Raw genomic sequence first — 43,217 nt, forward strand, 5'->3', positions numbered from 1 at the left:
ACCGCCTTCGGCGGTCCCCCTCCCCCAGCAAGCTGGGGGAGGACTTAATCTCAAATAAACTCGATCTTGTTGACCTCATACCAGCGGTCGCCTGCCGGCACGGTCACCTCGACCTCTTCGCCCACGCTCTTGCCGATCAGCGCGCGGCCCAGCGGCGAGTTGTAGCTGATCCGGCCGGTCTTGGCGTCCGCCTCGGCCTGGCCGACGATCTGATACCGGATCGACTTGTCGTCCTCGTCGAGCAGCGTGACGGTCGCGCCGAACACGATGCGGTCGCCCGATAGCTCGCGCGGATCGATGATCTGCGCACGCGACAATTTATCCTCGATGTCGGCGATCGACGCCTCGATCTGGCCCTGGCGCTCCTTGGCCGCGTGATATTCGGCATTCTCCGAAAGATCGCCGTGCGCGCGCGCTTCCTCGATCGCGTCTACGACCAGCGGACGCTCCGCTTTCAGGGCCTTGAGCTGCTCGTTGAGCTTCTCATAGCCTTCCTGAAGCATCGGCATCTTCTCGACCGTCGCCATCCTACTTGTCCTTCGTCAAAACCCCTTTCCCCGGCGTGCCACTTCCGGCCCGCCCGCACCTTAACTTCCGTTGTGGGGGATCAATTGTGCGAATGCGAATAGTAGGCTTGCAGGGGCCGGACTTCAAGGGACTGGCCCGCCAGCGCCGCGATCGCCCGCGCCGCCGCCACGCTCGCCGGAGCGGTGGTGAAGTACGGAATCTTGAGCGACAGGGCCGATGCGCGGATCGATTCGCTGTCCTTGAGCGACTGCCACCCCTCTGTGGTATTGAAGATCAGCGCGATGTCGCCGTCGATGATGCGATCGACGATGTGCGGGCGGCCCTGCGCCACCTTGTTCACCCGCTCGACCGGCACGCCATTGGCTTCGAGATAGTCCGCCGTGCCGCCGGTCGCGACAATGTTGAAGCCCTGCTCGACCAGGATGCGCACGCCCGGCAGCACCACCGGCTTGTCGCCGTCCTTGACGCTGACGAAGACCCGGCCTTCGCGCGGCAGGGTCATGCCCGCGCCGAGCTGCGACTTGGCGAAGGCGATCGGGAAATCGCGATCGATCCCCATCACTTCGCCGGTGGACTTCATTTCCGGTGACAGCACCGGATCGACGCCGGGGAAGCGGTTGAACGGGAACACCGCTTCCTTGACCGCGATATAGTCGATGTCGCGGTCGATCTTCGGCAGATCCCTGAGCTTCTCGCCCGCCATCACCCGGCTCGCGATCTTGGCGATGGGCGTGCCGATCGCCTTGGCGACGAACGGCACGGTGCGGCTGGCGCGCGGATTGACCTCGATCAGATAGACCTGCCCGTCCTTGACCGCGAACTGGATGTTCATCAGGCCGCGGACCTTGAGCGCACGCGCCAGCGCATCGGCCTGGCGCTCGATCTCGGCGATCACCTCGGCGGGCAGCGAGTAAGGCGGGATCGAGCAGGCGCTGTCGCCCGAATGGACGCCGGCTTCCTCGATATGCTGGAGCACGCCCGCGACCACCACATCGTCGCCATCGGCGATCGCGTCGACATCCACCTCCACCGCATCGCGCAGATACTGGTCGATCAGCACCGGCGCGTCGCCCGACACCTGAACGGCTGTCTGGATATAGTGATCGAGCTGCTCGGGCGTATCGACGATCTCCATCGCCCGCCCGCCGAGCACGAAGGACGGCCGCGTCAGCACCGGATAGCCGATGCGCTCGGCCACCGCGATCGCTTCCTCGCGGCTGCGCGCGATGCCGTTGGCGGGCTGCTTGAGGCCGAGCTTCGCCACCAGATCGGCGAACTGCTCGCGGTCCTCGGCCAGGTCGATCGCGTCGGGCGAGGTGCCGAGGATCGGGATCCCGGCGCTCTCCAGCGCGCGCGCGAGGTTGAGCGGGGTCTGCCCGCCGAACTGGACGATCACGCCGACCAGTTCGCCCTTGGACTTCTCGACCTCGAGGATCTCGAGCACGTCCTCGGCGGTCAGCGGCTCGAAATAGAGGCGGTCGGACGTGTCATAGTCGGTGCTCACCGTCTCCGGGTTGCAGTTGACCATGATCGTCTCGAAGCCCGCGTCCGCCAGCGCGAAACAGGCGTGGCAGCAGCAATAGTCGAACTCGATCCCCTGCCCGATCCGGTTCGGCCCGCCGCCAAGGATCACGATCTTGCGCCGATCCGAAGGCCCGCTCTCGCACTCGGGCTCGCCGAAGCTCGGCGCCTCATAGGTCGAGTACATGTACGGCGTCTTGGCATCGAACTCGGCCGCGCAGGTGTCGATGCGCTTGAACACCGGGCGCACGCCCAGCTTGTGGCGATGCGCGCGCACATCGGCTTCGGTCACTCCGCCGGTCATCGCCTTGACGACCTCGCCGATCAGCCCTGAGGAGCGCGCCATCGGGCCCGCGCCCTCGCGCAGGTTCGCCGATTGCAGCGCCAGCCACGCCAAACGCTTGTCGGAGAAGCCCATTGACTTGAGCTTGCGCATCCCGGCCGCGTCCTGCGGCAGGCCGTTCGCGCAGACCTGCTCCTCGGCGCGGATGATCTCCGCGATCCGCTCGAGGAACCACGGGTCGTACTGGGCGAGCGCATTCACCTCGGCGACGGTGAAGCCCTCGCGCAGCGCCTGCGCGGCGATCAGCAGCCGGTCGGGCGAGCGGACGGCCAGCGCCGCCTCGATCACGTCGCGCGGCGCGCCCTGCAGGTGCTCGACATTGTTGAATCCGCTCAGGCCCGTCTCCAGTCCCCGCAGCGCCTTCTGCATCGATTCATGGATGTTGCGGCCGATCGCCATCACCTCGCCGACCGACTTCATCGCGGTGCCCAGCGTCGCCTCGGCGCCCTTGAACTTCTCGAACGCGAAGCGCGGGATCTTGGTGACGACATAGTCGATCGTCGGCTCGAAGCTCGCCGGCGTCGCGCCGGTGATGTCGTTCTCGATCTCGTCGAGCGTGTATCCCACCGCCAGCTTCGCCGCGACCTTGGCGATCGGGAAGCCGGTCGCCTTCGACGCGAGTGCCGAGGACCGCGACACGCGCGGGTTCATCTCGATCACGATCAGGCGGCCGTCCTTGGGATTGACCGCGAACTGCACGTTCGACCCGCCCGTCTCGACGCCGATCTCGCGCAGCACCGCGATGCTGGCGTTGCGCATGATCTGATATTCCTTGTCGGTCAGCGTCAGCGCGGGCGCGACCGTGATGGAATCGCCGGTATGCGTCCCCATCGCATCGACATTCTCGATCGAGCAGATGATGATGGCGTTGTCCTTTTTGTCGCGGACCACCTCCATCTCGTATTCCTTCCAACCGAGGAGGGACTCCTCGATCAGCACCTCGGTGGTCGGCGAGGCATCGAGGCCCTTGCGGACGATCTCGAGGAATTCCTCGCGGTTGTAGGCGATGCCGCCTCCGGTGCCGCCCAGCGTGAAGCTCGGGCGGATGATCGCGGGCAGCCCGACCTTCTCAAGCCCCTCCAGCGCCTCCGCTTCGCTGTGCGCGATCGCCGAGCGGGCGCTGTCGAGCCCGATCTTGTCCATCGCCTCGCGGAACTTGAGCCGGTCCTCGGCCTTGTCGATCGCCTCGGCATCGGCGCCGATCATGATGCAGCCGAACTTCTCCAGCGTGCCGTCCTGCGCCAACGCCAGCGCGGTGTTGAGCGCGGTCTGCCCGCCCATCGTCGGCAGCACGGCGTCGGGCCGCTCCTTCTCGATGATCTTGGCGACCACCGCGGGGGTGATCGGCTCGACATAGGTCGCGTCGGCTAGCTCGGGATCGGTCATGATCGTCGCCGGGTTCGAATTGACCAGGACGATGCGATAGCCCTCTTCCTTGAGCGCCTTGATCGCCTGCGTGCCCGAATAGTCGAACTCGCACGCCTGCCCGATCACGATGGGACCGGCGCCGATGACGAGGATGGAGGAGATGTCGGTGCGTTTGGGCATCAGTCTTTATTCAACCACTTTTCTTTGTATTGCACCATTGTCTTTCTATACTCTTCTTCGCTCATTCCGTTTAGCCAACGCCAAATTTCCGGTGACAATTTACCATTCACAACATCGTTAGAATCAGTCTCAAGTTTAGCGACAATGAATCTTCCATCAGAAAAGAAATCAGAAAAATTCTTAATGAAATCATCAATATCATATTCTGATTTTATAAAATAGCATCCGCTAAATAGAAATGACCATTTAGCGACATATTTGTTTCCAGCTATGAAGGCATCCAACTGCCGCTGCACAATTGGAGCAGATGCGTCGTATGACAGAATGTAGTTATTCATGCCCGCCCCTCCTCCCTAGAGTCAGGGTTGACATTTCCAATCAATATTTCGGAAGAGTTTTCAATAGTGCGTTGGGATCCGATTGCGTTGTCGCCAATCCGGCTTAACATTTCCATATGCTCAATATGCGATTCAGATTGCAGGCGATCTGGGTCATTTCTTGCGAAATGAGTGAAGATCCAGCAACCGACAATCACGGGGAGGCAGGCAATTGCCAGCAAGAGATACGAAAAGGGCGCCGCCGCAAAATTTGTCAGAATAAGCGACACCGGCGTAACAACAGCACTCATCCATAAAATCGGATTCATCGCGCTCTTAGTTGCGACTTGGCGGGACGCATTCGCAATATCTCGCATCGGCAATCTCATGATAGCATCCCCACGAACCGCTCAAACAGATAGAAGCTGTCCTGCGGCCCCGGCGACGCTTCCGGGTGATACTGCACACTGAACGCGCGACCGCCGTCGATCTCGATCCCGCAATTGCTGCCGTCGAACAGCGACACATGCGTCTCGGTCACGCCCGCGGGCAGCGTGTCGCGGTCGACCGCGAAGCCGTGGTTCATCGACGTGATCTCCACCGCGCCGTCGCTGAGGCGCTTCACCGGATGGTTGGCGCCGCGATGGCCCTGGAACATCTTGGTGGTCTGCGCGCCCACCGCGAGGCCGAGCAGCTGGTGGCCGAGGCAGATGCCGAACAGCGGCTTCTTCGTCTCCAGCAGCGCGCGGATCACCGGCACGGCATATTCGCCCGTCGCGGCGGGATCGCCCGGGCCGTTCGACAGGAAGATACCGTCGGGGTCGAAGCTCAGCACCTGCTCCGCGGTCGCGGTGGCGGGCAGCACCGTCACTTCAGCTCCAGCCTTAACAAGGTTGCGGAAGATATTGTGTTTGCTGCCATAATCGATCGCCACGACATGCGGCCGCTTGGCATCGACAGTGTCAACCCCGTGTATACTTCCATAGCCCTGGCCCAGCCGCCACACGCCGCCTTCCCAGCCATAATGGGTCTCCGCCGTGACGGTGATCGCCAGGTCCATGCCCTCCAGCCCCGGCCACGCCCGCGCGCGCTCGAGCAGCCAGGGAATGTCGAACTCGCCCTTCGCCGAATGCGCGATCACCCCGTTGGGCGCGCCCTGCCCGCGGATGCGCCGCGTCAGCGCGCGGGTATCGACCCCGGCAAGCCCGATCCGCTCATGCTTCTTCATCCACGCGTCGAGCCGCTCGACGCTGCGGAAGTTGGAAGGCTCGGTCACGTCCTCGCGCACGATCATGCCGAGCGCGTGCGGGTTGTCCGCCTCGACATCGTCCGGGTTGGCCCCGACATTGCCGATATGGGGGAAGGTGAAGCAGATCATCTGGCCCGCGAAGCTCGGGTCGGTCATGATCTCCTGGTATCCGGTCATCGCGGTGTGGAAGCACACCTCCCCCGCGGCATTGCCCTCGGCCCCGAAACCACGCCCCCAGATCACCTCCCCCGACGCAAGAACAAGAACGCCTGTAGCTCCTTCAGGCACGGTAAAATGCGTCGCGTCGGCCATTATGAGAGGGCGCTCCTACAGGGGTTTCCGGCAATGTGTGCTAAGAGCCGCCCGCTAGACCCCTCCCCCCTTTTCGTCAACCACCTGCGGGGTCTAATGGCGGATAATTCCGATTCACCTGTGGGTAGAAAGACATGATCCGCGACGACATCAAGGCCGCTCTCGTCACCGCCATGAAGGGCGGCGACAAGGAAGGGACCGCCGCCATCCGCCTGATCCAGAGCGCGATCAAGAACCGCGATATCGAAGCGCGCACCCAGGCCCCGGTCGCCGACGACGACGCGCTGGTGGTCGAGGTGCTGCAGAAGATGGTCAAGCAGCGCCGCGAATCGATCGAGATGTACGAGAAAGGCGGCCGCCAGGAGCTCGCCGACGCCGAAAAGGCCGAGGTCGCGGTGATCGAACGCTTCCTGCCGGCGCAGCTGAGCGAGGCCGAGACGACCGCGGCGATCGAGGCGATCAAGGCCGAGCTGGGCGCTTCGGGCATGAAGGACATGGGCCGCGTGATGGCCGAGCTCAAGGCCCGCCACGCGAGCCAGCTCGACATGAGCAAGGCGAGCGGGCTGGTGAAGGCGGCGCTTTCCTGAGGTGGCGCTGACGCCCGCCTTTCTCGACGAACTGCGCGCCCGCACCACGCTCTCGGCGCTGATCGGGCGCACCGTCAAGATCACCCGCGCAGGGCGCGAGTGGAAGGCCTGTTGTCCCTTCCACAACGAGAAGACGCCCTCGTTCACGATCAACGACGACAAGGGCTTCTACCATTGCTTCGGCTGCGGCGCGCATGGCGACGCGATCCGCTGGCTCACCGACCAGCAGGGCCTGCCTTTCATGGACGCGGTGAAGGAGCTCGCCGCCGCCGCTGGCATGGACGTCCCCCAGGCCGATCCGCGCGCCGCCGAGAAGGCGGAGAAGGCGAAGGGCCTGCACGAGACGATGGCCGACGCGGCGCAGTTCTACGTCGATCAGCTCCACGGGCTAGCCGGGGCGGAGGCGCGCGCGCTGCTCGAGCGCCGGCGCATCACCGCCGATACGGCGCGCGCCTTCGGTATCGGCTTTGCGCCGGACTCCCGCACCAAGCTGCGCGACACGCTCAAGGCCTATGGCGATCCGATGCTGGTCGAGGCCGGCATGCTGATCCAGGTCGAGGGCAAGGAGCCGTATGACCGGTTCCGGGGCCGGCTGATGATCCCGATCCGCGACGCGCGCGGCCGCGTGATCGCGTTCGGCGGGCGCATCATCGGCGAGGGCGAGCCCAAATACCTCAATTCCCCTGAAACCCCGCTCTTCGACAAGGGGCGCACGCTCTACAATCTCGATCGTGCGCAGGCGGTGGCGCGCAAGACCGGGCGCGTGATCGCGGTCGAAGGCTATATGGACGTGATCGCGCTGGCCCAGGCCGGGTTCGGCGAAGCGGTCGCTCCGCTCGGCACCGCGCTGACCGAGCATCAGCTGGAGCGGCTGTGGCGCATGGCGGACATCCCGCTGCTCGCCTTTGACGGCGACGCGGCGGGACAGAAGGCGGCGATCCGCGCTGCGCATCGCGCCCTGCCCCATCTCGGCCCGGGCCGCAGCCTCGCCTTCGTCACCCTGCCCAATGGCCAGGATCCCGACGATCTCGTCCGATCGTCAGGCCCGCAGGCGTTCGAGGCGCTGCTCCAGGCAGCCCAGCCGCTCGCCGACCGCATCTGGCATCACGAGCTTGCCGCCGAGCCGCTGGAGACGCCCGAGGCGCGCGCGGGCCTCAAGCGCCGCCTGTCCGATCTCGCCGCGACGATCCAGGACGGCAATGTCCGCCACGAATACGTCACCGAGTTCCGCAACCGCTGCGACGCGCATTTCGCGCCCGCGCCGCGCAGCTTCACGCCGCGATCGCCCGGTCGCGCGCCGGGGCGTCCCGGCCAGCGCTGGCAGCCGCCCGAGCCGCCGCCCAGCCCCACCGTCCAGGCGCTCGGCGCGACGGGGATCGACCGCGTGCTCGCCAAGGCAGTCCTCGCCGGGCTGATCCGCCACCCCGCCGAGATCGCCCGTCACATGGAGACGCTGTCGGGCCTCCGCCTCGCCGACGGCGCGCTCGGGCGGCTGTTCGAGGCGGTGGTCGATGTTGCGCTCGAAGATCAGGCGCTTGATACCGCTCGCCTGCGCACCATATTGGCGGCGTCCGGTTTTGATCAGATAGCAGCGGAACTGCTCCGCGCCGACACGCTTCCTTTTACCTTCACGCAGAAAGAGTGGGATGCGGGGCGGGCGGCGCTCGACCTTGGCGAGGCGATCGCGGTGCTTGTCGCAAGGCCGCAGGTCGATGCCGCGCTGGCCGAGGCAACGGCTGCGGTTCAGGCGCGTTTCAGCGACGAGGCGTTCGAGCGTCAGGTGGCGCTGGTGCGGCGCAAGGCGGAGCTGGAGGCGCGACTCGCGAATCTGATGCTTGCGGACGAGGCATAATTCAGGAATAGGCGGCGTATAATAGCCGCCATCCGGTTTTCAAAGGCAATCGATGGCAAAGGCAATGATGACTGACGGCGCGGACACGACCGAGGCTGGCGATGCGCCGCTGATCGACCTCAACGAAGGGTCCATCAAGAAGCTGGTCGCGCGCGCCAAGAAGCGCGGTTACATCACCGTCGACCAGCTCAACGAGATGCTCCCGCAGGACCAGTTCACCTCGGAGCAGATCGAGGACGTGATGTCGGCCCTGTCCGACATGGGCGTCAACGTCGTCGAGAACGAGGATGTCGGCGAGGACGAGCAGCCCGAGGACGACACGCCGGACGAGGTCGATGCGTCCGACAAGGACGACGAGCCCTTCGAGATCGCGAAGAAGAAGGAGACGGTCGATCGCACCGACGATCCCGTCCGCATGTACCTGCGCGAGATGGGTGCCGTCGAGCTGCTCAGCCGCGAGGGCGAGATCGCGATCGCCAAGCGCATCGAGGCCGGCCGCGACACGATGATCCTCGGCCTGTGCGAATCCCCGATCACCTTCAACGCGATCATCGGCTGGTCCGACGCGCTCAACGAAGGCACGATGCAGCTGCGCGAGATCCTCGATCTCGACGCGATGCTCTCCAAGGGCCCGTCGGCCGAGCAGGTCGAGGGCGCCGAAGAAGACGATAATGGCGAGATCAGCGAGAAGACCGCCGGCGCCAGCTTCAAGGAAGAGGAGGAGCCCGAGGAGGCGCCCGCCGACGACGATGACGACGAGCTGACCGAGCGCCGGGCGCCGCGCCAGTCGGACGACGACGAGGAGGACAATACCCTCAGCCTCGCCCAGATGGAGGAGACGCTCAAGCCGCAGGCGCTCGAGCGCTTCGCCAGCATCACCTCGATCTACAAGAAGTTCAGCAAGGTTCAGCAGCAACGGCTCGACGCGATGGCGGCGGGCGGCGAGCTGACCGCGGCGGACGAGAAGAAGTACCACAAGCTGCGCGAGGAACTCACCGCCGAGGTCGAGTCCGTGCAGTTCCATCAGGCGAAGATCGAGTATCTCGTCGACCAGCTCTACAGCTTCAACCGGCGCCTCACCGCGCTGGGCGGCCAGATGCTGCGCCTTGCCGAGCGCCACAAGGTCAACCGCAAGGACTTCCTCGACCGCTACATGGGCCATGAGCTCGACGAGCAGTGGCTGGGCGCGGTCGGCGGACTCGACAAGAAATGGGCCGCGTTCGCAGCGAACGAGGCCGCCGCGGTCGATCGCATCCGCGTCGAGGTGAGCGAGATCAGCCAGCAGACCGGCATGGCGCTCACCGAATTCCGCCGCATCGTCAACATGGTCCAGAAGGGCGAGCGCGAGGCGCGCATCGCCAAGAAGGAGATGGTCGAGGCCAACCTCCGCCTCGTCATCTCGATCGCCAAGAAATACACCAACCGCGGCCTGCAGTTCCTGGATCTCATCCAGGAGGGCAATATCGGCCTGATGAAGGCGGTCGACAAGTTCGAGTACCGCCGCGGCTACAAGTTCTCGACTTATGCCACCTGGTGGATCCGTCAGGCGATCACCCGCTCGATCGCCGATCAGGCGCGCACGATCCGTATCCCGGTGCACATGATCGAGACGATCAACAAGCTCGTGCGCACCAGCCGCCAGTTCCTCCACGAGCAGGGCCGCGAGCCCACGCCCGAGGAGATGGCCGAGCGCCTCTCCATGCCGCTCGAGAAGGTGCGCAAGGTGATGAAGATCGCCAAGGAGCCGATCTCCCTCGAGACGCCGATCGGCGACGAGGAGGATTCGCACCTCGGCGACTTCATCGAGGACAAGAACGCGATCATCCCGGTGGACGCCGCGATCCAGGCGAACCTCAAGGAAACGGTCACCCGCGTCCTCGCCAGCCTCACCCCGCGCGAAGAGCGCGTGCTGCGCATGCGCTTCGGCATCGGCATGAACACCGATCACACGCTGGAGGAAGTCGGCCAGCAGTTCAGCGTGACGCGCGAGCGCATCCGCCAGATCGAGGCGAAGGCGCTGCGCAAGCTCAAGCACCCGAGCCGCAGCCGCAAGATGCGCTCGTTCCTCGACCAGTGATCGCCGGATCGCGATGAAACGGAAAGGGCGGGGTTTTCCCGCCCTTTTTCGTTGCCGCACCACCTCTGCGGTTGCAGCCGCCCACGCCTTCGCATATTCATATTATGACTTATCATAGTATAAAACGGGAGAGCGGTGACCATGGCACAGCGGACATTCGCGATTGCGGCGGCATTGTTGGCAGGAACCGCGTCCGCGCAGAACTATAATCTCGACCAGCGCGACGCCAGCTTCCGCGAGAAGCTGACCATCATCGAAGAAGCGCAGGCGCCGGTGATCGGCCCGGACAGCAATCAGCTCGGCGACAACAAGTCGGGCTTCGAGACCGGGATGACGCTCAAGATCGACGGCACCTACCACCTCTTCATCTCGGAGATGTTCGGCCGGCCGCATCTCGACCTTCGCATCGCTCACTGGACCAGCCCGGACGCGACCAACTGGACGCGCCAGGGCACTGTGGTCGACAGCATGCCTGGCCGGTCGCACCTCAACCACCGCTCCGAAGTGTGGCTGCAGGGCGTGATCTTCGACGAAAAGACCGATCGCTGGAACCTGTTCTACATCGCCTATCGCGGCGGCAATCGCGAGAAGGGCGAAGCGCTCAACCTCGATTATGAGGGCATCGCGGTCCGTGCCGTATCGCAGACCCCTGGCCGCAAGGGCATTGGCGGGCCGTACAAGGACGCCGGCGTGTCGATGGCGCCGGGCGGCAAGGACGCCGCCAAATGGGAGGGACAGCAGGGCCTCGACAGCTTCTTCCCCTACAAGGTCGGCAACAAATGGGTCGCGCTGCACGGCAGTCACAACCATTTCCCGGTCTCGCCATGGTACGTCGGCGTCGCGACAGGCGACAGCCTGACCGCAACCAAATGGACTCGCGTGCCGAGCGAGCAGCCCTCGCCGATCGAGAGCCTGTTCATCGAGAACCCGATCGTCGAGAAGCTGCCCAACGGCCATTACATGGCTCTCTATGATTCCAACCACTTCACGCCGGTCCAGCCCGATCTGCCGGCCCGGCCCAACAACTCGGTGGGCTACAGCGTATCGACCGACGGCATCCGCTGGCACCAGGGCCGCTCGCTGATCGTGCAGTCCGACGCGAATAACTGGGCCTCGGACATCCGCACCCCGCTCGGCCTGGTGGCGGAGGGGAACGGGGTTTACACGATCCTCTATACCGGCCGCATGAAGGACAAGCCGTTCTGGGCGATCGGGAAGGTCAAGGTGAAGCTCAGCGAGTGAGGCGCTACTCCAGCGTGTCGCCGTAGCGCCGCACCGCGATCACCGCGAAGACGGCACCGAGCGCGGCGAGGATGAGGAGTTGGGGCAGCGCCTCGCTGGCGTACCAGCCCTTGAGCATCACCCCGCGCACCACGCGGAGGTAATGGGTGACGGGGAGCAATTCGCCCAGCCACTGCGCCCAGCGCGGCATGCCGGCATAGGGAAAGGCGAAGCCCGAGAGCAGGATGCTGGGCAGGATGTAGAAGAAGCTCATCTGCATTGCCTGCATCTGAGTCCTGGCGAAGGTCGACAGGGTGAAGCCGAGCAGCAGACTCACCGTGATGAAGACGAGCGTCGCCAGCGCCAGCAGCCACGCGGCGCCGGCAAAGGGCACGCTGAAGATCAGCCCCGCCAGCACCACGATGATCACCGTCTGCGCCGCGCCGATCAGCACATAGGGCATGATCTTGCCCGTCATCACCTCCATCGGACGCAGCGGCATGGCGAGCAGGTTCTCCATCGTCCCGCGCTCACGCTCGCGCGCGACGGCGATCGACGTCATCATCACCATCGTCATCGACAGCACCACCGCGAGCAGGCCCGGGACGATGTTATGGCTGGTGATCCCCTCCGGATTGTAGCGGCGCTGGATCACGACATCGACTGGGGACGGCGCGGCGGCGCGCGCGGCGAGCGGCCCGATCAGGTCGTGGCGCAGGCCCGAAAGCACCGCCTGCTCGACCGCGAAGGTGGCGTTGCCGGTGGCCGCCGGATCGGTCGCGTCGGCGAGGACCAGTAACTGCGGCCGTTCACCGCGGACCAGGTCGCGAGTGAAGTTGGTGGGCACGACGATCAGGAACTGCACCGATCCGCGGCGCAACATCGCCTCTCCCTCCCCCGGCCTGGTCACCGGCACCAGCTCGAAATAGGAGCTGGCACGCAACGCACTCTCGACCGTCCGGGTGATCGCGCTGCGGTCGTTCATCTCGATCGCGGCACGCAGGTGGCGCGGATCGTTATTGATCGCGAAACCGAACAGGATCAGCTGGACGAGCGGCAGGCCGACGACCATGCCGAAGGTGAGGGGATCGCGGCGCAGCTGGTGCACCTCCTTGGCCAGCACCGCCCAGATGCGCCGCCAGGCGAGAATGACGCCCTGCGTCATGCGGCCGCCTGCGTGCTGTTGTCGGTGGCACCACGCATCAGGTGGATGAACACGTCCTCCAGCGTCGGCTCGGTCTCGCGCCAATTGATCTCCGGGGCGACGTCAGCCACCGCCGTCCGCAACGCCGCCATGTCGCGGCCGCAGACATGGACGGTCGGCCCGAAGGCGGCGGCCATCGCTACGCCCGGCGCCCGCTCCAGCTTGGGAGCGAGGCGATCGGCGCCCGGCCCCTCCCCGGCCAGCGCGACGAGCCCCGATTGCGCGACGATCTCGTCGGCGGTGCCTCGCGCGAGCAGCACTCCGTAGGCGATGTAGGCGATGTCGTGGCAGCGCTCGGCCTCGTCCATATAATGGGTCGAGACGAGCACCGTTGTCCCCTCCGCCGAGAGCATGTGCACCTGATCCCAGAATTCGCGCCGCGCGAGCGGATCGACTCCTGCGGTGGGCTCGTCGAGCAGCAGGATCTCCGGGTCGTGCAGCACGCATGCCGCCAGCGCGAGGCGCTGCTTCCATCCGCCCGACAGCGTACCGGCGAGTTGGTCGGCGCGAGTCTCGAGGCCGAGCCGCTCGAGCGCCGCGCCCACCCGTTTCGTCTTGTCATCCAGCCCGTATGCGTCGGCGACGAAGGCGAGATTCTCGCGGATCGTCAGGTCCTCGAACAGGCCGAAACGCTGGGTCATATAGCCGATCCTGCGCTTGATCAGCTCGCGCTGAGTGCGCAGGTCCATCCCAAGCACCTCCCCCCCGCCGCCATCGGGGATCAGCAGACCGCAGATCATGCGCAGCGTCGTGGTCTTGCCCGAGCCATTGGGGCCGAGGAACCCGCAGATGCGTCCGCGCCCGACGTCGAGCGAGACGTTGTCAACCACCGTCCGGTTGCCGAACCGCTTGGTCAGCCCCTCGACCGAGATCGCCGCATCGCTCGAACGGGTCGGATTCATCGGGGCAGCACCTCGACCGGCAGGCCGGGGCGGAGCCTCTCGATCCCGCTGTCGGGATAGGCCTCGACCAGAAAGACCAGCTTCGACCGGGCTCGTTCGCTATAGATCACCGGCGGGGTGAACTCCGCCTGCGGCGCGACATAGCGCACGGTGGCGACGACAGGCCCGCCGCAACCGTCGCAGGTCACGCTGACCTTCGTCCCCGGCCTCAGCGCTGACACGGCGGCCTGCGGCGCGTAGAAGCGGATGCGGATCCGACCCGGCGGCAGCAGCCGGACGACCGGCGTGTTGGCGGTCACCCACTCGCCGGGGTTGAAATAGGTCTGCTCGACCAGGCCCGCGACCGGCGCGAGCGGCGCGATCTCGTCCCCGCGCCGCCGCTGCGCCGCAATCGCCGCCTGAGCCGCGGCGATCTGCGCATCGGCCGCGGCGATCTGGTCGGCACGGCCGGGCAGTTCCCCCGAGGCCTCGCTCGCCTGTGCCTGGCTGAGCGAAGCGCGCGCGCTTTCCGCCGCGGCGCGCGCCGCGTCGAGCTGGACCTTGGTCGCGAAACCGCGCTGGGCGAGCGTCGCGATACGCTGATAATCGCGCGTCGTGCGCGTCACCTCGGCCCGCGCCGCGGCTTGCTGCGCGCGGGCGACGTCAAGCTCGGCTGGCCGCTGGCGCGCCTTGGTCAGGTCGTCGCGCTGCGCCTGCGCGGAAGCGAGCTGGGCCTCGAGCCGCTTCAGCTCGGCCTCGGTCGTCGCGGCGTTGAGCGCGAACAGCGCCTGCCCTGCCGCGACCTGCCCGCCCCGCTGAACGTTGAGCGTGGCAAGCTGGCCCGAGACCGGCGCCGCAACCTCGATCCCCTCGCCCTCGACATAGCCGAGCCACGGCTCAGGCCCTTCGTCGCGCCCGAACGCCAGCCAGATCAGCGCGGCCAGCACTGCAAACCCGATCGCCGCCAGAGGCAAGATCCGCTTCACGTCCGCTCTCCCGTCGCAAGCCCATGGAGGATGACATCGATATGCGCGGCCGCGAGCGCCTCCATGTCCACCGGCTTCGCGCCGACCGGCTCGAACACTGTTTTCCATAGCGCGCCGAGCAGCAGCGCGCCGGCGACGCTCCGCGCCGTCAGATACGGATCGATCGGCCGGAAGCTGCCATCGGCAACGCCGCGGGCGATGATGTCCGCGATCAGCCGGAGGATCCGGTCCACCGCATGATCGTGATAGGTCCGCGCCATCTCGGGAAAGTTGCCGCCTTCGCCGATGACAAGTCGGGGCAGGAACGCGATCTCCGGCTCGGCAAGTTGCGCCGCCCCGAGCCGGACCAGTGCCTCGAGCTGCGCTGCGGGCGTGGCGGAATCGAGCGCAGGCGGCAGCGCTGCCGGCAGCCGCGTCTCCAGCATCCAGTCCACCAATTCCCCGAACAGGGCCGCCTTGTCGGCGAATTGCAGATACAGCGCAGCCTTTGAGATGCCGACCCCGGCCGCAACATCCTCCATCCGCGTTCCGGCATAGCCGCGTGCGGCAAATTCGATGCGGGCAGCGTTCAATATCGCTTCGCGGCGATTCGGCGGGGTTCTGCGGGGCATATGAGGTAAATAACTGACCAGTCAGTTATTGAAAAGCCCTGCGCCTCCACTGATCGCGTCCTGCGATCCCTTCACCGTGGTAAACTCTCCATCAACCAGGTCTTTACGTGCTTCGGTATAACCCTGTGGGTCACAGCAGTTCCCGCAGGCGCCGGATGTCCCGGCGCGGATCAGGCATGGGGATCGAATGGCTTTGAAGTCGGTGCAAACGGCGGGCCTTGGCGGCGCTTCGGGCACGTTGACGGCGCTGGTCGCCGCGGACGGCAGCGCGAGCCACCGCTTCCTGACGCGGTTGACCACCGGCATCGCGCCGATGCGCGACCTGGCCGACGCGGTGCACATGATCTGCTTGCTTCACGCCCGGCACCCAGATGTGGTCGAGCAGGCCGCGTCACACTCGCGCGAACCCGCCACCACAGGCTGGATGGCGCAGGCGGCGGAGGGCTTCGCGGCCGAGCGCGCGTTCATCGTCCGCCTCGTCGCCGCTGCCGGACCGCTGCCCAGCACCCCTGGCCAGGCCCAGTCCGAAGCGGCCGTGGCGGCCCAGCGTCATGCACTCGACATGCTCGCCCAGTCGGACCGCACCGGTTGCGCCGACGGCACCGCGATCGCGCTGGTGCTGGACTGGCCGGTGATCCGCGGCCTGCTCGACCTCGCAGCCGAGCGCCTGGGCCTCGATTCGCCCGCATCGCCCCTGCCCCCGGTGCACGAGACCGCAACGGTGATCGACGCGCTCGCTGCGACCCTTCCCGCGGAGCGCGCGATGCTGTTCGGCGCACAGCAGATGCTGGCCCAGCATCGCGGCATCTGGGACGTGCTAGAAGCACGCGCATCGGCTCGCGACATGCTGTAATCTGAAGGGCGGGACGCGATCTTTCGCGCCCCGCCATCCCGGATCAGCCCTTGCGCGGGCTGCAGCTCGAAACCTTCTTCTCATCGGCGTCGGTGCCGCCGACCTTGCCCTCGAACAGGGTCCCTTCCTCGCCCTTGGTCCACCAGACCAATGTCTTGCCTGCCGAGCGGCCCTGATCCGTCGCATATTTCGCGCCGCTCGCTGCCTGCACGCCGGTCAGGTCGTAGCTCTTGTCGGCGATCGTCAGCTTCGCCTTGGGCGCCGCGCCGCTATTGTCGTAGGTGGCGCTTAACAGCAGCGCAGGCATGCAGTCATAGGCAACGGTCGTCGGCGCGGCCGCCGTGGCATTGCCAGGAGCCGTGTCATTGGCCGTCAGGGCCGGCTCGGTGGTGTCCGCCGGCACAGTCTCGGCCTTCTTCCCGCAACCGGCGAGAAGCGCGAGTGCCAGGATCGGCGAGCTGGCAAGAAGGGATCCGGAATACGACTTGGGCATCGGACGTTCCTCTCTGTTGGCAAGCGCGGCGCTGAGTCGAACCGCGCGCGGACTGTACGAAAGCGCCTTCGCACTGGCAAACCGCTTGCGCGGACGCCCCCGGTCCCGCTACCCGCATACCCGATCTTCCAACTTCACGCGGGAAAGCAGATGCGCTTCGAAGGCACTCAAAGCTATGTCGCGACCGACGACCTCAAGGTTGCGGTCAACGCCGCGGTCACGCTGCGCCGCCCGCTATTGGTGAAGGGCGAGCCGGGCACCGGCAAGACCGTTCTGGCCTATGAGATCGCCAAGGCGGTGGGCGCACCGCTGATCGAGTGGAACGTCAAATCGACCACCAAGGCGCATCAGGGCCTGTACGAATATGACGCTGTCGCCCGCCTGCGCGACGGCCAGCTCGGCGACGAGCGTGTCCACGATATCTCGAACTATATCCGCCGCGGCAAATTGTGGGAGGCGTTCATGTCCCCCACCCTGCCCGTACTGCTGATCGACGAGATCGACAAGGCCGATATCGAGTTCCCCAACGACCTGTTGCAGGAGCTCGATCGCATGGAGTTCCATGTCTATGAGACCGGCGAGACCGTGCGCGCCGCCGAGCGCCCGATCGTCGTCATCACCAGCAACAACGAGAAGGAGCTGCCCGACGCATTCCTGCGCCGTTGCTTCTTTCACTACATCAAATTCCCCGATCGAGAGACGATGCAGGCGATCATCGACGTCCACTTCCCGGGCATCCAGAAGCTGCTGGTGAGCAAGGCGATGGATATCTTCTACGACATTCGCGAGGTTCCCGGCCTCAAGAAGAAGCCGAGCACCAGCGAGCTGCTCGACTGGCTCAAGCTCTTGCTACACGAAGACATGCCGCTCGACGTCCTCCAGTCGCGCGATCCGAGCAAGGCGATCCCGCCGCTCCACGGCGCCCTGCTCAAGAACGAGCAGGACGTGATGCTGTTCGAGCGGCTGGCGTTCATGGCGAGAAGGCAGGCGAAGTGACCCACGCGGCCGGATGCCTGTGCGGTGCGGTCCGCATCGCGATCGATGCGGAGCCGCTTGCCGCGCGGCAATGCTGGTGCCGGCTCTGCCAGTATCTCGGCGGCGGCACCGCGACGGTGAACGTCTGCTTCCCGAGCGAGGCCGTGACCACCACCGGCGAGGTGCGCTGGCATGAGAGCATCGCCGACAGCGGCAACCGCATGCGGCGCGGCTTCTGCCCCGAATGCGGCACCCCGATCTTCAGCCTCGCCGAAAGCCGCCCGCACCTGACCTTCATCCGCGCCGGGGCACTCGACGATCCGAACCTGCGCGCGCCGGAGGCGGTGATCTGGACCAGCGCGGCGCCCGAATGGGCATGCCTCGACCCGGACCTGCCCCAATATCCCGCGCAGATCCCGCCCGTGGCCTAGGCTGCGTCGGCCTCCTGCACGGTAGCGTCTGCCGGATCAGGATCGTAGCCCAGCAGGTCCCCCGGCTGGCAATCGAGCGCCAGGCACAGGCGCGCGAGCGTCGCGAAGCGAATCCCCCGCACCTTGCCGGACCGGAACAGGGACAGCTGTGTCTCGCTGATCCCGACCTGCCGAGCCAGTTCCTTGCCCGTCATTCCGCGATCGGAAAGCACCGCGTCCAGCGTCACCACCATCGGCATCAGAGGATGCCGTCCAGCTCGGCGCGCATCCGGGCTGCATGGCGCAGCGGCCGCGCGATCAGGATGAGCAGCAGCCCGGCGGCACCCAGCGTGATCGCGGTGACATCGAAATTGGCCCAGGGCCAGGGCCGCCCCAGCGCAAACCGCGTGAGCCATGGCTCGGCGAAGACGTGCAGCATGCCGCCAAGGAACATGAGCGCGCCAACCTGAACCAGCAGCGTCGCGACGACCCCCTCGACAGCGTTTCCCCGCGCCAATGCCGCAAAGGCACGGTAGATCGTCCAGATCGCGGCGAGATAGCACAGCATCGGCAGCATCGTGATCAGCTGCACCAGCTTTGCCGATCCACCGCGGTCCGGCGCAGCCAGCCCTGTGGCGTTGAGCGCCATCCCAAGTGCCAACACCGCGAGCACTGCGAGCGTCAGGTTGCGGGCGATCGCCGCGTCCCGTTCATTCCTGGTCCCTTGCAATGCAGCCTCCCGTCATCTGAATTGATGCCTAAGTTAAATATCCGATCAATATATTTAAGCAAGAGATAAATTCGTAGATGAACTTGCGGCTCGGCATCGAATAGCTATCAAGACCGGGTGGACGACGGGCACGCGCACCCCTCTGCTGGAGCAACGCGGTTCGCCCGCATCCGCGCGCGGCTGGAGGCGACGCAGCCGATCTCGGGCTGGCAGGGCGCGCTCTACGAGTTCCTGCTGTTCGGCTTCAAACAGGGTTGGGCGTGCCTGTTCGGCGGGCTGATGCTGGCGCTGCTGCTCGCGACGCACCTGTTCTATCCTCCCGGCATGCCGCTGGCGCGATACGATTTCCTGACGATCGGCGCGGTGGCGATCCAGCTCGGCATGCTCGCCTTCCGGCTGGAGAGCTGGAGCGAGGCGAAGGTGATCCTCGCCTTCCACGTGGTCGGCACGGTGATGGAGCTGTTCAAGACGGCCTATGGCTCATGGCTCTATCCGGAGCCCAGCCTGTTGCGGATCGGGGGCGTGCCGCTGTTCTCGGGCTTCATGTATGCGGCGGTGGGCAGCTATATCGCGCGCGTCTGGCGTATCTTCCACTTCCGCTTCGAGAATTATCCGCCGCGCTGGACGACCTGGGTGCTGGCGGCGGCGATCTATATCAACTTCTTCGCGCACCACTGGCTGCCCGACGTCCGCATCGCGCTGTTCGCGGCAACCGGTCTGCTGTTCTGGCGGACCAAAGTGTGGTTCACGCCGTTCCGCACCCCGCGCTGGATGCCGTTGCTGCTGGGCTGGCTGCTGGTGGCTTTGTTCATCTGGCTCGCCGAGAATCTTGGCACCTTCTCGCGCGCGTGGCTCTATCCGGGGCAGGAGAATGGCTGGGCGATGGTCCACCCGGGCAAGCTCGGCGCCTGGTATCTGCTGATGATCATCTCGTTCGTGCTGGTGTCGCTGGTGCGGCACGAGCGCGGGGGATCGCCCGAAGTTGACGAAGTTACGCAAGTCCCGCTTGAAACTGTCACCTTTGTCCGAATCGACGATTCAAAGAGCGAATCTGACCCAAGCAGTTGAAATCCAACATTGCAAGCGGCGGATTCTCAATCCGCGACCTTCACCACGAGCTTGCCGATCGCCCCCCGCCCCGCGAGCTTGGCGATCGCCTTGCCGCCGTCCTCGAAGGCGAAGGTCTCACTGACATGCGGGTTGATCTTGCCCGCTTCCCACAGGCGGAACAGGTGCTCGACATGCGCGGCATTGGCCTTGGGGTCGCGCGCGGCGAAGGCACCCCAGAACACGCCGCACACGTCGCAGCTCTTGAGCAGGGTCAGGTTGAGCGCGAGCTTGGGGATTCCTGCCGGGAAGCCGACGACGAGATAGCGTCCTTCCCACCCGATCGAGCGCAGCGCCGGCTCGGCATAGTCGCCGCCGACGGGGTCGTAGATCACCTGCGCGCCGTCCGGGCCGACCGCGGCCTTGAACTGCTCGGCCAGCGCCTTGGACTGATCCTTGTCGAACGGTGCGCGGCCATAGATCACGGTCTCGTCCGCGCCCGCAGCTTTTGCCGCTGCTGCCTTTTCCTCGCTCGACGCCGCCGCGACCACGCGCGCGCCGAACGCCTTGCCCAGCTCGATCGCCGACAGGCCGATACCGCCCGCTGCGCCCAGGATCAGCAGCGTATCGCCGGCCTTCAGGCGCCCGCGATCGAGCAACGCATGGATGCTGGTGCCATAGGTCATCAGCAGCGACGCGCCCTGTTCGAAGCTCTTGCCCTCGGGCAGCGGATAGAGGCGGCGGCGATCGACCGCGACCTTCTCGGCGAGGCCGTTCCAGCCGGTCGAACCCAGCACGCGGTCGCCGGGCCTGAGGTCCGTGACGCCCTCGCCCACCGATTCCACCACACCCGCGATCTCGCCGCCCGGCGCGAAGGGGCGCGGCGGCTTGAACTGGTACTTGTCCTCGATGATGATGACGTCGGGATAGTTGATCGCGCACGCCTTGATCGCGACCACGACCTCACCCGGCTTCGCCACCGGATCGGGCAATTCGCCGATCGTTAGAGTTTCAGGTCCGCCTACTTCCCGCGACAGCAAGGCCTTCATTACCGCTCTCCCGCTTGATCCACGGGCGCTCGACAGCGACCGTCGACTCATATTTAGAAATCGCGGTATCCTTTGCCAGCGTCAGGCCGACCTCGTCCAGCCCTTGCATCAGGCAATCGCGACGGAACGGGTCCATGTCGAAGGTGAAGCGGTCCTGATAGGGCGTCGTCACGGTCATCGTCTCGAGGTCGATCGTGACGGAATCGGTCTTCGCGACCTCTACCAGCCGGTCGACCGCCTCCTGCGGAAGCACCACGGCGACGATGCCGTTCTTGAACGCATTGCCCGAGAAGATGTCCGAATAGCTCGGCGCGATCACCGCGGTGATGCCCATGTCCTTGAGCGCCCAGGCGGCATGCTCGCGGCTCGACCCGCAGCCGAAATTCTCGCCCGCGATCAGGATCGGCGACCCGGCATAGCGTTCGTCGTCGAAGATGTTGCCCGGCTCGGCGCGCACGCTCTCGAACGCGCCCTTGCCGAGGCCCTCGCGGCTGATCGTCTTGAGCCAGTGGGCGGGGATGATGATGTCGGTGTCGATATTCTTGGCGCCCCAGGGATAGGCGCGCCCTTCGACCTTCTTCACGGGTTGCATGTGACACTCCAGATATGACCGCCGTGATGTCGGGGCCGGCGGGCAGCATTTCCTGTCCTCCCCCGCCAAGGGGAGATGCCGCCGAAGGCGGCGGACGGCGACGTACGATCGAGGGGATATGGCCGTCCTCCCCCTCCGTCACGCTGCGCGTGCCACCTCCCCCTGGCGGGGGAGGATTTGATGAATCCAAGGCTCGAAGCTACCGTCCCTGCTCTCAGCGGGCGATGCGGCCCTGCGGCTTGGCCGTACCGGGCTTCGCACCCGGTTCGCTCGCCTGGACGTTCGCGGCAGCCCAGACCGCTGCGGCTCCGCTCAATGCCGTACCCGCCACCAGCAACACCAATACGCGCTTCACTGGTCATCCCCCTACAAGGTCACGCACGTCGGTGAGCCGTCCCGTCACCGCCGCCGCCGCCGCCATTGCGGGTGAGACGAGGTGGGTCCGAGCCCCCGGACCCTGCCTTCCTACGAAATTCCGGTTGGAAGTGGAAGCGCAGCGTTCGCCGGCCGGCACCTTGTCCGGATTCATCGCCAGGCACATCGAGCAGCCCGGCTCGCGCCATTCGAACCCGGCCTCCAGGAAGATGCGATCCAGCCCCTCGGCCTCGGCCTGGCGCTTGACCAGCCCCGAGCCGGGCACGATCAGCGCCTGACGGATGCCGTCGGCGACATGGCGGCCCCTCACCACATCCGCCGCCGCGCGCAGGTCCTCGATGCGGCTGTTGGTGCAGCTGCCGATGAAGATGTTCTCGACCGCGATGTCCTGCATCCGCGTGCCGGGCTTCAGGCCCATATAGTCGAGCGATTTCTGCGCCGCGACGCGCTTGGCGGGATCGGCGAAGCTCTCGGGGTCAGGGACCACGCCGGTGATCGGCACCACATCCTCGGGGCTGGTGCCCCAGGTGAGCGAGGGCGCGATATCGCTGCCGTTGAGCGTGACGACGCGGTCGTAAACCGCGCCTGGATCGGTCGGCAGCGTCTTCCACCACGCCACCGCCTGCTCCCATTGCTCGCCCCTGGGCGCCATCGGGCGGCCCTTGAGATAGGCGAAGGTCTTCTCGTCGGGCGCGATCAGGCCCGACCGTGCGCCGCCCTCGATCGACATGTTGCTGACGGTCAGCCGCCCCTCGATCGAAAGGCCGCGGATCACATCGCCGGTATATTCGACGACATAGCCGGTGCCGCCCGCCGCACCGGTCTTGCCGATGATCGCGAGGACGACGTCCTTGGCCGAGACGCCGAAGCCGAGCGTGCCGTCGACGCGGATCTCCATCGTCTTGGACTGGGCGAGCAGCAGCGTCTGGGTGGCGAGGACATGCTCGACCTCGCTGGTGCCGATGCCGAACGCCAACGCCCCCAGCGCGCCATGCGCTGAGGTGTGGCTGTCACCGCAGACGAGCGTGGTGCCGGGAAGCGTGAAGCCCTGTTCGGGCCCGACGACATGGACGATGCCCTGCTCGGCCGCGGTCGCGCCGAAATAGTCGATGCCGAACTCGGCGACATTGCGCTCGAGCGCGGCGAGCTGCTCTGCGCTCTGCGGATCGGCGATCGGCAGGCGGTTGCCTGCGGCGTCGACGCGCGGCGTGGTCGGCAGGTTGTGGTCGGGCACGGCGAGCGTGAGATCGGGCCGCCGCACGCGCCGGCCATTGGCACGAAGCCCCTCGAACGCCTGCGGGCTGGTGACTTCGTGGACGAGGTGGCGGTCGATATAGATGAGGCACGTGCCGTCGTCGCGGCGCTCCACGACGTGCGCGGCCCAGATCTTCTCGTACAGGGTGAGCGGTCTGCTGGACATGATGCCGCCCACTTACGCCTTTGTTGCGCCGGAGCAAGCGCAGGCGGCATTTTCGTGCGCGAAGCTGGAGTTGGGCGTTGCCCTCACTGTATTATTAAAATAATACAGCTCTATGAGCATCCCAGTGAACATGATCGCCGCTCTCGCTCTGTCGGTCGCCGGCGCTCCTCCCGCAGAGGATAGCGTCCTGGCAGCCGACGCGGCGTTCTGGCGCGCCTTCAATCAATGCGATGCGGAGGCGATGGGCAAGCTGCTCGCCGCGGACATCGAATTCTATCATGACAAGACCGGACTGACGCAGGGCCGGGATGCCGTGGTGCTATCGCTGATGAAGGGCCCGTGCGGGACGCCGGGGCTGCATGTGCGGCGCGAGGTCGTCGCGGATAGCGTCGCGGTCGATCCGGTGCCGGGCCATGGTGCGATCGTGACCGGCGTCCACCGCTTCTACGCAAAGCAGGGACAGGCAGCCGAACGGCTGGACGGCGATGCACGGTACGCGGTGGTATGGCGCAAGACGGGCGCGCGATGGGAAATGCGGCGCGTACTGAGCTATTCACATCGTCCCGCGCAGTGAAATCTCCTGCGAATCCGCCCACTCGTCCCGCCGTTTCAGCCACGGGTTCAGAAACAGGACCGGCAGCTTGAAGAACAGCAGCTCGGAATGGATGAATCCGTCGATCGCGCGCTCCCACCATCGCGGGTCGCGCTTGCCATGAGCCTTGAGCCAGCCGTCATAGGGTGCCCAATGGCTCGGCTCGTCGCGATGGATCACCTCGAAGATGCGCACCAGCGCGCGGTCGTGGCGCACCAGCGGGTGGCGCAGCAGGATCTCGACCTGGCGAAAGCCGCGCTGCTCGGTGAGCGAGATCACGCGGCATAGTTTCTCGAACAGTTCGTCGCGCGCGATCACGGCGTTGGTGTCGAGATCGTCGATCGTCCGGCGGAACATGATCTCGACGAAGCGATCGATATGGCCGCAGGTACGATCGACCCTAAGCGGCATCTCGCCCCGCAGCTCGAACCAGCGCTTGAACATCGCATAGTGCTTGTGCTCGTCGGCACGATGCTTCTCGATCGCGGCGATCAGCGCGTGATCGTCGGGGGAGCGCGCGCGCACCGCCTCCAGCACGCGATCGATGCTCGTGTAACCGCGATGCTCGTTATAGATGTATATCGAGCAGAGAAGGTCCAGATAGCGGCGGCGGAACCACGCGATCATCGCGCGATGCTACGCCTGTCCGGAACCTCCTACAAGCGAGCGATCGGGGCGATCAGGCTACCTCTTTCGGCGAGACATAATCCGCGTCATGCTCGAAGGGCAGCGGGGACCCGTCGCGCAGGGCGGCAAGGATCTCGGGAAAGCCCGTCTCGAAGCGGAAACCCAGCTCGCGCGTGATCCGTCCGCTGTCATAGACCCGCCCGATGCGCTCTGGCAGCACCCAGCCGCGCGCCGCGTAGAGGTCCGGCGCTTCGGGAAACGCGCGCGCGATCACTGCGGCGGCATCGTGCTTGAGCTTCGCCACGTCCGCGCGCGTAAACGGCGTCGGCGCGGAGACGATATAGGTGCCGAAGCCGACCTCCGGCGCCTTCTCCAGCGCCGCGAGATGCGCGCGCGCGGCATCTTCGACCGTCAGGCGGCGATGCAGGAACTCATTGGCCTTGAGGTTCTCGCCCGGCGGGTGGCTGTGGGTGTCGTCCTCCTCGGGGAAGAAACGGCCGGTGCGCAGGACGATGCTGCTCAGGCCATGCTCGGCGTGGAACAGGCGGCAGAGCTGCTCGGCGGCGTATTTGGTGACGCCGTAGATGTTGCGCGGCTCGATCGGGCCGCTGTCCTCGTCGAGCCACACCGCGGCGTCGCCCGCCTCGTCGCGGATCGCCTGGCTGATCATCAGCGAGGTGGTGGAGGTGAAGACGAAGCGGTCATGCCCAGCGCGCACCGCGGCCTCGAGCAGGTTCAGCGTTCCGGTAACGTTGACGTCGACAAAGGCCTGCTTCGAATAGCGCGCGATATCGGGCTTGTGCAGTGCGCCGCCATGAATGACCGCCTCGACTCCCTGCTCGCCGAAGACGCGCTCGATCAGCCGGGCATCGGCAACCGTGCCGATCACGGCGGTATCCGCGCCCGGCGCGACGTCAAGGCCGGTGACGCGGTGCCCTGCCTCACGAAGCATGGGCGCGAGATAGCGGCCGAGCCAGCCGGACGAGCCTGTCAGAAGAATATGCATGGCGGCGGAACTAGCTCGTCCGCGTCCACAACGAAAGTGCCAGAGGGCCTGTAAGCCGGGTTCTGTCCACGCGGCCCTTTCCCTGGCGAGAGGTGCACGCGATGGGCGGCCATTCCTCTAGCCCCGGACTTGCGTCCGGGGTCAAGCAATCAACCCGGGCCGCGGGACGGAACACCCCATATGCGGCCCCTATTCGATCTTGCTCCCGGTGGGGTTTGCCGTGCCGCTTCCGTTGCCGGTCGCGCGGTGCGCTCTTGCCGCACCCTTTCACCCTTGCTCCTGCCCCGAAGGACGGTGAGCGGTCTGCTCTCTGTGGCACTTTCCCTGACCGCGGCCGAAGCCGAAGCCGCCGGGCGTTACCCGGCACCGTGTTTCCGTGGAGCCCGGACTTTCCTCGGCCCCGGACTTGATCCGGGGACGCGGCCGCCCGGCCCTCTGACCCGGTCGAGATAGGAGGAAAGTGGGCGAGGTGCAAATCGGGGTCCCGCATGGTCGTGCATTCCCAGAAGAAAGAAATTTGTTCACGCGAAGGCGCGAAGACGCGAAGAGGCGGCGCCGCCGCGTCAGCGGCTCACAATTTTCCGCTCATTCCGCTTGGCGCAGCGTTTGGTGGAATTCGGGCGCTTCGCGCTGGGCGAGACCTCTTCGCGTCTTCGCGCCTTTGCGTGAACGAACTTTCTACTTCCCCTTCACTGTCGCCGGCAGGCGATAGCGCGCATCATCGATCGCCACCTCGATCGTCCCGTCGCCGACGACCGACACCGTCGCCTGCCGCGCCCCATCCGCCGCGACGACGCCCCGCCCGTCGGTGGTGACGCGCAGGCGGTGGAATCCGCCATCGGGGTGTCGGATGGTCAGGATCAGCCCGTCCTGCGTGCGCCCGCGCTCGATCGTGCAGCCCGTGGTGAACTCCGCCGCACCACCGGTCGCGCATGGGATGCGCCCCTCCGCCTCGGCGCGCGCGAGGTCCGCCTTCTCGCGCTGCGCACGCTCGGCGTCGGTCTCGACCTTGGTGCCACAGGCGGTGAGCGACAGCAGGGCCGCGCTCACCGCCAGCGTCTTAGATATCGGCGTAGACATGCTTTTCGGACTTCGCCCCCGGATGCGTCACCGCACCCTTATAGGCAGGTCCGACATTCTGCGCATAGCGCCACAATGCCCCGGATTGATACGCATTCTCGCGCGGTTGCCAGCGCGATCGGCGTTCGGCGAGCACCTCCTCGGCCACGAGCAGGTCGATCGTCCCCGCCTCGGCATCGATGCGGATCGTGTCGCCATCCTCGACCAGCGCGATCGGGCCGCCCTCCGCCGCCTCCGGACCGACATGGCCGATGCAGAAGCCGCGCGTCGCGCCCGAGAAGCGCCCGTCGGTGATCAGCGCGACCTTCTCGCCCATGCCCAGGCCATAGAGTGCCGCGGTGGTCGACAGCATCTCGCGCATGCCGGGGCCGCCCTTGGGGCCTTCGTAGCGGATGATGACGACCTCACCCTCCTGGATCTCCCGCTTCTCGACCGCCTCGAACGCGTCCTCCTCGCAATCGAAGCAACGCGCCGGCCCTTCAAAGATCAACCGGCTCATGCCCGCGACCTTCACGATCGCGCCGTTGGGCGCCAGCGTGCCGCGCAGCCCGACCACCCCGCCGGTAGGGGTGATCGGCGTCTTGACGTCGTAGATCACCTTCTGGTCGGGGTTCCAGGTCACCTGATCGATATTCTCGCCCAGCGTCTTGCCGGTCACGGTCATGCAATCGCCGTACAGCAGCCCGTTCGCGAGCATCGATTTCATCAGCATGTAGACGCCGCCGGCTTCGTACATGTCCTTCGCGACATACTTGCCACCAGGTTTCAGATCAGCCGCATAAGGCGTTGATTTGAATACTTCGGCAACGTCGAACAAGTCGAAATCGATGCCCGCCTCGCTCGCCATGGCGGGAAGATGCAGCGCGCCGTTGGTCGATCCGCCGGTGGCGGCGACGATGCGCGCGGCGTTGATGAAGGCTTCGCGCGTGCAGATGTCGCGCGGGCGGATGTTGCGCTCGAGCAGTTCCATCACCTGATAGCCCGCGGCGACCGCGATCTGCTCGCGGCTGGTGTAAGGTGCCGGCACCATGTTGCTGTTGGGCAATGAAAGCCCGATCGCCTCTCCGACGCACGCCATGGTATTGGCGGTGTACTGCCCGCCGCACGCACCGTGGCCGGGGCACGCGACCTTCTCGAGCGCATGGACTTCGCTGATCGGGCAGGTGCCGGCGGCGAACTTGCCGACCACCTCGAACACGTCGACCACGGTGACGTCGCGGTCCTGGTAGCGGCCGGGCAGGATCGAACCGCCATAGACGAAGATCGACGGAATGTTCAGGCGCAGCATCGCCATCATCATCCCGGGCAGCGACTTGTCGCAGCCCGCAAAGCCGACCAGCGCATCATAGCAATGGCCGCGCACCGACAGCTCGACCGAATCCGCGATCACCTCGCGGCTGACCAGCGAGGACTTCATCCCCTGATGGCCCATCGCAATGCCGTCGGTAACGGTGATCGTATTGAAGCGGCGTGGCATGCCGCCATTGTCGATCACGCCCTTGCGCGCGGCATCCGCCTGCGCGTCGAGCGTGGTGTTGCACGGCGCGCTGTCGTTGCCGGCGCTGGCGAGCGCGACGAAGGGCTTGGCGATATCCTCCTCGGAAATCCCCATGGCATAATAGTAGCTGCGGTGCGGGGCACGCTCGGGACCGACGGACACGTGGCGCGACGGCAGGCGGGACTTGTCGAAACGATTGGTCATGGCGCGAACGCCTATGTCGCCGGAGGCCCCGTTCGCGCAAGTCTGTTGCGCACGTCTTTTACTATCGAAGCCAGAAGCTGCGCCCAATGCGCAACACCGGCAGCATCGCCGATCAGGTCGTTGCGGATCTCGATGCCGAGATAAGGGATGCCGTTCGCCTCCGCATGCCGGTTCATCGTCGCGTTGAGCAAGCGGCCAGAATAGGGCTGATTGTCGCCGGTGACGACTCCCGCCGTCTCAAGAAGGCCGATGCCGACCCGCGCTGCGCGCGTATCGCGGTTGTAGAGGATGCCGATCTCCCACGGCCGCTCCGGGCCGTCATGCTGCTCCAGGCGCGGGGTGAAGCTGTGGACCGAGATCAGCAGCTTCGGACGGCGCGTCCGGATCGCGTCGGCGATGGCGCGGTGATAGGGGGCATGAAAGCGTGCGATGCGCCCGCCGCGATCCACTCCGCCATTGCCGTGGATCGCGTGCCCGTCGCTGACATGCGGGATCAGCCCGGCGCTGTCCGGCTCGCGGTTGAGATCGATCACCAGCCGCGAAACGGTGGCGAGGATCGCCGGGGCGCCGAGTTGCCCGGCGAGCGCTTCGCTCACCGCCGCGGCGCCGATATCGACGGCGATGTGCTTGTCGAGCAACCCGGGTTCGATCCCCAGATCAACGCCATCGGGCACGGCGTTGGACGCATGATCGCACAGGATCAGCACATCCGCGGCACCGTCGATGAAATGCGCGACGCTCATCTCTTGCCCTCCAGAAACCCGTGGAGGCGGGCCGAGAAGGCGGCTGAACCAAAGGCATCGTCGAACGCCCGGACATGCGCTGCGCCCGCCGGATCGCGCAGCACCGCTTTGAGCGCGCGCACCGCCTCAGGCACATTCGCGGCGATCGCGTTGGCGAGCTCGTGCGCGACAGGCTGGGCGTGCGCGACGCGGCGATGCGCCAGCCCGATCCGCGCCGCCTCGTCGGCGTCGATCCGCGTGCCGGTGAACAACATCAGCCCCGCCTGCCCCTCGCCCACCCGTGCGCTCAGCCGGACGACGTCGCCCGCAGGATAGGTCAGGCCGAGTTTGGCAGGCGTTGTCGCGAACACAGCGGCGTCGCCCGCCAGCACGATATCGCATGCCAGCGTCACCGCCACCGCAGCGCCGAAACAGCCGCCATCGACCGCGGCGATCACTGGCATCGGAAGCGCCGCCACCGCCTCGATCGCCGCCGCCATCGCCTCCCGGAAACGGACGCGCAGGGCCGGCTGAACGACGAGATCGCGGAATTCGGCGAGATCCGCGCCAGCGGAAAAGACACCCGGCATGGCCGAACGCAGAATCACCGCCCGCGCTTCCGAGGCGGCGATCTCTGCGGCAGCAGCGGCCAGTGCCTCCCATCCGGTGATTGGAATGGCGTTGCGCGCGCCGCCGCGATCGAGCGTCAGGATCGCGATATGGTCATGGAGTTGCCAGCCGATCATGGCCGCTGGCCCTGATGGCGAGGATAGCGCCCGCCCGCCGAAGCGAGCGGGGGCCATCCACGGGCGTTTCGCTCCCGGCGCCTGACCCGCATGCAGACCAAAGCAAGTCCGGGGCCAATTCCACCGCCCCAGAGGGGAGCTGACACCGGCGTTCCCTTCTGCATCAAAATGGCACAGAAAACTGTCACGACAGTGCCGTTTCGAGACGCCACCAGCCGGGATGGCCGGCCCTCACGGCCGCGGCGGCCGCACCCCGGGCTGCGGGCTTGTCGAACAGGGCGAAGCAGGTCGCGCCCGATCCGGACATGCGGACGAGAGCAACTCCCGGCTGCGCTGCGAGCAATGCGAGCACGTCGCCGATGACCGGGGCGATCGCCCGTGCGGGCGGCTCGAGATCGTTGCGCCCCGCCCGTGCCGTCGCGAGCAGATCGCTCGCGCCCAGCGCACCGCGATCGATCCCGTCCCAACGGCGGAACACTTCCGCCGTGGAGACGGCAACGCCCGGATTGACCAGCAGCACCGGCATCCCCGGAGCGCCCTCCACCGGCTCTAGCCGCTCACCACGCCCGCGCCCGATCGCGGTCCGGCTGTAGAGACAGGCGGGCACGTCCGAGCCCAGCGCATCGGCGCAGGCGAACAGCCGGGGATCGGCGAGGGCGATGCCGTGGCGCCGGGCGAGCAGCCGCAGAGTGGCGGCGGCATCGGCCGATCCGCCGCCCAGCCCCGAGGCGACGGGCAACCGCTTGGTCAGCGTGATGCGACCCCGCGCCTCCACATCGAAAGCCTCGGCAAAGCGTTCGGCGGCGCGCGTCACCAGATTGTCGCCCTTCCCCGCCAGCTCGCTCGCAAATGGGCCGTCCACCTCGAAACCCTCGCCCTCGCTCAGGGTCACCGTGTCTCCATCCGCGACAAAGGCGAACAGCGTCTCCAGCTCGTGATACCCATCCTCCCGCCGCCGCCGCACGTGCAGCGCCAGGTTGAGCTTGGCCGGTGCAGGCTCGGTCAGGGTCAGTTTGCCGCGGTCCTCTGGCCGGGCGCGCGTGTTTCCAGGCCGTCGGCAAGCTTGACCGACAGCCGGGACTTCTGCTCGCCCTCGGCATAGATCGCGGCTGCGCTCCACGCATAGCGCGCCTCGAACCGCCGCCCGATCTTCCAATAGGCGTCGCCAAGATGCTCGTTGATCGTCGCGCTGCCCGGCTCGCCCTGCGCGGCCCGCTCCAGCAAGGGCAGCGCCTTCGCGACATCGCCCTGGCGGAAATAGGCCCAGCCGAGCGAATCGGTGATCGCCGCATCGTCGGGCCGCAACTTGCTCGCGCGTTCCAGCAGCGCCGCCGCCTCGGCCAGATTCTCGCCGCGCTCGATCTGCGCATAGCCCAGATAGTTGAGCGCCACCGGCTGCTCGGGCGCAAGCTCCACAGCCTTTCGCAAATGCGGCAATGCGGCGTCCCATTTCCCCGCGCGCTCAAGCGCGCCGCCGAGCTGAAGGTGGTTGATCCAGGTCGCCTGATCGCCCGCCCGCGCCAGCGCCCTGGCAAAGACCTCCGCCCCTTCTGCCTCCCGGCCCTGCTCGACGAGCAGATCGGCGTAGCGCTGCAGGTCGGCCACGCTCGCGCCGGGCGCATTGGCCAGCGAGGCCGCGAGCGCCAGCGCGCCCGCCACGTCGCCGCGCTTGCTGCGCACGGCGACACGCTCGCTCAGCGCGGCAGGGAAGAAGGCGCTGTCCTTCTTCACCGCATCGAGCGCGCCGAGTGCACGCTCATAGGCTCGCTCTCCCGCCAGCGCTTCGGCGAGCAACAGCCGTGCGCGGTCGTCGGCGGGGTCGAGCAGCAATGCCGAGCGGGTAAGCAGGATCGACAACGCCTGGGTTTCCTGGCCCGCAAGGTCCGCAGCGAGCCGGGTGAACGCGCGGCTCGCCCCGAACATCGCGCTGGGCTTCGGCGCCTTCTTCAGACGCGCACGCAACCGCGACAGCACTGGATCGTCACCGGCGAGCAGCGACAATGCGATGTCGCGCTTGCCCTTCGCGGCCAGCAACGTCGCCGCGTTCCAGCGCAGATCGATGCTGCCGGGATCGGCGCCAACCGCCGCGCGCAGGGCTGCAACCCCGTCCTCGGTGCGGTTCGACGCGATCAGCAGCAGCGCGCGATGCTCAGCGATATAGCGGCGACTCAGCCCGCTCTCGTTCGCCTTGTCGAACAGCGGCATCGGATCGACGCCGCGATCGAAGGCGAGCCACGCGCGCAGCACCGGCGCCAGGAAATCGAGCGGTCCGGCGCCGATCCTCCCCAGCGCATCGTCCGCCGCCGCCATGTCCCGCCGGCGTAGCGCTTCGGAGAAATCGAGGACCGAGACGTCCGCCGGCGCGACATCGGATCGCGTCAATATGGCGGCAGCGCGCTGGGCGAGCGCCATGTCCCCCGCCGCCAGCGCGTTGCGATAGGCGCGGATCGCGATCACCTCGTCGCCGGGCGCGGCCGCCATCGCGGTGGCATAGCCCGCCGCGGCCACGTCCACCGCCCCCTGCTCCGCCGCCGCCCGTGCGCGGACATAGGCGCGCGCATCGGCCAGCGCGGCGCTGGGAAGCACCAGCCCGGCAAAAACCAGTCCGAACGGGGCCAGCGGAACGATCAGGCGCCTACATGTTGGGATAATTCGGTCCTCCGCCGCCCTCGGGCACCACCCAGTTGATGTTCTGGGTCGGGTCCTTGATGTCGCACGTCTTGCAGTGGACGCAATTCTGCGCGTTGATCACGAACTTCGGCATCCCTTCCGCCTCGCCCACGATCTCGTAGACGCCCGCCGGACAATAACGCTGCGCCGGCTCGTCGTACATGGGCAGATCATATTCGACCGGGATGTCAGGATCCTTGAGCGTCAGGTGGATCGGCTGATCCTCCTCGTGATTGGTGTTCGACAGGAACACCGAGGAGAGGCGGTCGAAGCTCAGCACGCCGTCGGGCTTGGGATAGTTGATCGGCTGGACCAGGTCCTTGCGCCACAGGCTCTCATGATCGGGCTTGTGGCCCATGGTGAAGGGCATCTTGATGCCCCAGCTCTCGAGGAACATGGTGACGTTGGCCAGGCCCGACCCGATCAGGTCGCCGAACTTCTTGACCAGCGGGACCACGTTGCGGACGACGCTCAGCTCCTTGTGGAGCCAGCTCTCGCGGAACGCCTCCGGATAGGCGGTCAGCTCGTCGCCCGAGCGGTCAGCCTGCACCGCCGCGAAAGCCGCCTCGGCCGCCATCATGCCGCTCTTCATCGCACCATGCGTGCCCTTGATCCGCGGCACGTTGAGGAAGCCCGCGCTGTCGCCGATCAGCACGCCGCCGGGGAAGGTCAGCTTGGGGATCGACTGCAGCCCGCCGTCGCTGATCGCGCGCGCGCCGTAGGAGACACGCTTGCCTCCCTTCAGGATCTCCGCGATCGCCGGGTGGGTCTTCCAGCGCTGCATCTCGTGGAATGGCGAGAGATAGGGGTTGGTGTAGTTGAGCCAGGTCACGAATCCGAGCGCCACCTGCCCGTTGGCCTGGTGGTACAGGAACCCGCCGCCGTTCGATCCGCGCGTCTCGTTCAAGGGCCAGCCCTGGGTGTGGATCACCCGGCCCGGCTCGTGCAACGCGGGGTCGATGTCCCACAGCTCCTTGATGCCGATGCCGTAGATCTGCGGCTCGACGCCCTCGCACAGGTTGAACTGGCGCTGGAGCTGCTTGGAGAGATGCCCGCGCACGCCCTCGCCGAAGAAGGTATAGCGTGCGTGAAGCTCGAGGCCCGGCTGATAGTCGGGCTTGTGCGTGCCGTCGCGCGCCACGCCCATGTCGCCGGTCGCGACGCCCTTCACCGACCCGTCCTCATTGTAGAGGATTTCCGCGGCCGCGAAGCCCGGGAAGATCTCGACCCCCAGTCCCTCGGCCTGCTCGGCCAGCCAGCGGCAGAGGTTGCCGAGGCTGCCGGTATAGGTGCCCTTGTTGTGCATGAAGCCGGGCATGATGAAGTGGGGCACGTCCCACTTGCCTTTCTTGGACAACAGCCAGTGCTGGTTGTCGTTCACCGGCACCTGCGCCAGCGGGCAGCCCTGCTCGCGCCATTCGGGCAGCAGCTCATCGAGCGCCCTGGGATCGATCACCGCGCCCGACAGGATGTGTGCGCCGACCTCGGACCCTTTCTCGAGGATGCACACGCTGATCTCGCCGCCCGCCTCGGCGGCAAGCTGCTTCAGCCGGATCGCGGCGGAAAGGCCCGCAGGCCCGGCTCCGACGATCACGACGTCGTATGGCATCGACTCGCGTTCGCTCACTCTTCGTCTCCCCTCGGGGACTCGTCCTGCACATGTCGTCGCATCTGCGGCGCGTCCTGTCCCTCCCCCGATGGCGGTAGATTGACGGTGGCGTCAAGGCATGACTCTGTGAAACGCATGGGTATTGCGGGGGTTGTGGATTGGCGGGCCGAAGCCGCCAGCGCGCTGGAATGGTGGCGCGACGCGGGCGTGGACATGCTCGTGGACGAGGAACCGCGCGACTGGACTGCGCGGGAGGCCGCGCCTGCCGTAGCGTCGGGCGCCCCCCAGCCGGTGGCGTTCGCCGAACCCGAACCTGAAATCCCGCTTCCCGCCACGCTCGAGGCATTCATCGACTGGCGCTTCGGCAGCGGCGCGCCCGAATCGAACTGGGTCGAGCCGATCGTGCCCCCGACCGGGAACCCGGCGGCGCCGCTGATGGTGGTCACGGACTTCCCCGAATCGGAGGGGGGCGCGCCATCGCTGCTCTCCGGTCCCGCCGGACGGCTGTTCGACCGGATGCTGGCCGCGATCGGCCTCGACCGCGACTCCGTCTATTTTGCCCCGCTCTGCGCCGCACGACCGATCACCGGATCGGTCCCGCGTGAAGCCGAAGATCGGCTCGGCGAGCTGCTCCGCCATCATATCAGCCTTACCGCGCCGAAAAGGTTGTTGTTGCTGGGTCAGACGGTGAGCCGTGCGGTTATTGGGAGTGATGGCGGCCTGCAGCGGGGTCGTTTACAATCCGTTAACCAAGAGAATGGACAATCGCTGATGGTCGCGACCTTCCATCCGCGGTTCCTGCTGACCAGGCCCGCGGCGAAGGCCGACGCCTGGAAAGACCTGCAGTTGCTTCTCGAGGGGCAAGCCTAGTGAACCCGCGTATCCTGTTCGCCGCCACCGCAATCGCGCTGACCCTGCCCGCCGTCGCGCACGCCGCCGACGAGAAGGCGGCCGAACGCTTCGAGAAGCGCGAGGACAGCGATGGCGTCCCGGCGCAGCTCGACCGGTCGGAGCGCGAGGCCTATCGCGCGGTCTTCGCCGCAATCCGCGAAGCGCGTTGGGCCGACGCGCAGCTCCGCCTCGACGCGATGCGCCCCGGTTTGCTCCACGCCACCGCGCGCGCCGAGCTTTATCTCGCCAAGGGCTCTCCCAAGGCCGAGCTGCCGCAGCTGCTGGCCGTGCTTAACGAAGCACCCGAGCTTCCCCAGGCCGAGCAGCTCGCCCGCCTCGCCCGCACCCGCGGCGCGATCGAGCTTCCTTCACTCCCCGTCGCCCAGCGCATGGTGTGGCACAATGCCGCCCCCGCGCGCGTCCGCTACAAGACCACCCCCGCCTCCGACGCCGCCGCGATGCAGGTCGTGCTGGCGATGCAGCCGCTGATCAAGGCCGACGACGCCTCCGGTGCCGAAACGCTGATCGAGACGCGCGGCCCGGAGCTGTCGCCCGAAGTCCTCACCGAATGGCGCCAGCGCGTCGCCTGGATGTACTATACCACCGGCCGCGATGCCGATGCACGCCGCGTCGCCGCCAAGGCGCAGGCGGGCAGCGGCGAATTCGCCCCACTCGCCGACTGGGTCCAGGGCCTCGCCGCGTGGCGGCAGAAGGATTGCGCCGCGGCTCAGGCGGCCTTCACCTCGGTCGCGCAGCGCGCCGCGGATACCGAGAAGCGCACCGCCGGCCTCTATTGGGCCTCACGCGCCGACATGGCATGCGGCCGCCCCGACCTTGTCAGCGCGCGGCTCAGGAATGCCGCGCAGCACAGCGAGACCTTCTACGGCCTGCTCGCGCGTCAGGCGCTGGGCATGAAGGAAGCGCCATCGCGACCCGAGAAGTTCGTGTCGTCGGACTGGAAGGCGATCGAGCGCCGCCCTAACGTCCGCGTCGCCGCCGCGCTGGTCGAGATCGGCGAGGACAATCTCGCCTCCGACGTGATCCGGCACCAGGCGAAGATCGGCGACGCGCGAGAGCATGCCGCGCTGACCCGCCTCGCCGCGCAGCTCGCGCTGCCCGCGACGCAGCTCTGGCTGACCCATAACTGCCCGCCGGGCGCGAGCCCGCTCGAGGAAGCGCGCTATCCCGCGCCCGACTGGACCCCCGATGGCGGCTGGCGCATCGACAAGTCGCTGGTGTTCGCCCACACGCTCCAGGAATCGCGCTTCAACCGCACGATCGAGAGCCCCGCGGGCGCCTATGGCCTGATGCAGATCAAGAGCGGCGCGGCGATGGACGTGAGCCGGCGCCGCGGCGTCACCATCGGCCGCAGCGATCTCTCGCGCCCCTCGACCAACATGGAAGTCGGCCAGTCCTATATCGAGCAGCTGCGCGACCAGAGCTTCACCGGCGGCCTGCTGCCCAAGGTGATCGCGGCATACAATGCGGGGCCGACGCCGGTGACCAACTGGAATTACCAGATCCGCGATAATGGCGATCCTTTGCTCTATATCGAGAGCATCCCCTATTGGGAGACGCGCGGCTACGTGATGACCGTGCTGCGCAACTATTGGATGTACGAGAAGAATGACGGCCGCGACAGCGCGAGCCGGTCGGCGATCGCGCAGGGGCTGTGGCCCAAGGTACCGGGCCGCAATGGCGGCGGCGCGGTGCGCATGCAGGCTTCGACCGCCAGCGTGGCGAGCACCGTCAGTGCCAATTGACCCCGAAGCCGCGTTCCGCCCAGTGCGGATCGCGGTGCTCACCGTCTCCGACACCCGCACGCATGAGAACGACAAGTCCGGCGACGCGCTGGTCGAATTGTTCACAGGCGCCGGCCACGCGCTCGCCGACCGCGCGATCGTCGCCGACGACCCTGATCTTATCGTCGGCAAACTCCACGCCTGGATCGACGATCCCCAAGTGGATTGCGTGATCACGACAGGCGGCACGGGGGTTACCGGCCGCGACGTGACGCCCGAGGCATTGGAACGCGTCGCCGACAAGATGATCCCGGGCTTTGGCGAGCTGTTCCGGTTCCTGAGCTACGCCAAGATCGGCACCTCCACGATCCAGTCGCGCGCCACCGCCTGCGTCGCACGTGGGACCTATATCTTCGCGCTTCCCGGCTCGACCGGCGCGGTGCGCGACGGGTGGGAGGGCATTCTCGCCCACCAGCTCGACAGCCGCCACAAGCCCTGCAACTTCGTCGAGCTGATGCCGCGGCTTATGGAACGCTAGATCGCGCGAAGCACGGGGGCCGCCGATGGAATCCTTCCTCGCTGAATATGGGGCGCTCGCGATCCTCGTCAGCGCGTTGTTCCAGGGCGAGCTGGCGGTGGCGATGGGCGGCGTCCTCGTCCACCAGGACGTCGTGTCGGCGGCCGGGGCGGTCGGCGCGGGATCGATCGCCGCCTTCTCGTCGAGCCAGGGATTCTTCTTTCTGGGCCGCAGCCTGCGCAACTACCGCTTTGTCCGGCGGATGATGGCACGGCCGAGCTTTGCACGCGCCAAATCTTTGTTCGAGCGGCACCCCAGCGGTTTCGTGTTCGGCTATCACTTCATCCCCGGATTTCAGGCGATCAGCCCGCTTGCGATCGGCACGACCGCGATCAGCGGGGCGCGTTTCGCGGTCCTCAACGCGATCGCGTCGTTCATCTGGGCCAATTCCTTCACCGGTCTCGGCTATGCCCTTGGCAACAGCATGGAATTCGTGCTGGGCGAGCTGCGGCTTATCGAGCATCTGCTGCTCGGGCTCGCCGCCATACTGGCGCTCTTCCTGATCGCTCGCTGTCTGGCGCATCGCTGGACGCGGGCGCGCCACTGACGCTCAATCGCGGCGCAGCAGCCCCTCCAGCATCGCCTTGAAAGCCGGAATCGCGCGGCGTGAGGTGGCAGCCGGATCGGAGGAATTGGCGATCCACATCGCCGCGTCGGTCGATGCGCCGGAGATCATCCGTGCCGCCGCCTCGGCGTCGATCTCGGCGCGCACCACCCCATCGCCCTGCAACTGCTCGATATGGCCGCGGATCGATGCGATGCAGGCCAGCGCGCTCGGCCAGCTCGCGGGATCGCCCAGCACGGCCGGGCCATCACGCAGCATGATCCGCTGCACCTCGGGCTCCAGCGCAAGCTCGACATAGCCGATATTCTCCAGCACCAGCCCGTCCCAGCGGCTGGTGGCCGCGGCGGTGATCGCCGCCAGCCGCTCCGCCATCTCGGCATCAATCTGTGCGATCACCGCTTCCAGCAGCCCCTGCTTGCTGCCGAAATGATGGTAGAGCGCACCGCGCGTCAGCCCGGCCGCCGCGGTCAGATCGTCCATCGACGCTTCGGCATAGCCATGTTCGGCAAATGCCTTGCGCGCGGCCGCGATCAGCTTTGCGCGGGTTTCGGCGATCATTTCCGGGCGCGATCGGCGCGACATCTTATCCTCGAAAAAATCCCGAGCAGTGCATTGACATACGGAGCGTATGTCACCACCTGCTCGCATACGAGATGTATGTAAGTCGTGAAGACCTGCATATCCAGTGATGAGAGTTCGAGCCATGTTCGCAGCCTATCGCGAGATTTTCCGCGCTCCGGGGACGAAGGGCTTTGCCGCCGCCGGGTTCGTCGCCCGCCTGCCCATCGCGATGGCGCCGATCGGTATCGTGACGATGATGGCGCAATCGGGCAGCGGCTACTGGCTGGCTGGCGCGGTCGCCGCGACCTTCACGCTGACCAACGCCTTCGCCGCGCCGCAGATTTCGCGGCTGGTCGACCGTTACGGGCAGAGCCGCCTGCTGGTGCCGGCCACGACCGTCGCGGTCCTCGCCTTCACGCTGCTGATGCTCGCCACGCGCTTCGACTGGCCGGCCTGGTCGCTGTTCGCCTCCGCGCTCGCCGCCGCCGCGATGCCCAGCATGCCGGCGATGGTCCGCGCGCGCTGGACCGAGATCTTCCGCGACAGGCCCGAGCTCAACACCGCATCCGCCTTTGAATCGGTGGCAGACGAGCTCGTCTATATCGCGGGCGCCTCGCTCTCGGTGGGCCTCAGCGTCGCGCTCTTCCCCGAAGCGGGCGTGCTGGTCTCGACCCTGCTGCTCGCCGGCGGGATGGCCGCCTTCGTGCTCCAGCGCGCCACCGAACCCCGGGTACGCGCTGTCGAGGGAGGGCCGCACCGCTCCGCCATCCTGCTGCGCCCGGTGCAGCTCGTCACCCTCGCGCTGATCTTCGTCGGATCGATCTTCGCGACGGCCGAAGTCACCACCGTCGCACTGACCCGTGACCTGGGCCAGCCGGGCGCGGCCAGCCTGGTGATCGGCGTCTATGCGATCGGTTCGTTCGTCGTCGGGCTGATCCTCGGCGCGCTCAACCTGCGCTTTGCGCTGCATCGCCAGCTGCTGGTGGTGCTCGCCATATTGTTGCTCACCACCCTGCCCTTGCTGCTGGTCGGCAGCGTACCCGCGCTCGCCGTAGCGATCTTCGTCAGCGGCGTCGCGGTCTCGCCCACCTTCATCACCGCCTTCGGCCTTGTCGAGCGGCGCGTCCCGCCCGAGGTGCTGACCGAAGGCGTGACTTGGGTGATGACCGGGATCGGCATCGGCATGGCGCTGGGGGCGTTCGTCGCCGGCTGGGTGGTCGACAAGTTCGGCGCGCAGAACGGCTTCTGGGTCTCGGTCGCGGCCGCGGTGCTCGCGCTGCTGGTGACCGCGCTCGGCCAGCACGCGCTCGGCAGCGAGCGAGAGGCCGGTGCGCCGGCAGTCAGCCCGGCCTAGCGCCCCCCACGCATCGCTGCGACGGCCTGCCGCTCCGGAGCCGTCATCCGCTGCTCGAGCGCGGCAAGCGCCCGAGGCGCGGCGGAATGGCCCGCCCGCGCCGCCGCGTGCAGCCACGACCAGGCGTGCGGCACGTCCCTGGCGCCGCCTTCGCCGCGTACCATCATCGCGGCAAGGTTGAACATCCCGTCGCGATCGCCCTGCTTCGCGGCCGCCTCGAACCAGCGCCGCGCGGTCGCATCGTCCTTGGCGAGCTGCTTGCCTTCGTAGAAATAGGTGCCGATCGCCACCTGCGCTGCCGGATCGCCGAGCAGCGCCGCGCCCTTGTAGAGCACGATCGCACGCTTGGGGTCGGGCGCGGTTTCCTCGCCCAAATCATAGGCGCGGGCGAGCGCATAGAGCGCACCCGGATGCTCGGCCCGGGCCGCAGCCTTGTACCAGGTGAACGCCGTCTTCTTGTCCACCGGCACGCCCTCGTCACCGGCATAGAGCAGCTCGGCCAGCGCGAACTGCGCGCTCGCATGGCCGAAAGCGGCGCCCTTGCGATACCAGGACATCGCCTTCTTCGCGTCGCGCGGCATGCCGGTGCCGGCGTAATAAAGGTCGCCGATCACCTTGGCCGCGGCGATATGCCCTACATCATAGGCGCGCTCATACCATTTCCGCGCCTCCTCCGGGTTCCTCGCCACCGGCCCGAACCCCGCGCGATAGATATTGCCGAGCATCACCGCCGCTTCGCCCACCGCGGTGTTCCGGTCGGGCTGCAACGGATCGAAGACCGGGGTTTCCAGCACGGCATTGAACGGCGCCTCCGCCGCCTTCCGCAGCCATCTGACGCCCTCGATCGGATCGGACTTGTTCCCCAGGCCCTGCAGATTGAGCTTGCCGATGAACAGCGCCGCCTCGTCCCCGCCTTCGTTGAGCTGCAGCTTCTGCTCGGCCTTGCGAAACCATTCGAGGGATTCGGGATAGCGGCCCTGATCGAACAGCGCGAAGGCCATCGGCAGCGTCTCGTCCCGGCGTGCGATCATCGCACGGCCGCCCGCGCCGACGCTACTGCCGCGGCTGAAGGCCGCGCGGCACGCGCCGATCGCGGCATCGCGGTTCATCGATTGCCCCACTTCCCGGTCCGCAACCGAAGTGTCGTTCGCCGCCGCGACCGCCTCGGTGACGTCCGGGAACTGCGTCGCCGGCCCCTCCGGGCTATAGACCGGGTCGATCACGCCAAACCGGGACTTTGTGAGATCGGGCAGCGGTGAACCGGCGGGCACCTTTGGCGGCGCGGCATAGTTCGGGTTCCGCGGCAACCGCGTAGGCAGCAGGATGCGCGGCGCCATGAAGGGATCGCCCTTCGCCGCATCGAGCTGGGCTCGAAAGAAGGGGTCGCGCGCCAGCGCCTCGCAGGTCGCGGATCGCGGTGCCTCGGCGCCAGGCATGCGCTGCCCCGTCACCGTCACATCATTCCCGGAACGCTCCTGCGCACTCGCCATATGGCCCGCGACGAGAAGCAACACCGCAAGTCCCGCTGCCCTGTATCGCATCGCGCCTTCACTCCCCCATTGCGGCACTCACCCACCAAATGGGACGTTATCGCAATATCTGATCCATACCGTTGAATAGGGGATGAATGGAAGGGTGCATTAGCCGCACCACTGGATCAGCGCGCCGAGCAGCACATCGGGACCGGCCGCCTGCCACAGCCACCAGCCGCCGGCCAGCACGGTCGCCAGCAAGATGACGCCTAGCGCCTTCATGCTGCCGCCTCGCGCAGGCGCTGCACCGGCCGGTCCGGGATCGGCATGTGCACCAACGCGGCCATGAAGCCGAGCACGACCGAAGCCGCCCAGATGCTGTCGTAGCTTCCTGTCAGATCGAACATCAGCCCCGCGCTCCACGCGCCGAAGAAGCTGCCGACCTGATGGCTCAGGAACACGATCCCATACAGCGTCGAGAGATAGCGGATGCCGAAGATCTGCCCGATCAGCCCGCTGGTGAGCGGCACGGTGCCGAGCCACAGAAAGCCCATCGCCGCGGCGAAGGCGAGCGCGGTGAACGGCGTCAGCGGCAGCGCCAGGAAGGCGATCATCACCACGCTGCGCGCCGCATAGAGGCCGCTCAGCAGGTATTTCTTGCTGCGCTTGTCGCCCCACATGCCGAACAGATACGAGCCGAAGATGTTGAACAGCCCGACGAGCGCCAGCGCGTTGGCGCCGATCGACAGGCCAAGCCCCTTGTCGGTGAGATAGGCGGGGAAATGCGTCGCGATGAATGCGATGTGGAATCCGCAGACGAAGAAACCGGCGTTGAGCAGCCAGAATCCGCGATGCCCCACGGCCTCGCGCAACGCTTCCTTGAGCGACTGGCCTGGCGCATCACCAGTGGCGGCCTGCACGGCGGGCTTGCCCGCAACGCCGATCGCCAGCACCAGCATCACCGCGACGATCCCGGCCATCGCCACCAGCGCCATCCGCCAGCCCAGCTCGCCGATCAGCAGCTGGCCGGTCGGCACGAGCAGGAACTGGCCGAGCGATCCGCCCGCGGTGACGATGCCGAACGCCATGCTGCGCTTCTCGGGCGGCACCGCGCGTCCGACCGCACCGAGCACCACGACGAAGGTGGTGGCCGACAACGCCATGCCGATCAGCACACCGAATGAGAGGTGCAGCCCGATCGCGCTGGTCGCCAGCGAGGCGCCGATCAGGCCCGCGATATAGACGAGCGTGCCGGCCGCGACGACGCGTCCCGCGCCATGCTTGTCGCCCAATGCGCCGACAAAGGGCTGGACGAGGCCGAACAGCAAATTCTGCAGCGCCAGCGCGAGGCCGAAGCTCGACCGGCCGATGCCGAGGCTGACGCTCATGTCGGGGAGGAACAGGCCGAACGCCTGGCGCACGCCCATCGCGAGGGTGACGATGATCGCCGCGGCGGCGATGACGATGGATGCGCGCTTCATTCCACTCCCCCTGCCAGCGGACAGGCGCCCTATATCGTGCGCCGTCTGCCAGTTTCCATGCCCTATGCGTTTTGAAACGAAATCTTTCCAAGCGGCGCATACTGGTGCAGCTTCGCCTGCACGATTTCGGGGAGGACAATCGATGCAGGCACAAATTCTGGGACCGGTGATCGTGCTGGTCGGCTGGTCGCTGGTGATGTGGGTGTGGCTCTATGCGCGCCGCATCCCGGCGATGAAGGCCGCCAAGATCGATATCGGCAAGCTCACCGGCGGCACCGGCCCTGATCTCAAGCAGATCGTCCCCCCCAGGAGCCAATGGCCCGCGGACAATTACAACCACCTGATGGAACAGCCGACGATCTTCTACGCGATCTGCCTGACGCTCGCGCTGATGGGTCAGGGCGATGGCGCCAACGCCACGATCGCCTGGGCCTATGTCGTCCTGCGCGTCGCCCACAGCCTGGTGCAGGCGACGATCAACCGCGTCATGCTGCGCTTCACCCTCTTCACGTTGGCGACAATCCCACTGCTGATGCTTACCGTCCACGCCGCGATGGCGTTCTGGGAGGTGAGCTTCCATTGAATCCATTCCTCCCCCTCCGGGGGAGGTGGCGTCGCGACGCGACGACGGAGGGGCCG

Annotated in this window: 43 protein-coding genes and 1 other RNA gene; 15 read left to right on the plus strand and 29 right to left on the minus strand. The window is 66.7% G+C overall.

The genetic code is table 11. The annotated features are described in order from the left end of the window. Window positions 1-50 precede the first annotated feature (50 nt). The 5 genes from greA to carA all read right to left on the minus strand — a co-directional run bounded on the left by greA (window position 51) and on the right by carA (window position 5,818). A complete protein-coding gene (gene greA, locus VGD28_RS13100) occupies window positions 51-527 on the minus strand; it encodes a transcription elongation factor GreA (RefSeq protein ID WP_331028791.1) in 477 nt (158 codons plus the stop codon). 80 nt (window positions 528-607) lie between these two features. Next, window positions 608-3,940 (minus strand): carbamoyl-phosphate synthase large subunit, encoded by a 3,333-nt coding sequence (gene carB / locus VGD28_RS13105; protein WP_331028792.1) that lies wholly within the window; start codon window positions 3,938-3,940, stop codon window positions 608-610. Beyond that, entirely contained in the window at window positions 3,940-4,278 is a 339-nt protein-coding gene (locus VGD28_RS13110) for a hypothetical protein (RefSeq protein WP_331028793.1), read from the minus strand. The genes carB and VGD28_RS13110 overlap by 1 nt, the downstream gene beginning before the upstream one ends. Next, window positions 4,275-4,646, minus strand: coding sequence for a hypothetical protein (locus tag VGD28_RS13115; protein WP_331028794.1), 372 nt, complete (start codon window positions 4,644-4,646; stop codon window positions 4,275-4,277). Before VGD28_RS13115 ends, VGD28_RS13110 begins: the two co-directional genes overlap by 4 nt. Continuing rightward, on the minus strand, window positions 4,643-5,818 hold the full coding sequence (gene carA / locus VGD28_RS13120) for a glutamine-hydrolyzing carbamoyl-phosphate synthase small subunit (RefSeq protein WP_331028795.1): 1,176 nt from the start codon (window positions 5,816-5,818) through the stop codon (window positions 4,643-4,645). The genes VGD28_RS13115 and carA overlap by 4 nt, the downstream gene beginning before the upstream one ends. 134 nt (window positions 5,819-5,952) lie before the next feature. Between carA and VGD28_RS13125 the strand changes: the two genes are divergently transcribed. The 4 genes from VGD28_RS13125 to VGD28_RS13140 all read left to right on the plus strand — a co-directional run bounded on the left by VGD28_RS13125 (window position 5,953) and on the right by VGD28_RS13140 (window position 11,576). Beyond that, window positions 5,953-6,405: a GatB/YqeY domain-containing protein gene (locus VGD28_RS13125; protein ID WP_331028796.1), complete on the plus strand. Its 453-nt coding sequence runs from the start codon at window positions 5,953-5,955 to the stop codon at window positions 6,403-6,405. 1 nt (window position 6,406) lies between these two features. Then, a complete protein-coding gene (gene dnaG, locus VGD28_RS13130; RefSeq protein ID WP_331028797.1) occupies window positions 6,407-8,257 on the plus strand; it encodes a DNA primase in 1,851 nt (616 codons plus the stop codon). 52 nt (window positions 8,258-8,309) lie between these two features. Then, complete coding sequence (gene rpoD, locus VGD28_RS13135; protein WP_331028798.1) at window positions 8,310-10,334, plus strand: RNA polymerase sigma factor RpoD; 2,025 nt, start codon at window positions 8,310-8,312, stop codon at window positions 10,332-10,334. A gap of 141 nt (window positions 10,335-10,475) precedes the next feature. Next, a complete protein-coding gene (locus VGD28_RS13140; RefSeq protein WP_331028799.1) occupies window positions 10,476-11,576 on the plus strand; it encodes a hypothetical protein in 1,101 nt (366 codons plus the stop codon). Window positions 11,577-11,580: 4 nt separating this feature from the next. On the opposite strand, the gene VGD28_RS13145 is transcribed toward VGD28_RS13140, so the two are convergent. Genes VGD28_RS13145 through VGD28_RS13160 form a run of 4 tightly spaced genes read right to left on the minus strand, consistent with a single transcriptional unit; the run spans window position 11,581 to window position 15,237 of the window. Further along, window positions 11,581-12,720, minus strand: a complete 1,140-nt coding sequence (locus VGD28_RS13145; protein ID WP_331028800.1) for an ABC transporter permease — start codon at window positions 12,718-12,720, stop codon at window positions 11,581-11,583. Next, window positions 12,717-13,661 (minus strand): ABC transporter ATP-binding protein, encoded by a 945-nt coding sequence (locus VGD28_RS13150; protein WP_331028801.1) that lies wholly within the window; start codon window positions 13,659-13,661, stop codon window positions 12,717-12,719. The genes VGD28_RS13145 and VGD28_RS13150 overlap by 4 nt, the downstream gene beginning before the upstream one ends. Continuing rightward, window positions 13,658-14,626 (minus strand): HlyD family secretion protein, encoded by a 969-nt coding sequence (locus VGD28_RS13155; protein WP_331028802.1) that lies wholly within the window; start codon window positions 14,624-14,626, stop codon window positions 13,658-13,660. Before VGD28_RS13155 ends, VGD28_RS13150 begins: the two co-directional genes overlap by 4 nt. Next, window positions 14,623-15,237, minus strand: a complete 615-nt coding sequence (locus VGD28_RS13160; RefSeq protein WP_331028803.1) for a TetR/AcrR family transcriptional regulator — start codon at window positions 15,235-15,237, stop codon at window positions 14,623-14,625. The genes VGD28_RS13155 and VGD28_RS13160 overlap by 4 nt, the downstream gene beginning before the upstream one ends. Window positions 15,238-15,424: 187 nt before the next feature. Between VGD28_RS13160 and VGD28_RS13165 the strand changes: the two genes are divergently transcribed. After that, complete coding sequence (locus VGD28_RS13165) at window positions 15,425-16,090, plus strand: DUF6975 family protein (protein ID WP_331028804.1); 666 nt, start codon at window positions 15,425-15,427, stop codon at window positions 16,088-16,090. 43 nt (window positions 16,091-16,133) lie between these two features. On the opposite strand, the gene VGD28_RS13170 is transcribed toward VGD28_RS13165, so the two are convergent. Then, complete coding sequence (locus VGD28_RS13170) at window positions 16,134-16,583, minus strand: MliC family protein (RefSeq protein ID WP_331028805.1); 450 nt, start codon at window positions 16,581-16,583, stop codon at window positions 16,134-16,136. Between the two features lie 150 nt (window positions 16,584-16,733). Here VGD28_RS13170 and VGD28_RS13175 point away from each other — a divergent pair, with 150 nt between their 5' ends. Next, entirely contained in the window at window positions 16,734-17,579 is an 846-nt protein-coding gene (locus tag VGD28_RS13175; RefSeq protein ID WP_331028806.1) for a MoxR family ATPase, read from the plus strand. Next, a complete protein-coding gene (locus VGD28_RS13180) occupies window positions 17,576-17,989 on the plus strand; it encodes a GFA family protein (protein WP_331028807.1) in 414 nt (137 codons plus the stop codon). Before VGD28_RS13175 ends, VGD28_RS13180 begins: the two co-directional genes overlap by 4 nt. Here the strand turns inward: VGD28_RS13180 and VGD28_RS13185 are convergent. Both VGD28_RS13185 and VGD28_RS13190 read right to left on the minus strand, forming a co-directional pair. Then, window positions 17,986-18,228 (minus strand): helix-turn-helix transcriptional regulator, encoded by a 243-nt coding sequence (locus VGD28_RS13185; RefSeq protein ID WP_331028808.1) that lies wholly within the window; start codon window positions 18,226-18,228, stop codon window positions 17,986-17,988. The genes VGD28_RS13180 and VGD28_RS13185 overlap by 4 nt on opposite strands. Beyond that, entirely contained in the window at window positions 18,228-18,698 is a 471-nt protein-coding gene (locus VGD28_RS13190; protein WP_331028809.1) for a hypothetical protein, read from the minus strand. The genes VGD28_RS13185 and VGD28_RS13190 overlap by 1 nt, the downstream gene beginning before the upstream one ends. Window positions 18,699-18,815: 117 nt before the next feature. On the opposite strand from VGD28_RS13190, the gene VGD28_RS13195 reads away from it, so the two are divergent. Further along, window positions 18,816-19,766, plus strand: coding sequence for a DUF817 domain-containing protein (locus VGD28_RS13195; protein WP_331028810.1), 951 nt, complete (start codon window positions 18,816-18,818; stop codon window positions 19,764-19,766). Window positions 19,767-19,792: 26 nt separating this feature from the next. Here VGD28_RS13195 and VGD28_RS13200 read toward each other — a convergent pair whose 3' ends face one another. The 4 genes from VGD28_RS13200 to leuC form a co-directional block, all read right to left on the minus strand. Beyond that, entirely contained in the window at window positions 19,793-20,794 is a 1,002-nt protein-coding gene (locus VGD28_RS13200) for an NADPH:quinone oxidoreductase family protein (protein ID WP_331028811.1), read from the minus strand. Then, entirely contained in the window at window positions 20,757-21,386 is a 630-nt protein-coding gene (gene leuD / locus VGD28_RS13205) for a 3-isopropylmalate dehydratase small subunit (protein ID WP_331028812.1), read from the minus strand. The genes VGD28_RS13200 and leuD overlap by 38 nt, the downstream gene beginning before the upstream one ends. Before the next feature lie 214 nt (window positions 21,387-21,600). Next, window positions 21,601-21,741, minus strand: a complete 141-nt coding sequence (locus tag VGD28_RS13210; protein WP_331028813.1) for a hypothetical protein — start codon at window positions 21,739-21,741, stop codon at window positions 21,601-21,603. 3 nt (window positions 21,742-21,744) lie between these two features. After that, on the minus strand, window positions 21,745-23,181 hold the full coding sequence (gene leuC / locus VGD28_RS13215) for a 3-isopropylmalate dehydratase large subunit (RefSeq protein ID WP_331028814.1): 1,437 nt from the start codon (window positions 23,179-23,181) through the stop codon (window positions 21,745-21,747). 112 nt (window positions 23,182-23,293) lie between these two features. On the opposite strand from leuC, the gene VGD28_RS13220 reads away from it, so the two are divergent. Further along, a complete protein-coding gene (locus tag VGD28_RS13220) occupies window positions 23,294-23,755 on the plus strand; it encodes a nuclear transport factor 2 family protein (protein WP_331028815.1) in 462 nt (153 codons plus the stop codon). Here the strand turns inward: VGD28_RS13220 and VGD28_RS13225 are convergent. From VGD28_RS13225 to VGD28_RS13270, 10 genes are all read right to left on the minus strand, one after another. Next, entirely contained in the window at window positions 23,735-24,400 is a 666-nt protein-coding gene (locus VGD28_RS13225) for a ferritin-like domain-containing protein (protein WP_331028816.1), read from the minus strand. The genes VGD28_RS13220 and VGD28_RS13225 overlap by 21 nt on opposite strands. A gap of 52 nt (window positions 24,401-24,452) precedes the next feature. Then, window positions 24,453-25,406: an NAD(P)-dependent oxidoreductase gene (locus tag VGD28_RS13230; protein WP_331028817.1), complete on the minus strand. Its 954-nt coding sequence runs from the start codon at window positions 25,404-25,406 to the stop codon at window positions 24,453-24,455. Between the two features lie 35 nt (window positions 25,407-25,441). Next, window positions 25,442-25,845, minus strand: an RNA gene (gene rnpB, locus VGD28_RS13235) — RNase P RNA component class A. Window positions 25,846-26,084: 239 nt separating this feature from the next. After that, window positions 26,085-26,486 (minus strand): hypothetical protein, encoded by a 402-nt coding sequence (locus VGD28_RS13240; protein ID WP_331028818.1) that lies wholly within the window; start codon window positions 26,484-26,486, stop codon window positions 26,085-26,087. After that, on the minus strand, window positions 26,467-28,188 hold the full coding sequence (gene ilvD / locus VGD28_RS13245) for a dihydroxy-acid dehydratase (RefSeq protein WP_331028819.1): 1,722 nt from the start codon (window positions 28,186-28,188) through the stop codon (window positions 26,467-26,469). Before ilvD ends, VGD28_RS13240 begins: the two co-directional genes overlap by 20 nt. An 11-nt stretch (window positions 28,189-28,199) precedes the next feature. Beyond that, a complete protein-coding gene (locus tag VGD28_RS13250) occupies window positions 28,200-28,931 on the minus strand; it encodes an N-formylglutamate amidohydrolase (protein WP_331028820.1) in 732 nt (243 codons plus the stop codon). Next, window positions 28,928-29,656 (minus strand): enoyl-CoA hydratase/isomerase family protein, encoded by a 729-nt coding sequence (locus VGD28_RS13255; RefSeq protein ID WP_331028821.1) that lies wholly within the window; start codon window positions 29,654-29,656, stop codon window positions 28,928-28,930. Before VGD28_RS13255 ends, VGD28_RS13250 begins: the two co-directional genes overlap by 4 nt. Before the next feature lie 184 nt (window positions 29,657-29,840). Next, window positions 29,841-30,668, minus strand: coding sequence for a 4-(cytidine 5'-diphospho)-2-C-methyl-D-erythritol kinase (locus VGD28_RS13260; RefSeq protein ID WP_331028832.1), 828 nt, complete (start codon window positions 30,666-30,668; stop codon window positions 29,841-29,843). Next, the gene (locus VGD28_RS13265; protein ID WP_331028822.1) at window positions 30,665-32,242 is read right to left on the minus strand and encodes a tetratricopeptide repeat protein; all 1,578 of its coding nucleotides are present in this window, start codon (window positions 32,240-32,242) and stop codon (window positions 30,665-30,667) included. Before VGD28_RS13265 ends, VGD28_RS13260 begins: the two co-directional genes overlap by 4 nt. A gap of 49 nt (window positions 32,243-32,291) precedes the next feature. Continuing rightward, entirely contained in the window at window positions 32,292-33,953 is a 1,662-nt protein-coding gene (locus VGD28_RS13270; RefSeq protein ID WP_331028823.1) for an electron transfer flavoprotein-ubiquinone oxidoreductase, read from the minus strand. Between the two features lie 117 nt (window positions 33,954-34,070). On the opposite strand from VGD28_RS13270, the gene VGD28_RS13275 reads away from it, so the two are divergent. The 4 genes from VGD28_RS13275 to VGD28_RS13290 are packed head-to-tail and all read left to right on the plus strand — an operon-like array spanning window position 34,071 to window position 37,692. Beyond that, the gene (locus VGD28_RS13275) at window positions 34,071-34,805 is read left to right on the plus strand and encodes a uracil-DNA glycosylase (protein WP_331028833.1); all 735 of its coding nucleotides are present in this window, start codon (window positions 34,071-34,073) and stop codon (window positions 34,803-34,805) included. Beyond that, on the plus strand, window positions 34,805-36,589 hold the full coding sequence (locus tag VGD28_RS13280; RefSeq protein ID WP_331028824.1) for a lytic transglycosylase domain-containing protein: 1,785 nt from the start codon (window positions 34,805-34,807) through the stop codon (window positions 36,587-36,589). Before VGD28_RS13275 ends, VGD28_RS13280 begins: the two co-directional genes overlap by 1 nt. Beyond that, window positions 36,579-37,106, plus strand: a complete 528-nt coding sequence (gene moaB / locus VGD28_RS13285; protein ID WP_331028825.1) for a molybdenum cofactor biosynthesis protein B — start codon at window positions 36,579-36,581, stop codon at window positions 37,104-37,106. Before VGD28_RS13280 ends, moaB begins: the two co-directional genes overlap by 11 nt. Before the next feature lie 25 nt (window positions 37,107-37,131). Further along, window positions 37,132-37,692, plus strand: a complete 561-nt coding sequence (locus VGD28_RS13290; protein WP_331028826.1) for a DedA family protein — start codon at window positions 37,132-37,134, stop codon at window positions 37,690-37,692. Between the two features lie 3 nt (window positions 37,693-37,695). Here VGD28_RS13290 and VGD28_RS13295 read toward each other — a convergent pair whose 3' ends face one another. Continuing rightward, window positions 37,696-38,268 (minus strand): helix-turn-helix domain-containing protein, encoded by a 573-nt coding sequence (locus VGD28_RS13295; protein WP_331028827.1) that lies wholly within the window; start codon window positions 38,266-38,268, stop codon window positions 37,696-37,698. 145 nt (window positions 38,269-38,413) lie between these two features. Between VGD28_RS13295 and VGD28_RS13300 the strand changes: the two genes are divergently transcribed. After that, on the plus strand, window positions 38,414-39,625 hold the full coding sequence (locus tag VGD28_RS13300) for an MFS transporter (protein ID WP_331028828.1): 1,212 nt from the start codon (window positions 38,414-38,416) through the stop codon (window positions 39,623-39,625). On the opposite strand, the gene VGD28_RS13305 is transcribed toward VGD28_RS13300, so the two are convergent. Both VGD28_RS13305 and VGD28_RS13310 read right to left on the minus strand, forming a co-directional pair. Further along, window positions 39,622-41,166 carry a tetratricopeptide repeat protein gene (locus VGD28_RS13305; RefSeq protein ID WP_331028829.1) on the minus strand — a complete coding sequence of 515 codons (1,545 nt, stop codon included), beginning with the start codon at window positions 41,164-41,166 and terminating at the stop codon, window positions 39,622-39,624. The two genes, VGD28_RS13300 and VGD28_RS13305, sit on opposite strands and share 4 nt — an antisense overlap. Window positions 41,167-41,375: 209 nt before the next feature. Beyond that, the gene (locus tag VGD28_RS13310; protein WP_331028830.1) at window positions 41,376-42,578 is read right to left on the minus strand and encodes an MFS transporter; all 1,203 of its coding nucleotides are present in this window, start codon (window positions 42,576-42,578) and stop codon (window positions 41,376-41,378) included. A 142-nt stretch (window positions 42,579-42,720) separates the two neighbouring features. On the opposite strand from VGD28_RS13310, the gene VGD28_RS13315 reads away from it, so the two are divergent. Beyond that, window positions 42,721-43,161, plus strand: a complete 441-nt coding sequence (locus VGD28_RS13315) for an MAPEG family protein (RefSeq protein ID WP_331028831.1) — start codon at window positions 42,721-42,723, stop codon at window positions 43,159-43,161. Window positions 43,162-43,217 lie beyond the last annotated feature (56 nt).

Origin of the sequence: Sphingomonas sp., assembly GCF_036402235.1 — a bacterium.
GTDB lineage: Bacteria > Pseudomonadota > Alphaproteobacteria > Sphingomonadales > Sphingomonadaceae > Sphingomonas.

Excerpts from the sequence above, each read along its gene's own strand:
- VGD28_RS13230 (WP_331028817.1), bottom strand. The coding sequence starts at position 25,406 with ATGCATATTCTTCTGACAGGCTCGTCCGGCTGGCTCGGCCGCTATCTC.
- leuD (WP_331028812.1), bottom strand. The coding sequence starts at position 21,386 with ATGCAACCCGTGAAGAAGGTCGAAGGGCGCGCCTATCCCTGGGGCGCC.
- VGD28_RS13165 (WP_331028804.1), top strand. The coding sequence starts at position 15,425 with ATGGCTTTGAAGTCGGTGCAAACGGCGGGCCTTGGCGGCGCTTCGGGC.
- VGD28_RS13150 (WP_331028801.1), bottom strand. The coding sequence starts at position 13,661 with ATGAATCCGACCCGTTCGAGCGATGCGGCGATCTCGGTCGAGGGGCTG.
- leuC (WP_331028814.1), bottom strand. The coding sequence starts at position 23,181 with ATGTCCAGCAGACCGCTCACCCTGTACGAGAAGATCTGGGCCGCGCAC.
- VGD28_RS13125 (WP_331028796.1), top strand. The coding sequence starts at position 5,953 with ATGATCCGCGACGACATCAAGGCCGCTCTCGTCACCGCCATGAAGGGC.
- VGD28_RS13255 (WP_331028821.1), bottom strand. The coding sequence starts at position 29,656 with ATGATCGGCTGGCAACTCCATGACCATATCGCGATCCTGACGCTCGAT.
- VGD28_RS13305 (WP_331028829.1), bottom strand. The coding sequence starts at position 41,166 with ATGCGATACAGGGCAGCGGGACTTGCGGTGTTGCTTCTCGTCGCGGGC.
- VGD28_RS13140 (WP_331028799.1), top strand. The coding sequence starts at position 10,476 with ATGGCACAGCGGACATTCGCGATTGCGGCGGCATTGTTGGCAGGAACC.
- VGD28_RS13225 (WP_331028816.1), bottom strand. The coding sequence starts at position 24,400 with ATGATCGCGTGGTTCCGCCGCCGCTATCTGGACCTTCTCTGCTCGATA.
- VGD28_RS13295 (WP_331028827.1), bottom strand. The coding sequence starts at position 38,268 with ATGATCGCCGAAACCCGCGCAAAGCTGATCGCGGCCGCGCGCAAGGCA.
- greA (WP_331028791.1), bottom strand. The coding sequence starts at position 527 with ATGGCGACGGTCGAGAAGATGCCGATGCTTCAGGAAGGCTATGAGAAG.
- carA (WP_331028795.1), bottom strand. The coding sequence starts at position 5,818 with ATGGCCGACGCGACGCATTTTACCGTGCCTGAAGGAGCTACAGGCGTT.
- VGD28_RS13315 (WP_331028831.1), top strand. The coding sequence starts at position 42,721 with ATGCAGGCACAAATTCTGGGACCGGTGATCGTGCTGGTCGGCTGGTCG.
- ilvD (WP_331028819.1), bottom strand. The coding sequence starts at position 28,188 with ATGACCAATCGTTTCGACAAGTCCCGCCTGCCGTCGCGCCACGTGTCC.
- VGD28_RS13250 (WP_331028820.1), bottom strand. The coding sequence starts at position 28,931 with ATGAGCGTCGCGCATTTCATCGACGGTGCCGCGGATGTGCTGATCCTG.
- VGD28_RS13170 (WP_331028805.1), bottom strand. The coding sequence starts at position 16,583 with ATGCCCAAGTCGTATTCCGGATCCCTTCTTGCCAGCTCGCCGATCCTG.
- VGD28_RS13275 (WP_331028833.1), top strand. The coding sequence starts at position 34,071 with ATGGGTATTGCGGGGGTTGTGGATTGGCGGGCCGAAGCCGCCAGCGCG.
- carB (WP_331028792.1), bottom strand. The coding sequence starts at position 3,940 with ATGCCCAAACGCACCGACATCTCCTCCATCCTCGTCATCGGCGCCGGT.
- VGD28_RS13145 (WP_331028800.1), bottom strand. The coding sequence starts at position 12,720 with ATGACGCAGGGCGTCATTCTCGCCTGGCGGCGCATCTGGGCGGTGCTG.
- VGD28_RS13300 (WP_331028828.1), top strand. The coding sequence starts at position 38,414 with ATGTTCGCAGCCTATCGCGAGATTTTCCGCGCTCCGGGGACGAAGGGC.
- VGD28_RS13185 (WP_331028808.1), bottom strand. The coding sequence starts at position 18,228 with ATGCCGATGGTGGTGACGCTGGACGCGGTGCTTTCCGATCGCGGAATG.
- rpoD (WP_331028798.1), top strand. The coding sequence starts at position 8,310 with ATGGCAAAGGCAATGATGACTGACGGCGCGGACACGACCGAGGCTGGC.
- VGD28_RS13240 (WP_331028818.1), bottom strand. The coding sequence starts at position 26,486 with ATGTCTACGCCGATATCTAAGACGCTGGCGGTGAGCGCGGCCCTGCTG.
- VGD28_RS13115 (WP_331028794.1), bottom strand. The coding sequence starts at position 4,646 with ATGAGATTGCCGATGCGAGATATTGCGAATGCGTCCCGCCAAGTCGCA.
- VGD28_RS13200 (WP_331028811.1), bottom strand. The coding sequence starts at position 20,794 with ATGAAGGCCTTGCTGTCGCGGGAAGTAGGCGGACCTGAAACTCTAACG.
- VGD28_RS13110 (WP_331028793.1), bottom strand. The coding sequence starts at position 4,278 with ATGAATAACTACATTCTGTCATACGACGCATCTGCTCCAATTGTGCAG.
- VGD28_RS13160 (WP_331028803.1), bottom strand. The coding sequence starts at position 15,237 with ATGCCCCGCAGAACCCCGCCGAATCGCCGCGAAGCGATATTGAACGCT.
- VGD28_RS13290 (WP_331028826.1), top strand. The coding sequence starts at position 37,132 with ATGGAATCCTTCCTCGCTGAATATGGGGCGCTCGCGATCCTCGTCAGC.
- VGD28_RS13310 (WP_331028830.1), bottom strand. The coding sequence starts at position 42,578 with ATGAAGCGCGCATCCATCGTCATCGCCGCCGCGGCGATCATCGTCACC.
- VGD28_RS13220 (WP_331028815.1), top strand. The coding sequence starts at position 23,294 with ATGAGCATCCCAGTGAACATGATCGCCGCTCTCGCTCTGTCGGTCGCC.
- VGD28_RS13175 (WP_331028806.1), top strand. The coding sequence starts at position 16,734 with ATGCGCTTCGAAGGCACTCAAAGCTATGTCGCGACCGACGACCTCAAG.